At 72.6% G+C, this 57,333-nt stretch carries 52 protein-coding genes and 2 pseudogenes (1 of these 54 only partly in view); 29 read left to right on the forward strand and 25 right to left on the reverse strand.

What is annotated here, in order from left to right; translation table 11 throughout:
• The first annotated feature begins 495 nt into the window (after positions 1-495).
• The 14 genes and pseudogenes from BLU42_RS00005 (at position 496) to lepB (ending at position 11,398) form a co-directional block, all read left to right on the forward strand.
• On the forward strand, positions 496-789 hold the full coding sequence (locus tag BLU42_RS00005) for a helix-turn-helix domain-containing protein (protein ID WP_269458049.1): 294 nt from the start codon (positions 496-498) through the stop codon (positions 787-789).
• Positions 726-869: a hypothetical protein gene (locus tag BLU42_RS21560; RefSeq protein WP_269458005.1), complete on the forward strand. Its 144-nt coding sequence runs from the start codon at positions 726-728 to the stop codon at positions 867-869. Before BLU42_RS00005 ends, BLU42_RS21560 begins: the two co-directional genes overlap by 64 nt.
• Before the next feature lie 978 nt (positions 870-1,847).
• Positions 1,848-1,964 (forward strand): annotated as a pseudogene (locus BLU42_RS21220) (LacI family DNA-binding transcriptional regulator); the annotation flags it as partial.
• A gap of 1,287 nt (positions 1,965-3,251) precedes the next feature.
• Positions 3,252-4,400: an ABC transporter substrate-binding protein gene (locus BLU42_RS00020; protein ID WP_157719692.1), complete on the forward strand. Its 1,149-nt coding sequence runs from the start codon at positions 3,252-3,254 to the stop codon at positions 4,398-4,400.
• Positions 4,397-4,540 carry a hypothetical protein gene (locus tag BLU42_RS20400; RefSeq protein ID WP_157719693.1) on the forward strand — a complete coding sequence of 48 codons (144 nt, stop codon included), beginning with the start codon at positions 4,397-4,399 and terminating at the stop codon, positions 4,538-4,540. The genes BLU42_RS00020 and BLU42_RS20400 overlap by 4 nt, the downstream gene beginning before the upstream one ends.
• A gap of 332 nt (positions 4,541-4,872) precedes the next feature.
• Entirely contained in the window at positions 4,873-5,535 is a 663-nt protein-coding gene (locus BLU42_RS00025; protein WP_197680550.1) for a carbohydrate ABC transporter permease, read from the forward strand.
• Between the two features lie 43 nt (positions 5,536-5,578).
• Positions 5,579-5,962 (forward strand): ABC transporter permease family protein, encoded by a 384-nt coding sequence (locus BLU42_RS20950; protein ID WP_197680551.1) that lies wholly within the window; start codon positions 5,579-5,581, stop codon positions 5,960-5,962.
• Positions 5,953-6,378: a carbohydrate ABC transporter permease gene (locus tag BLU42_RS20955; protein ID WP_197680552.1), complete on the forward strand. Its 426-nt coding sequence runs from the start codon at positions 5,953-5,955 to the stop codon at positions 6,376-6,378. The genes BLU42_RS20950 and BLU42_RS20955 overlap by 10 nt, the downstream gene beginning before the upstream one ends.
• A gap of 12 nt (positions 6,379-6,390) precedes the next feature.
• Positions 6,391-6,747 carry a tautomerase family protein gene (locus BLU42_RS00035; protein WP_091071947.1) on the forward strand — a complete coding sequence of 119 codons (357 nt, stop codon included), beginning with the start codon at positions 6,391-6,393 and terminating at the stop codon, positions 6,745-6,747.
• A gap of 67 nt (positions 6,748-6,814) precedes the next feature.
• The gene (locus BLU42_RS00040) at positions 6,815-7,876 is read left to right on the forward strand and encodes an NAD-dependent epimerase/dehydratase family protein (protein WP_091071953.1); all 1,062 of its coding nucleotides are present in this window, start codon (positions 6,815-6,817) and stop codon (positions 7,874-7,876) included.
• Positions 7,873-8,841, forward strand: a complete 969-nt coding sequence (locus BLU42_RS00045; RefSeq protein WP_197680547.1) for an aldo/keto reductase — start codon at positions 7,873-7,875, stop codon at positions 8,839-8,841. Before BLU42_RS00040 ends, BLU42_RS00045 begins: the two co-directional genes overlap by 4 nt.
• Positions 8,838-9,650, forward strand: coding sequence for an SDR family NAD(P)-dependent oxidoreductase (locus tag BLU42_RS00050; protein WP_197680548.1), 813 nt, complete (start codon positions 8,838-8,840; stop codon positions 9,648-9,650). The genes BLU42_RS00045 and BLU42_RS00050 overlap by 4 nt, the downstream gene beginning before the upstream one ends.
• Entirely contained in the window at positions 9,647-10,516 is an 870-nt protein-coding gene (locus BLU42_RS00055; RefSeq protein ID WP_172825719.1) for an SMP-30/gluconolactonase/LRE family protein, read from the forward strand. The genes BLU42_RS00050 and BLU42_RS00055 overlap by 4 nt, the downstream gene beginning before the upstream one ends.
• 108 nt (positions 10,517-10,624) lie before the next feature.
• A pseudogene (gene lepB / locus BLU42_RS00060) lies at positions 10,625-11,398 on the forward strand (signal peptidase I).
• An 81-nt stretch (positions 11,399-11,479) separates the two neighbouring features.
• Here lepB and BLU42_RS00065 read toward each other — a convergent pair.
• Entirely contained in the window at positions 11,480-11,911 is a 432-nt protein-coding gene (locus tag BLU42_RS00065; protein WP_091071955.1) for a hypothetical protein, read from the reverse strand.
• Between the two features lie 208 nt (positions 11,912-12,119).
• On the opposite strand from BLU42_RS00065, the gene BLU42_RS00070 reads away from it, so the two are divergent.
• Positions 12,120-13,190, forward strand: coding sequence for a DUF4037 domain-containing protein (locus tag BLU42_RS00070; RefSeq protein ID WP_091071958.1), 1,071 nt, complete (start codon positions 12,120-12,122; stop codon positions 13,188-13,190).
• Positions 13,191-13,284: 94 nt separating this feature from the next.
• On the opposite strand, the gene BLU42_RS00075 is transcribed toward BLU42_RS00070, so the two are convergent.
• The 6 genes from BLU42_RS00075 to BLU42_RS00100 form a co-directional block, all read right to left on the reverse strand.
• Positions 13,285-15,057, reverse strand: coding sequence for a dihydroxy-acid dehydratase (locus BLU42_RS00075; RefSeq protein WP_091071961.1), 1,773 nt, complete (start codon positions 15,055-15,057; stop codon positions 13,285-13,287).
• A complete protein-coding gene (locus BLU42_RS00080; protein WP_091071964.1) occupies positions 15,054-16,154 on the reverse strand; it encodes a zinc-binding dehydrogenase in 1,101 nt (366 codons plus the stop codon). Before BLU42_RS00080 ends, BLU42_RS00075 begins: the two co-directional genes overlap by 4 nt.
• Before the next feature lie 2 nt (positions 16,155-16,156).
• Positions 16,157-17,554 (reverse strand): glycoside hydrolase family 5 protein, encoded by a 1,398-nt coding sequence (locus tag BLU42_RS00085; protein ID WP_091071966.1) that lies wholly within the window; start codon positions 17,552-17,554, stop codon positions 16,157-16,159.
• 132 nt (positions 17,555-17,686) lie between these two features.
• Positions 17,687-19,549: a translational GTPase TypA gene (gene typA, locus BLU42_RS00090; protein ID WP_091071969.1), complete on the reverse strand. Its 1,863-nt coding sequence runs from the start codon at positions 19,547-19,549 to the stop codon at positions 17,687-17,689.
• Between the two features lie 176 nt (positions 19,550-19,725).
• A complete protein-coding gene (locus tag BLU42_RS00095) occupies positions 19,726-20,172 on the reverse strand; it encodes a RidA family protein (protein ID WP_091071972.1) in 447 nt (148 codons plus the stop codon).
• Between the two features lie 32 nt (positions 20,173-20,204).
• On the reverse strand, positions 20,205-21,656 hold the full coding sequence (locus BLU42_RS00100; protein WP_091071975.1) for an FAD-binding oxidoreductase: 1,452 nt from the start codon (positions 21,654-21,656) through the stop codon (positions 20,205-20,207).
• A gap of 172 nt (positions 21,657-21,828) precedes the next feature.
• Between BLU42_RS00100 and BLU42_RS00105 the strand changes: the two genes are divergently transcribed.
• Both BLU42_RS00105 and BLU42_RS00110 read left to right on the forward strand, forming a co-directional pair.
• On the forward strand, positions 21,829-25,308 hold the full coding sequence (locus BLU42_RS00105; protein WP_172825720.1) for a BTAD domain-containing putative transcriptional regulator: 3,480 nt from the start codon (positions 21,829-21,831) through the stop codon (positions 25,306-25,308).
• Positions 25,309-25,358: 50 nt separating this feature from the next.
• The gene (locus BLU42_RS00110) at positions 25,359-26,486 is read left to right on the forward strand and encodes a GTPase family protein (protein ID WP_091071982.1); all 1,128 of its coding nucleotides are present in this window, start codon (positions 25,359-25,361) and stop codon (positions 26,484-26,486) included.
• Between the two features lie 22 nt (positions 26,487-26,508).
• Here the strand turns inward: BLU42_RS00110 and BLU42_RS00115 are convergent, their stop codons facing one another.
• Positions 26,509-26,997, reverse strand: coding sequence for a hypothetical protein (locus BLU42_RS00115; RefSeq protein ID WP_091071987.1), 489 nt, complete (start codon positions 26,995-26,997; stop codon positions 26,509-26,511).
• An 85-nt stretch (positions 26,998-27,082) separates the two neighbouring features.
• Between BLU42_RS00115 and BLU42_RS00120 the strand changes: the two genes are divergently transcribed.
• Together BLU42_RS00120 and BLU42_RS00125 are read left to right on the forward strand one after the other, a co-directional pair.
• A complete protein-coding gene (locus BLU42_RS00120; protein WP_197680554.1) occupies positions 27,083-28,984 on the forward strand; it encodes an amylosucrase in 1,902 nt (633 codons plus the stop codon).
• Between the two features lie 234 nt (positions 28,985-29,218).
• Positions 29,219-29,704, forward strand: a complete 486-nt coding sequence (locus tag BLU42_RS00125) for a type III secretion system chaperone family protein (protein ID WP_091071990.1) — start codon at positions 29,219-29,221, stop codon at positions 29,702-29,704.
• A 14-nt stretch (positions 29,705-29,718) separates the two neighbouring features.
• Here the strand turns inward: BLU42_RS00125 and BLU42_RS00130 are convergent, their stop codons facing one another.
• Entirely contained in the window at positions 29,719-30,195 is a 477-nt protein-coding gene (locus tag BLU42_RS00130) for a PPOX class F420-dependent oxidoreductase (protein WP_091071994.1), read from the reverse strand.
• A gap of 81 nt (positions 30,196-30,276) precedes the next feature.
• Between BLU42_RS00130 and BLU42_RS00135 the strand changes: the two genes are divergently transcribed.
• Positions 30,277-31,023, forward strand: coding sequence for a phosphoglyceromutase (locus tag BLU42_RS00135; RefSeq protein WP_091071997.1), 747 nt, complete (start codon positions 30,277-30,279; stop codon positions 31,021-31,023).
• A 70-nt stretch (positions 31,024-31,093) separates the two neighbouring features.
• Here the strand turns inward: BLU42_RS00135 and phoU are convergent, their stop codons facing one another.
• Positions 31,094-31,759, reverse strand: a complete 666-nt coding sequence (gene phoU / locus BLU42_RS00140; protein WP_091072001.1) for a phosphate signaling complex protein PhoU — start codon at positions 31,757-31,759, stop codon at positions 31,094-31,096.
• A gap of 178 nt (positions 31,760-31,937) precedes the next feature.
• Here phoU and BLU42_RS00145 point away from each other — a divergent pair, with 178 nt between their 5' ends.
• Positions 31,938-33,215, forward strand: a complete 1,278-nt coding sequence (locus BLU42_RS00145; RefSeq protein WP_231918362.1) for a sensor histidine kinase — start codon at positions 31,938-31,940, stop codon at positions 33,213-33,215.
• A complete protein-coding gene (locus BLU42_RS00150) occupies positions 33,212-33,889 on the forward strand; it encodes a response regulator transcription factor (RefSeq protein ID WP_091072004.1) in 678 nt (225 codons plus the stop codon). Before BLU42_RS00145 ends, BLU42_RS00150 begins: the two co-directional genes overlap by 4 nt.
• Positions 33,890-34,157: 268 nt before the next feature.
• Here the strand turns inward: BLU42_RS00150 and BLU42_RS00155 are convergent, their stop codons facing one another.
• Complete coding sequence (locus BLU42_RS00155; RefSeq protein ID WP_091072007.1) at positions 34,158-34,739, reverse strand: hypothetical protein; 582 nt, start codon at positions 34,737-34,739, stop codon at positions 34,158-34,160.
• 307 nt (positions 34,740-35,046) lie between these two features.
• Between BLU42_RS00155 and BLU42_RS00160 the strand changes: the two genes are divergently transcribed.
• Complete coding sequence (locus tag BLU42_RS00160; RefSeq protein ID WP_091072012.1) at positions 35,047-35,532, forward strand: CarD family transcriptional regulator; 486 nt, start codon at positions 35,047-35,049, stop codon at positions 35,530-35,532.
• A gap of 44 nt (positions 35,533-35,576) precedes the next feature.
• A complete protein-coding gene (ispF, locus tag BLU42_RS00165; RefSeq protein WP_091072014.1) occupies positions 35,577-36,053 on the forward strand; it encodes a 2-C-methyl-D-erythritol 2,4-cyclodiphosphate synthase in 477 nt (158 codons plus the stop codon).
• A gap of 150 nt (positions 36,054-36,203) precedes the next feature.
• On the opposite strand, the gene BLU42_RS00170 is transcribed toward ispF, so the two are convergent.
• Positions 36,204-37,304, reverse strand: coding sequence for a neutral zinc metallopeptidase (locus BLU42_RS00170; protein WP_091072018.1), 1,101 nt, complete (start codon positions 37,302-37,304; stop codon positions 36,204-36,206).
• A 53-nt stretch (positions 37,305-37,357) separates the two neighbouring features.
• On the opposite strand from BLU42_RS00170, the gene BLU42_RS00175 reads away from it, so the two are divergent.
• Both BLU42_RS00175 and BLU42_RS00180 read left to right on the forward strand, forming a co-directional pair.
• Positions 37,358-39,073 carry a DUF2207 family protein gene (locus BLU42_RS00175; protein WP_157719695.1) on the forward strand — a complete coding sequence of 572 codons (1,716 nt, stop codon included), beginning with the start codon at positions 37,358-37,360 and terminating at the stop codon, positions 39,071-39,073.
• 61 nt (positions 39,074-39,134) lie between these two features.
• Positions 39,135-40,616 (forward strand): cryptochrome/photolyase family protein, encoded by a 1,482-nt coding sequence (locus BLU42_RS00180; RefSeq protein WP_091072024.1) that lies wholly within the window; start codon positions 39,135-39,137, stop codon positions 40,614-40,616.
• A gap of 136 nt (positions 40,617-40,752) precedes the next feature.
• Here BLU42_RS00180 and BLU42_RS00185 read toward each other — a convergent pair whose 3' ends face one another.
• Positions 40,753-41,769, reverse strand: a complete 1,017-nt coding sequence (locus BLU42_RS00185) for an aldo/keto reductase (protein WP_091072028.1) — start codon at positions 41,767-41,769, stop codon at positions 40,753-40,755.
• Between the two features lie 201 nt (positions 41,770-41,970).
• Between BLU42_RS00185 and BLU42_RS00190 the strand changes: the two genes are divergently transcribed.
• The gene (locus BLU42_RS00190) at positions 41,971-43,008 is read left to right on the forward strand and encodes a zinc metalloprotease (RefSeq protein ID WP_091072031.1); all 1,038 of its coding nucleotides are present in this window, start codon (positions 41,971-41,973) and stop codon (positions 43,006-43,008) included.
• Here BLU42_RS00190 and BLU42_RS00195 read toward each other — a convergent pair.
• The 10 genes from BLU42_RS00195 to BLU42_RS00240 all read right to left on the reverse strand — a co-directional run bounded on the left by BLU42_RS00195 (position 43,001) and on the right by BLU42_RS00240 (position 53,813).
• Positions 43,001-43,180, reverse strand: a complete 180-nt coding sequence (locus BLU42_RS00195; protein ID WP_091072034.1) for a hypothetical protein — start codon at positions 43,178-43,180, stop codon at positions 43,001-43,003. The two genes, BLU42_RS00190 and BLU42_RS00195, sit on opposite strands and share 8 nt — an antisense overlap.
• 39 nt (positions 43,181-43,219) lie before the next feature.
• Positions 43,220-44,650 carry a glycine hydroxymethyltransferase gene (locus tag BLU42_RS00200; RefSeq protein WP_407940276.1) on the reverse strand — a complete coding sequence of 477 codons (1,431 nt, stop codon included), beginning with the start codon at positions 44,648-44,650 and terminating at the stop codon, positions 43,220-43,222.
• Positions 44,651-44,898: 248 nt separating this feature from the next.
• Positions 44,899-45,879 carry a 23S rRNA (guanosine(2251)-2'-O)-methyltransferase RlmB gene (gene rlmB, locus BLU42_RS00205; RefSeq protein WP_091072041.1) on the reverse strand — a complete coding sequence of 327 codons (981 nt, stop codon included), beginning with the start codon at positions 45,877-45,879 and terminating at the stop codon, positions 44,899-44,901.
• Positions 45,879-47,333 (reverse strand): cysteine--tRNA ligase, encoded by a 1,455-nt coding sequence (gene cysS, locus BLU42_RS00210; RefSeq protein ID WP_091072045.1) that lies wholly within the window; start codon positions 47,331-47,333, stop codon positions 45,879-45,881. The genes rlmB and cysS overlap by 1 nt, the downstream gene beginning before the upstream one ends.
• A 102-nt stretch (positions 47,334-47,435) precedes the next feature.
• Entirely contained in the window at positions 47,436-47,873 is a 438-nt protein-coding gene (locus BLU42_RS00215; protein ID WP_157719696.1) for a MarR family winged helix-turn-helix transcriptional regulator, read from the reverse strand.
• Positions 47,874-47,961: 88 nt separating this feature from the next.
• Positions 47,962-49,347 carry a DUF4032 domain-containing protein gene (locus BLU42_RS00220; protein ID WP_091072052.1) on the reverse strand — a complete coding sequence of 462 codons (1,386 nt, stop codon included), beginning with the start codon at positions 49,345-49,347 and terminating at the stop codon, positions 47,962-47,964.
• A 154-nt stretch (positions 49,348-49,501) separates the two neighbouring features.
• Positions 49,502-50,602 (reverse strand): ABC transporter ATP-binding protein, encoded by a 1,101-nt coding sequence (locus BLU42_RS00225; RefSeq protein WP_091072054.1) that lies wholly within the window; start codon positions 50,600-50,602, stop codon positions 49,502-49,504.
• A gap of 176 nt (positions 50,603-50,778) precedes the next feature.
• The gene (locus tag BLU42_RS00230) at positions 50,779-51,591 is read right to left on the reverse strand and encodes a transglutaminase-like domain-containing protein (RefSeq protein WP_091072057.1); all 813 of its coding nucleotides are present in this window, start codon (positions 51,589-51,591) and stop codon (positions 50,779-50,781) included.
• 154 nt (positions 51,592-51,745) lie between these two features.
• The gene (locus BLU42_RS00235; RefSeq protein WP_091072061.1) at positions 51,746-53,137 is read right to left on the reverse strand and encodes an L-serine ammonia-lyase; all 1,392 of its coding nucleotides are present in this window, start codon (positions 53,135-53,137) and stop codon (positions 51,746-51,748) included.
• Between the two features lie 154 nt (positions 53,138-53,291).
• Positions 53,292-53,813, reverse strand: coding sequence for an O-acetyl-ADP-ribose deacetylase (locus BLU42_RS00240; RefSeq protein ID WP_091072064.1), 522 nt, complete (start codon positions 53,811-53,813; stop codon positions 53,292-53,294).
• Between the two features lie 151 nt (positions 53,814-53,964).
• Between BLU42_RS00240 and ctaD the strand changes: the two genes are divergently transcribed.
• Positions 53,965-55,785 carry an aa3-type cytochrome oxidase subunit I gene (gene ctaD, locus BLU42_RS00245; RefSeq protein WP_456238004.1) on the forward strand — a complete coding sequence of 607 codons (1,821 nt, stop codon included), beginning with the start codon at positions 53,965-53,967 and terminating at the stop codon, positions 55,783-55,785.
• A gap of 39 nt (positions 55,786-55,824) precedes the next feature.
• On the opposite strand, the gene BLU42_RS00250 is transcribed toward ctaD, so the two are convergent.
• On the reverse strand, positions 55,825-56,112 hold the full coding sequence (locus BLU42_RS00250; protein WP_091072067.1) for an excalibur calcium-binding domain-containing protein: 288 nt from the start codon (positions 56,110-56,112) through the stop codon (positions 55,825-55,827).
• A 170-nt stretch (positions 56,113-56,282) separates the two neighbouring features.
• Between BLU42_RS00250 and BLU42_RS00255 the strand changes: the two genes are divergently transcribed.
• The gene (locus tag BLU42_RS00255; protein ID WP_091072070.1) at positions 56,283-56,990 is read left to right on the forward strand and encodes a ZIP family metal transporter; all 708 of its coding nucleotides are present in this window, start codon (positions 56,283-56,285) and stop codon (positions 56,988-56,990) included.
• A 55-nt stretch (positions 56,991-57,045) separates the two neighbouring features.
• On the opposite strand, the gene BLU42_RS00260 is transcribed toward BLU42_RS00255, so the two are convergent.
• Positions 57,046-57,333: the final stretch of a solute symporter family protein gene (locus tag BLU42_RS00260; protein WP_091072072.1), read on the reverse strand. The gene runs 1,347 nt beyond the window's last position; the window shows 288 of its 1,635 coding nt (coding positions 1,348-1,635); its start codon lies off the right edge, out of view; it ends in the stop codon at positions 57,046-57,048.

Raw genomic sequence — 57,333 nt, forward strand, 5'->3', positions numbered from 1 at the left:
CCGGTGACGGCGTAGATCCCGTCCGAGGATGTCGCCGACGATGAAGAGCAGCAGCAGCCTGGGTCCCATCACCCGCTTGAGCTCGGGCTGCTCCGACGTCGACCCGGGCCGGTCGGCGGTGCTCGTCTGGCTCACGGGCTGCTCCTTCGGTGCGGCTGCGGAGCGACCAGTGTGTCGGCTGGTCTGGTCGTAGTCGAGCCCCACTCGATGGCCTCCGCTCCGCTCCGGCGCGCCGGACGCTCAACCCTCCGCCTTCCTCCCTCCCGAGCAGGACGAAAAGCGTGTCCTGCTCGTCCGGTCGTCCAGGCGGAGGCGCGTCCGACGGCGCTGGTCGAGCAGGACGTGGTTCGGCCCGCACACCGCTCGCTGCTTGCGTGTGCTTGCGTGTGCTTGCTGCTGCAAGCACACTGGAAGCGTGGCACGGAGGACGGTCGGTGAGCAGCTGGGTCCGTCGGCGAGCTGATCGCCGACCGGCGCCGCGCGGCCGAGCTCACGCTGCGCCAGCTCGCCGATCTCACCGGGATCTCCAACCCGTACCTCAGCCAGATCGAGCGCGGCCTGCGTCGTCCGTCGGCGGAGGTGCTGCAGCAGCTGTCCAAGGCGCTGCGGGTGTCGGCCGAGTCGCTCTACGTCCGCGCCGGGATCCTCGACCCGAGGACCACCCCTCCGGCGACGTCGAGACGGCGCTGCTGGCCGACGCGTCGATCACCGAGCGGCACAAGCAGGTGCTGCTCGACGTCTACCGCAGCTTCGTGGCCGAGGACGCGCCGACCCTCGCCGGCGGGCTGACCGAGGACCCGACCGAGGCCGACGGGCCGGACCCGTCGGCGAACCCACCCGAAGAGCACCGCCATGACACCCACCCGTGACGACAAGGCCGAGCGCGCCGCCCGTCCGCCGAGTCCGACCTCGCCCCTTCTACGTGGCCGCCGGGCTCGCCGACGTGATCGCGGAGACCCTGCGCGAGACGCTCGCCGAGCGTCAGCGGCGCGCCGAGGAGCGCATCGCCGAGATCCGCGACAGCGCCTCGAGCGCGCCGAGCAGGCGCGGGTCAACGCCGACGAGCTGCGGGAGTTCCTCTCCACGCTGCCCGAGCAGTTCCGTGCCCTGCCCGAGACGACGCGGGCCCGGCTGAACGACCTGCAGCGCCAGGCCGAGGAGCTCCTCGAGCAGTCGCGCTCGACCTACACCTCGCTCGCCGACCGCGGCAAGCGCGTCGTCGACGACCGCGTGGGCGACGTGCGGGCCACGGCTCGCAAGGCGGCCGCCGGCCGAGGAGGCCGCCGACGACCTGGCCGACGCGGCGGCGGAGACCGTCGGGCCGGTCGTCGACTCGCCTCGGACCGCCGTGACCGAACGTGCGTCGCAACGTCACCGGCCGGGCCCGCGCGGGCCGCAGGACGCCCACCGCGGACGCCGACGTGACCCCGGAGTCCGCGACCCGCGCCGCCCGTGAGGCTGCAGCCGCGGCGACCGGGCAGGCGACCACCTCCGGCGACGGCCGGCCGGGTGCGGCCCAGCGCTGGCGCAGGAGCAGGCGGCGAAGAAGACCGCGAAGAAGGCTCGGCCAAGAAGGCTCCGGCCAAGAAGACCGCGGCCACGACGACGCCCGCGCCGACGGCGGGGACGACGGCCAAGAAGCCCCGGCGAAGAAAGCGCGGCAAGAAGGCGCCCTCGACGGCTCGCCGGCGGCGGACCTGCGGCCGAGCGGGGAGCAGGCGGCCGAGGGGCCGGGGACCGAGAGCTGAGCCCGGCAGGGGCTCGAGAAGGGCGGCTCGCGGCGGACCCCGCCCGCGCGCCGCCCCTCGTCAGGACGTCCCGGCTGCCGGAGCACTAGGCTGGCCGGTATGCCCGCCGATCCGGCCGCAGGCGTGACGACCGCACGAGCGACGCTCGCCGAGGTCGCGGAGCGCGCCGGCGTCTCCATCTCCACCGTCTCCAAGGTCCTCAACGGCCGCAGCGGTGTGTCGCAGGGCACCAGGACCAAGATCGAGGCGCTGCTCTCCGACCACCGCTACAACCCGCGCAACCCGGCCCCAACCACGCACCGCTCATCGAGGTGCTCTGCTACGAGATCGACAGCTGGTGGTCCAGCGAGGCGCTGGCCTCGATCGAGCGCGTGGCCCGCCGTCGTGGGTCGGGTCGTCGTCTCGGGCACCAGCGACCGCCAGCAGCCCGACGCCGGTGGATCGAGGGCGTCCTCAGCCGGCGTCCGTCGGCGCGGTGCTCGTCTCCTCCAACCTCCAGGCGACGCAGCTGCAGCAGCTCCGCTCGCGCAACATCCCCTTCGTGATGCTCGGCCCACCGGGGACGTCCCGCCGAGGTGCCGACGATCGGCTCGGCGGACTGGAGCGGGGCGTACGCCGCCGCGCGCCACCTCATCGAGCTCGGCCACCGCGAGATCGCCATCGTCACCGGCCCCGGGACATGATGGCCGCCACGCCGGCTCTCGGCTTCCGGCGGCGCTCGACGCCGCCGGGCTCGAGCTGCGCAAGGAGCACCTGCGCCGGCGGAGTTCCACCACGTCGACGGCATCGAGCAGGGGCGCCGGCTGCTGACGCTCGAGCACCGCCCGACCGCCGTCTTCGCCGCGTCCGACGTCCTGGCGCTCGGGTCTACGAGGCGGCGCGGGCGATGGGGGTCGCCATCCCGAGCCAGCTGTCCGTCGTCGGCTTCGACGACGTCAGGGTCGCCCAGTGGCGGGCCCCGCGCTGACCACGGTGCGCGTCCCGATCGCGGAGATGGCCGCCCAGGCGGTCGAGCTCGTGCTCGGGTGCGCGGCGGCGGTCTGGACACGACGCGGATCGACATGGCGACGACGCTCGTCCTCCGGGAGAGCACGGCCCGCCCGGCACGTGAGAGAAACTTTCTAAAATTCGGCCGGAAACTTGACGCCCCAAAGGGGCGCAAGTAGCGTCGTGCCATCGCGGCGGGCTGCGGTGGTCGCAGCCCAGCGGAGGACGACGGCGTCGACGGGACCTGCCAGCAGGAGCCCCGTACGGCCCGGACGACACGGTGCTGCTCGCTCGGCGCGGTGGAGGCCCGCCACCTCCGGCTCCCCGGGTCCTACGCCCGGGAGCGGTCCTCGATGCAGCCCGGCTCCGGTCGATCGAAGGGGATCACCGTCATGCAGCTCTCGCTCCACCGCTCCTCCCGTCCCTCCTCCGCCGGCGTCGCGGACCCCGCGCGCGCTGCGTGCCCTCGCCGTCGCTGCGGCGGCGGCCCTGCTCCCGCTCACCGCGTGCTCGCCCGTGGGCGGCGGCGGGGCCGGGGGCTCGTCCTCGCAGGACGCCGGGTCGCCCACCGCCGGCACCGTCAACTGGTGGGGCTGGACGCCCACCGACGTCGACACCGCCCAGGGCTACATCGCGGCGTTCAACCAGGAGTTCCCCGACATCAAGGTGAACTTCAAGCTGGTCTCGATCGCCGACTGGCAAGCGGCCCTGCCGCCCGCCCTGCGCTCCGACGCCGGCCCGGACGTCTTCGACATGCAGCCGGGCGCGTACGTCAACAACTACGGGTCCTTCGCCGAGGACCTGACGCCGGTGATGCAGAAGGCGCTCGGCGACGACTGGCAGTCCAAGGTCGCCCCCGGGCGTCAGCGGGCTGACCAAGGACGGCAAGCTCGTGGCCGCCTCCGTGGGCGCGGTCTACTCCGGCACGCTCTGGTACAACCCGGCGCTGTTCGACAAGTACGGGCTGAAGCGCCGACGACGCTCGACGAGTGGGACAAGGTCTGCCAGGAGTTCCGCTCCCACGACCAGGGCTGCTTCGTGCAGGGCGCCGCGGGCCAGGGCTTCGACCAGGACACGCTGCAGGCCATCGCCAACTCGGTGGAGCCCGGGCTGTGGACCAAGGCCTCCAGCGGCGAGGTGCCCTGGAACTCGCCGGGCATCGTCAAGACGCTCGACATCTGGCAGCAGCTCTTCACGCGCAAGATCATGCAGCCCGGTGCGGTGGGCTACCAGCAGTACCCGGACGCCAACAACGACTTCCTGACCGGCAAGTACGCCATGGTCATGATGGGCACCTGGTACACGCAGTACTCCACGGAGAAGGCGATGACCGCCGCGCTCAAGGCCGCGGGCGTCTCGGGGCCAAGCCCTTCCCGATCCTGCCGCTGCAGTTCCCCGACGTCGCCCAGGCGGGCAACGTCAGCGAGATGTTCGGTGACGCGACTACGGCCTCTCGGTCTCGACCAAGGCCAAGGACAAGGCGGCCGCGGAGACCTTCGTGACCTGGCTGTCGACGTCCAAGGCGGGTCAGCAGGCCGTCGCGGACCAGCTGAACGACGTGCCGGCGCTCAAGGCGTCGAGCCGGACTTCGAGCAGATCAAGTTCGTCGACCCGGCGACGCAGTCCGCGCCGGTCAAGGACCTGCTCAGCAAGGTCGCCCGGTGACGCAGCCCCGCTTCGCCCTGCTCACCACCGACGTGCAGGACGCCATGCTCGCGGCGGCGACCTCCACCGCGACCGGCAGCGCGACCCCGCAGGAGGCCGCCGACACCCTCCAGAAGGCGGCCGAGGCCGCGGCTCGCTGAGCCGGCGCCGCCGCACCCTCACGCTCGTCCAGCACCGATCCCGACAGGGAGTCCCTCGTGCAGGAACGACGATCGCGTCGGCCGGCCGACCGCCCGGGAGGCCGGGGCCGACAGCGGCCCCGGCACCCGGCGGCGGCTGCGGCCGGCCGGCTACTCTGGATCCTCCCGGCCCTGGTGCTGTGCGTGGGTCTCATCTACTACTGCATCGCCTACACGGCGGTGATCTCCACCTGGGACTGGGACGGCATCGACCCCTTCCGGAGAAGGTCGGCGCGGAGAACTACGTCCGCATCGCGCAGGACCCGATCTTCTGGCGGACCATCCGCCACACGGTGGTCTTCTTCGTGGTCACCTTCGTGGCCCAGACCGCGCTGGGCGTCGTCTTCGCGGTCCTGCTGCACTCCCGTGTGTGGCTGGGCGTGGTCTACAAGGTGATCATCTTCATCCCGGTGGTGCTCGCCCGGCGATCACCGCCCGGTGTTCCGCCGCTGTACGCGCCGGACGGCCAGTTCAACTGGGTGCTCGAGCACGTCGGGCTGGGCGGGCTGGCCCAGCCCTGGCTCGGGCAGGAGAGCACCGCCCTGCCGGTGATCATGGCGATCACCGTCTGGCAGTGGACCGGGCTCACCTTCGTCCTCTACTTCGCGGCGATGAGCCAGATCGACCCGTCGGTGCTCGAGGCGGCGCGCATCGACGGTGCGGGCAACCTCCGGATCCTGGCGAGCATCATCTGGCCCGGGGTGCGCGGCACGACCGTGGCGCTGGGCATCCTCAGCGCCATCGGGGCCCTCAAGACGTTCGACGTGCCCTACCTCGTGGCGGTCGGGGGACCGAACTACGCCACCGAGTTCCTCGGCACGTACATCTACCGCAAGACCATCGCGCAGTCGCACGTCGGCTACGGCGCCGCGCTGTCGGTGATCCTGCTCGTGCTCGCCCTCACCTTCGCGATCATCATGCAGGTCCGCGGGCGCGAGAAGGACGGGGTGAGCTGATGTTCGAGGTCCGGAGCCGCGGGGCCGGCTGCTGCTGCAGCTGGTGGTCACCCTGCTCGTCCTGCCCTTCCTCTTCCCGCTGGTCGCGATGGTGCAGGGCTCCCTGGCCGGCGACGGCTGGGGCAACTACGCCGCGGTGCTCGCCGTGCCCGGCCTGTGGCGCTTCTTCGTCAACACCGTCGTGATCGCGGCCAGCGTGATCGTCATCGTCTACGCGGTGACGATGCTCGCCGCGTACGGCTTCTCCAAGCTGCACATCCGCGGTCGGGAGATCTACTTCTGGCTGCTGCTGGCCTGCCTGACGCTGCCCGAGGTCGTGCTGCTCGCGCCGCTGTTCACCACGGCGCAGGCCTTCGGCTTCTTCGACACCTACTGGGCGGTGATCCTGCCGCTGGCCGCGCTGCAGGTGCCTTCGCGGTGCTGCTGACCCGCAACTTCGTCAACGGCATCCCGGACGAGCTGTTCGAGGCGGCCCGGGTCGACGGCGCCAGCGCCGTCCGCGGCTTCATCCACCTGATCGTGCCGCTGACCCGGCCGATCGCCGCGGCGATCCTGATCTTCACCCTGATCGGGGCGTGGAACAACTACCTGATGCCGCTGGTCTTCCTCCAGTCGCCGGAGATGCAGACCATCACCCTGGTCCCGCAGTTCTTCGTCGGGCAGTTCAGCAACGACCAGACCAAGATCCTCGCCTCGGCGGTGCTCACCGCGATCCCGAGGTCGTCGCCTACCTGTGCCTGCAGCGCCTCTTCGAGCGCGGGCTGGCCGCCGGCGCCCTCAAGTAGCCGCCACCCCACCTCGACGCCGCGGGACCCGCGGCGCCACCGCACGAACCCACCCTGAGCAGGAGCCACCGTGCCGCTGATCCAGATCGACCTCGACCGCGAGCTCTACGAGCGTGCCGGCGACCAGCTCGGGAAGGGCGTGCACCAGGCCCAGCTCGACACCCTCGACATCCCCGGCGATGACCTCTTCCAGGTCTTCACCCCGCGCCCGGAGGGCGAGCTGCGCTTCGACCGCACCTTCGGCGGCGTCGACCGCCAGCAGCTCGTCCTGCTGCGCGTGACGATGGTCCACATGTACTCGGTCGCGACCAAGCGGCGCTTCTTCGAGGCCGTGGCCGACCGCTTCGCCGAGGCGGGCGTCCGCCGCGAGGACATCCTGATCGCCGTCACCGAGAACGGCTTCGAGGACTGGTACGCGGGCTCCTGACCCCGCCCGTCCAGCCCTTCGTCCGCGCCGCCCGGCGCGACCGCTCCGACCTCCCAAGGACCCACCCATGATGCGACACGACAGCGCGGCGCTCCGCGTGCTCTACCTCGGCGGCACCGGCACCATCAGCACCTCCTGCGTACGCCTGTCGGTGGAGGCCGGGCTGGACGTCCACGTCCTGAACCGCGGCAACAACAGCGCCGGGCGCGACCTGCCGGAGGGCGTCACCTGGCTCGTCGGCGACGCGAGCGACGACGACTCGCTGCTTGCCGCGCTGGGTGACCGCACCTTCGACGCGGTGATCAACTTCGTGTCGTTCGACGCGGCCGACGTCGCGCGCATGGTGCGGATCTTCGGCGGCGGACGGACTCGCCAGTACGTCCACATCAGCTCGGGCTCGGTCTACTCCAAGCCCGTGTGGACGACGCCGATCACCGAGTCGACGCCCGCCGGGCCCAACCCGGTGCTGCCGTACGCGACCGCGAAGTGGGGCGCCGAGGTCGCGCTCCAGCAGGCCCGCGCGGAGCAGGGCTTCCCCGTCACGATCGTGCGCCCCTCGCACACCTACGACGACGCGAACCCGCCGCTGGCCGGCGGCTGGACCGTCGTCGACCGGATCGCCCGCGGCGTCGAGGTGCCCGTGCACGGCGACGGCACCTCGCTGTGGACCCTCACCCACGCCGAGGACTTCGCCCAGGGCCTGGTCGGCCTCATCGGCCCGCACGCGGTCGGGGAGGTCGTGCACATCACGAGCGACGACGTCCTGACCTGGGACCTGATCCACACCCTGGTCGGCGAGGCGCTCGGGGTGGCGCCCAAGCTGGTCCACGTCCCCTCCGAGCTCTACCCGGTCGTCGCGCCGGACTGGTTCTGGTCCGGCGAGGTGCTCGGCGACATCGGCCACAGCGCCGTCTTCGACAACAGCAAGGTCCGCCGGCTGGTGCCCTCGTACGCGCCGCGGCTCACCTTCGCCCGCGCGGTGCACCGGATGGCGCGCTGGCGCGCGGACCACCCGGAGACCACCGGGTCGGACGCCGCGACCGAGGAGGTGCTCGACCGCGTCGTCGGCGCCTACCACGCGGGCCGTGCGGCCTTCGCCGAGCGTGCGCCGCAGGGGGACGCGGAGTGAGCCCGGCCGGCACGCCGTCCAGCACCGTGGCGCGCGCGCTCGGGTCGACCGGTCTGGCGGTGACGCCGGTCGCCTTCGGCACCAGCCCGCTGGCGAGCATGAGCAACCTCTACGGCTACGCGGTCGACGAGGAGCGGGCGGTCGCGACCGTGCGCGCGATCTTCGACGGGCCGGTGACCCTGCTCGACACCTCGAACGGCTACGGCGAGGACGGCACCGCGGAGCGGCGCATCGGGATCGCCGTGCGCGAGGCCGGCGGTCTGCCGCCGGGTCTCGTCCTCAGCACCAAGGTCGACCCCGACAAGCGCACCGGCGACTTCTCCGGGGAGCGCGTGCGCCGCTCGCTCGAGGAGTCGCTCGAGCGCCTGGGCGTCGACCGCGTGCCGCTGCTGCACCTGCACGACCCCGAGCGGATGGAGTTCGCCGACGCGATCAAGCCCGACGGCGCCGTCCGCGCGCTGGTCGATCTGCGCGAGCGCGGCCTGGTCGACCACCTGGGCGTCGCCGGCGGGCCGGTCGGCGTGCTGCGCGACTACCTCGGCACCGGCGAGTTCGAGGTCGTGCTGAGCCACAACCGCGCGACGCTGCTCGACCGCTCCGTGCTACCGCTCTTCGAGGAGGCCGCCGGGCGTGGCATCGGTGTGCTGAACGCCGCGCCGTACGGTGGCGGCATGCTCTCCAAGGGGCCGGACGTCCAGCCCAAGTACGGCTACGGCGTCCGGGGGGACGAGGTCGCGGACGCGGCGGTGCGGATGCAGGAGGTCTGCGCGCGGGCGGGGGTGCCGCTCGCGGCGGCGGCCCTGCAGTTCTCGATGCGGCTGCCGAGCGTCCACTCGACCGTGGTCGGGGTCAGCTCGCCCGAGCGCGTCGCGCAGACCCTCGAGCTGGCGGCCGTCGAGGTCCCCGACGACGTCTGGGACGAGCTCGAGCGGCTGGTGCCCGACCCCGCCGGGTGGCTGGGGTGAGCGCCGTCGAGGTGACGGCGAGCGACGCCGTCGTGCCCGAGCCCACGCCGGTCTACGCCTCCTACCCGAGCCTGTCCGGGCGCACCGCCTTCGTCACGGGCGGGGCGTCGGGGCTGGGCGCGGAGTTCGTCGTCGAGCTGGCGGCCCAGGGCGCACCCGTCTTCTTCGTCGACGTCGACGAGGTGCGCGGCCGGGCCCTGGAGCAGCGGCTCCGGGGCGAGGGTGCCGAGGTGCGGTTCGCCGTCTGCGACGTGCGGGACATCCCGGCGCTGCAGGCCGCGATCGCGACCGCGGCGGACGAGCTCGGCCCGGTCCGGGTCCTGGTCAACAACGCGGCGAACGACCACCGAGACCGGGTGGCCGACATGGACGTCGAGCTCTGGGACGAGCGCATCGCGGTCAACGTGCGCCACCAGTTCTTCGCCGCTCAGGCCGTGGCGCCGATGATGCGGGACGCCGGCGGCGGGTCGATCATCAACCTCGGCTCGATCAGCGTGCACATCGACCTGATGGACCTGCCCGGCTACATCACGGCCAAGGCCGGGGTGGAGGGCCTGACCCGCACGCTCGCGCGGGAGTACGGCCCGTGGCACGTCCGCGTGAACTGCATCATCCCGGGCTGGATCATGACCGAGAAGCAGCTCGCCGAGCGCGTGACGCCGGAGGCGGCCGAGTCCATTGCCCGCAACCAGTGCCTGCCCGACAAGCTCTACCCCGACGACGTCGCGCGGATGGTGCTCTGGCTCGCCGCGGACGACTCGCGCCGCTGCACGGCGCAGAAGTGGGTCGTCGACGGGGGCTGGATGTGAGCCCCGCCGTCGTGCGGGCCGAGCGGTTCACCGAACCGTGCGCGGGCCACGGCGAGGGTCCCTTCTGGGACGCCCTGCGCGAGCGGCTGCTGCTCGTCGACATGCTCGCAGGGGACGTGCTGGCCGTGAGCGGTGAGGGTTCGGTCGAGCGGCACCACGTCGCGCCGGTCGCCGCCGCGCTGCGGGCCCGCCGCACCGGCGGCTTCGTGCTCGCGACCGAGGACCGCTTCGTGCTCCTCGACGACGACCTCGGCCTGGTCGAGGAGCTGCCGGCCGTGTTCGAGGACGCCTCGCTGCGCTTCAACGACGGCGGCGCCGACCCGACCGGCGCCTTCCTCGTCGGGACGATGGCCTACGACGAGTCGCCCGGGCGCGGGACGCTCTACCGCCTCGGTGCCGACCGCGGGGTCTCCGTCGTGCTCGAGGGCGTGACCATCTCCAACGGCGTCCAGTGGACCCGCGACGGGCGCAGCGCGCTCTACGTCGACACCCCGACGGCCCGGGTCGACCGGTTCGACGTCGACCCGGCCTCGGGCGCCTGGTCCGACCGGCGGACGTTCGCCGAGGTCGCGGGGCCGGGCCTGCCCGACGGCCTGGCGCTCGACGAGGACGGCGGCGCCTGGGTGGCGCTCTGGGGCGGGGGAGCGGTGCACCGCTACGACCCGTCCGGCAAGCTCGACCGCGTCGTCGAGCTGCCCTGCACCCAGGTCACGGCGTGCACGTTCGGCGGGCCCGACCGGCGGACCCTGTTCGTCACCACGTCGCAGCAGGGCGGTATCGACCCCGACGAGCAGCCCGAGGCCGGCGCGGTCTTCGCGTACGACGCCGGGGTCGCCGGAGCGCCGCTGCACGCGTACGCCGGCTGAGCGGCCCGAGCTTGCCCGTGCAGGGTGAGGGCTCGCGCGGGACGCGGCCTCGTGGGCCGACGCACGCGCACCGCCTGCGGCGCGGACCCGCGGTGGGCGGCTGCTCGCATGGCGGGTGCAGACCGGGTCGTCGACAAGCCCGCTCGATCGAAGCAGCGGACCGTCACGGCGCTGCTCAAGGAGGTCGCCTTCGTCGTCATCGGCGCGCTCGTGGTGAGCTCGCTGCTCCGCGCGCTCGTCGGGCAGATGTTCGTCATCCCGTCCGGGTCGATGCAGAACACCCTGCTGGTCGACGACCGCTTGGTGGTGCGGAAGGTCTCCGGCTTCCTCCGCGGTGACGTCGTCGTGTTCACCGGTCCCGCGAACCGGCTGCCCGACGAGCCCGACCACGTCGGCCCGCTCGACCGGGTGCTCGAGTTCGTCGGGGTGCCGTTCGTGGGGACCGGGGACCTCGTCAAGCGGGTCATCGGCATGCCCGGCGACACGGTCGTGTGCTGAGATGACTCGGGTCGGATCACCGTGAACGGAAGTGCGCTGAACGAGCGGTCGTACCTCTCCACCAGCCCGACCGGGGAGCAAGCAGCTCCCTCGGGCGTGAGATTCCGCGTCGTCGTGCCCCGGGACCGCCTGTTCCTCAAGGGCGACCACCGGCAGGACAGCCTGGACTCGCGCTGCCACCTCTCCGACGAGTCCGACGAGGGTCGCGGGCAGACGGCGTTCGTGCCGGTCTCGGACGTGGTCGGGCCGGCGTTCGCCGTCGTGTCGCCCTTCGACCGGGCGCGGAGGCTGCGGGTGCCGGAGACCTTCGCCGGTGTTCCCGAACCGCAGGAGCCGGCGCCGGCGAAGGGTGAGATCGAGCCCGCCGGCGTCAGCTGCTCCTGACGACGACGGTGGCCCGGACATCGGGCTGCCGACCTCCGAGGCCGCACCTCGGGGCTCGAGCGCGCGCCTCGGCCCGGACTCCTAGCGTGCCCCGCCGGGTCGATGAGCCGCGGACGCTCTCGAAGCGCGTCGCTGGGCCGCCAGCGCCCGAGCAAGTGGGACGACCTGTCCACCGAGCGCGACCCCCACGGCGGCCCAGAGGAAACCACCACCGAGCAGCCTCCCGAGGACCAGCGCGGCGACGAGGGCCACGCCCAGACTGATGGCCGTCATCGCGAGGCGGGTGCGCAAGGGCACCGGCGGTTGGGGGACGAACACCCGACCGACGACGAAGTCGCCCTCGTCGAGGATCTCCACCACGCCGCCGGACGGCAGCAGGGCGACGGCCAGGTCCTGCGCCGACGCTGCCGTCTCGCCCCGGGCCAGCACCTCCCGGGTCTTCGGCGTCCTCACGACCCACGGCCCGGCGGGACCCTGGGGCACCACGCGCAGCAGGAAGGGTGTGGCCGCCACCCGCTCAGGCTAGGGCGGGACCGGCCGACCGTGGGTGGTGTCGCTGGAGACGTCTGCTGGTCGAGCGCGCGGATGTCCCGCTCGCGGTCCCCGCGCGCTGTCAGTCCCCGAGCCCGCGCGTCGACGAGGGTCGGCAATGGTGCGGCGCGCACGGACGAGCGGACCAGGTACGTCCGCCGAAGCTCGTCCCGGGACAGACTGAGCGGTCATGGGAGCTGGGAAGGCGTTGGCGGCCGGGTTCTACCGCGACGTCGTCGCCAGACTGGTCGGTGTCCCCCACGCCGCTGCACTGGTCGGGGAGGGTTCGGAGGTCCTCGGCTTCGACGACTCCAGGTCCACCGACCATGCGTGGGGTCCGCGGCTGCACGTCTTCGTCGCGCCGGGAGACGTGGGCGAGACGCAGCGGCGGGTGACGCAGGGCCTGCCCGAGACCTACCGCTCGTACCCGGTGGAGTTCTTCGCCTGGCAGGACCAGCGGGTGCGCCATCACGTCACGGTGACCACGGTCGAGGAGTGGGTCAGGGCCGAGCTCGGGCAACCGGTGCCGAGCACGCTCGCCGACTGGCTCGGTCTGCCGCAGCAACGCCTCCTCCAGGTCACCGCGGGCGAGGTGTTCCACGACGACCGGGGCGACCTCGGCCGGGTCCGCGGGCAGCTCGGCTACTTCCCGGACGACGTGTGGTGGTGGATCCAGGCGAGCCAGTGGCAGCTGGTCGCCCGGGCCGAAGCCCTGCCCGGGCGTCTGGCCGAGGTCCACGACGTCCTCGGCGTGCGCGTGCGCGAGGCCGACCTCGCGCGGCTGCTGATGGAGCTCGCCCTCGTCCAGCGGCGCAGGTACGTGCCGTACCCGAAGTGGCTCGGTGCTGCGTTCGGTCAGCTGGACACGGCTCGAGAGCTGGACGGCCCGCTCGGCCGACTCCTGTCGTCCGAGGCCCGAGAGACCCGGGAAGCCGCGGCGGCTGCCGCGCTCGAGGCGGCGGCCCGCCAGCACAACCGGCTGGTTCCGGAGCATCCCCTCGACCCGGGCTGCGCACCGTTCGAGGTCGGCATCAACGGTGCGCGACGACCGTACCGGGTCCTCAACGCAGGGCGCTTCGTCGAGGCCTGCCTGGCACGGGTCACCGACCCTGGGCTGGCTCGGCTGCTACCGGTCGGGGCGATCGATCAGCTGACCCACGGCAGCGACGCGATGGTCAACGTCAGCACGTGGCCGAGCCGGCTCACCGCGACCTACGCCGCGATGCTCGAGTCCGGCCGGAACCGCCGGGCAGAGCCGTGACGCGTACCCGGGCCTCGTGGGGGGTCGAGGACATCTCGTGGTGGTCGGGGCTCCCGTCAGCCGTCGAGCTCCTCGACCCGCCCGGACGGGCTGCTCAGTGCGACTCCCGCGCGACGGCCGGTCCGGTGCTGCCGACCAGGAAGTCGAGGTCGGCCCCGGTGTCGGCGCCCTGGACGTGCTCGACGTAGAGGCGCTCCCAGCCGCGGGTCGGCGCGGCGAAGTGCTCGACCAGGGACGCCGGCGGCGTACGGCTCGACAGCTCCTCGTCGTCCACGTCGAGCTGGAGGATCCGGTTCGGCACGTCGAGGACGATCGTGTCGCCGTCGCGCACGAGGGCCAGGGTCCCGCCGGCGGCGGCCTCGGGGGAGACGTGCAGGACGACGGTCCCGCACGCGGTCCCGCTCATCCGGCCGTCGCAGATCCGCACCATGTCGCGGACCCCGAGGTCGAGGATCTTCTTCGGCAGGGGCAGGTTCGCGACCTCGGGCATGCCCGGGTAGCCGCGGGGACCGCAGCCGCGCAGGACCAGGACCGAGTCGGGCGTGACCGGCAGGTCGGGGTCGTCGATGCGGGCCTTGAGGTCCTCGACGGAGTCGAAGACGAGCGCCGGGCCGCGGTGGGTGAGCAGGTGCTGGCTCGCGGCGGCGGGCTTGACGATCGCCCCGGCGGGCGCCAGGTTGCCCCGCAGGACGGCGATGCCGGCGTCGGCCTGCAGCGGCTCCGAGCGCGGGGTGATCACCGAGGTGTCCCACACCGGGTTGTCGTCGGTGACGGCCTCGACCAGGGTCCGGCCGGTGACCGTGATGGCTGCCGGGTCGAGCAGGTCGGCGACCTGGGAGAGCGCGGCGAGCACGCCGCCCGCTCGGTGCAGGTCCTCCATGAGGAACTCCCCGGCCGGCTGAAGGTTCACGAGCAGGGGGACGCCCGCCCCGATCCGGTCGACGTCGTCGAGGTCGAGGTCGATGCCCAGCCGGCCGGCGATGGCGAGCATGTGGACGATCGCGTTGGTCGAGCCGCCGACCGCGGCCAGCGCCACGATCGCGTTGTGGAACGACTCCTTGGTGACGACCTGGGAGATCGAGCGGCCCTCGCGCACGAGGTCGACGGCCAGGCGGCCGGTCATGTGCGCGTTCTCGAGGAGCCGGCTGTCGGGCGCGGGGACGCCGGCGGTGCCGGGGATCGTCATGCCGAGCGCCTCGGCGACGACGCTCATCGACGACGCGGTGCCCATGGTGTTGCAGTGCCCGCGGCTGCGGATCATCGACGACTCGGAGCGGACGAAGCGCTCGGCGGTCAGGGTGCCGGCGCGGACCTCCTCGCCGAGGCGCCACACGTCGGTGCCGCAGCCGAGCGTCTGGCCGCGGAACGTCCCGTTGAGCATCGGCCCGCCGGAGAGGACGACCGCGGGGAGGTCGACGCTCGCCGCGGCCATGAGCAGCGCGGGAATGGTCTTGTCGCAGCCGCCGAGCAGCACCAGTCCGTCGACCGGGTTGGCCCGGAACATCTCCTCCATGGCCATCGCGGCCATGTTGCGCCACAGCATCGCGGTGGGCCGGACGAGCGTCTCCCCGAGGGACACGACGGGCAGGTCGAGCGGGATGCCGCCCGCCTCGTAGACGCCCTGCTGGACCGAGCGCGACACCTCGTTGAGGTGCGCGTTGCACGGCGTGAAGTCGGAGGCGGTGTTGGCGATCGCGATCTGCGGACGACCCTCGAAGGCGTCGGAGGGCACGCCGCGGCGCATCCACGCCCGGTGCAGGTAGGCGTTGCGGTCGTCGCCCGCGTACCAGGCGTCGCTGCGCAGCGGCGGGCGTCCCGGTCGCACCTCGGGGGGCGTCGGGACGGGGTTCTCGGCGGGGATGCTCATGGCACGAGCACCGTACGACCGGCGGCCCCGCCGCGCAGCGACGCCAGGGCCGCGTCGGCCTCGGCGAGCGGGCGCCGGTCGCCGAGCAGGCGGTCGAGCGGCAGGCGGCCGGCGGCGTACAGGGAGAACAGCCGCGGCAGGTCCATCCGCGGGTTGCTCGCGCCGTAGAGCGCGCCGACGACGCGCTTCTGGCGCTGGACCAGGTCGTTGATCGGCAGGGCCATGGTGGCGTCGGGACGGTTCAGGCCCACGGCGACGAGCGTGCCGCCGGGGGAGAGCGCGTCGACGCACTGGCGCATGGTGGCCGGTGCCCCGACGGCGTCGACCGCCCAGGGGACGCCTGCACCGCCGGTCAGCGCCAGCACGCGCTCGACGACGTCGCCCTCGCGGGCGTCGACGACGTGCGTCGCGCCGACGGCGCTCGCCAGCTCGAGGTGCCCGGGGTCGACGTCGACGGCGATGACGGGTCCGGCACCGACGAGGGCGGCACCCATCACCGCGGCCAGGCCGACCCCGCCCGCGCCGAGCACGAGCAGCGGCCGGCCGGCGGCGTCCTCGACGGCGTTCAGGACCGCACCCACGCCGGTGATGACGGCGCAGGCCGAGATCGCGGCGACCTCGGTCGGCACCTCGTCGGGGATCGCCAGGACGCTCGTCTCGGACACGACGGCCTGCTCGGCGAAGCAGGAGACGCCCATCAGGTGGTGCAGCGTCTCGCCGCCCGCGTGCAGGCGGCTGGTGCCGTCCATGAGGCCGTTGGTGGTGGCGAGCACCCGGCCGTAGCGGCACAGCACGGGGTTGCCGGCGACGCAGGCGTCGCACTCGCCGCAGCGCGGGCGCCACTGGAGCGCGACGCGGTCGCCGACGGAGATCCGGCCCGTGGTGCGCGGGCCCAGGGCCTCGACGACCCCGGCGCCCTCGTGGCCGACCACCAGGGGCAGGCGGGCCGGCAGGTCGCCGAGGACGTAGTGCAGGTCGCTGTGGCAGACGCCCGCGGCCTCGATGCGGACGCGCACCTCTCCAGGGCCGGGCTCGTCGAGCTCGACCTGCTCCATCGACAGGGGTGCGCCGGTCTCGCGCAGGACGGCGGCGAGCATCCTCACACCGCCGCTCTGGCCGGGGCCGGCTGGCCCGCAGCCTCCTGCGCCCGCTGGAGCTCGGCGAGCAGCGGCTCGCGGACCTCGCAGGAGGAGAAGGCGAAGGAGTCGGCCAGGGCGTCCAGCTCGGTGTCGTCGAGGCCGCGGAACAGCTCGGCGTACTCCTGCGCGAGGGGCTGGGCGAAGGTGATGTTGAGCAGCAGCGTCCGCACCCAGTCGAAGCGGCCCCACGGGTACGGGTCGAAGTCCGGGAACTCGGTCGCGACGAGGTCCTGCACGGGCTGGGTCACCTCGGCGACGCCGATGCCGTCGCTGCCCCACTGGTCGACGCCGAGGCGCTCCTTCTTGGCGACGAAGGCGTCGAACCGCTGCCGGTACGGCGTGTCGGGGCGGACCGAGACCAGGCCCTGGCGCCCGATGTCCTTGTACATCCACAGCGTCCAGCTGGCCTTGTGCCGGTTGTAGAGGTCGAGCTGGTCGCGCAGGATCTCGCGCAGCCAGGCGTCGTGCTCCTCGTCGCCGCCGTAGATGGGCCCGAACTCGCCCACCAGGATCGGCGAGGTCAGCGAGCGCGCGTGCTCGGAGCGCTCGAGGAACTTCGCCTCCGCCTCCTCGGTGCTGTAGTGCGGGCTGCGTCCGAGACCGGCCGGGACGTAGTCGTGCAGGGTCCACACGGCGTTGTCGTAGGGCTCGGTGAACATGCTGAAGTCGGTCGCGTACGTGTTGCCGTCGAGGAAGAGCACGTGGTCGGGGTCGACCGCGCGGATCGCCGAGACCAGCCGCGAGCAGAAGGGGCCGACGACCTGGCCGGACTCGTCGGAGGGCTCGTTGAGCAGGTTGTAGCCGAGGACCCAGCCGTTGCCGCGGTAGTGCTCGGCGATGGCCTCCCAGATGTTGACCACGCGGTCCTGGAAGTGCCGGTGCTGCCAGAAAGCGGCGACGTGCGTCGGGTTGTCGGAGTGCCAGTGCTGGTTCTGCGAGCCGGGGAGCGCGTGCAGGTCGACGATCGAGTAGATGCCGTGGTCGGCGAGCAGCTCGATCACCCGGTCGAGGTGACGGAAGCCGTCGGCCTTGATCTCGAACGGTCGCGCGTCGTCCTCGAGGTGCTTGTAGCCGACGGCGATGCGCACCAGGTTGAGCCCGGCCTCGGCGAGGAAGGCCGCGTCCTCCTCGGCGAAGAACTGCGTCAGCAGCCGCTCGAAGAAGCGCTCGGACCGCTCCGGACCGAGGACCTTGACGACCTCGGCGCGCATCAGCGACTCGTTGGCCGAGTAGCCGGTGATGAAGTTCTCCATGTTGAGCCAGCCGCCCAGGCACACCCCCCGGAGCAGCAGCGGCTGCCCGTCGGGCCCGATGAAGTCGGCGCCGGAGGTGCGGATCAGGGGCGTGGCAGCAGCCATGGGTGACGTCCTCGTCAACAGGTTTCGCGGTCAGGAGAGAAAGTTTCTCTTCCGCGAACCTACGGAAACGCCCCCGAGGTCGTCAACCCCGGGGGCGTCCGTACGAGACCCTGCCGCCTTGCCGTCCCCGGGTCAGGCGTTCTTGGCGCGCGACCGCGTGCGCGACCGCTCGCCGGCGTTCAGCACGACCTTGCGGATGCGCACCGCGGCCGGGGTGACCTCGATGCACTCGTCACCGCGGCAGAACTCCAGCGCCTGCTCCATGGCCATGTTCTTCGGCGGGATCAGCCGCTCCAGCTCGTCGCCGGTGGAGGAGCGCACGTTGGTGAGCTTCTTCTCGCGGGTGATGTTGACGTCCATGTCGTCGGCGCGGGCGTTCTCGCCGACGATCATGCCCTCGTAGACCTCGGTCGTCGGACCGACGAAGAGCGTCCCGCGCTCCTGCAGGCTGAAGGACGCGTACGCGGTCACGACGCCGCTGCGGTCGGCCACGAGCGAGCCGTTCGGGCGGGTGCGGAGCTCTCCGTGCCAGGGCTCGTACGTCTCGAAGACGTGGTGCATCATCCCGGTGCCGCGGGTCTCGGTGAGGAACTCGGTCCGGAAGCCGATCAGGCCGCGGGCGGGCACGAGGTACTCCATGCGGACCCAGCCGGTGCCGTGGTTGATCATCTGCTCCAGGCGGCCCTTGCGCAGCCCGAGCAGCTGGGTGACGACCCCGACGAAGTCCTCCGGCGCGTCGATCGTGAGGCGCTCGACCGGCTCGTGCAGCTTGCCGTCGATCTCGCGCGTGACGACCTGCGGCTTGCCGACCGTGAGCTCGAAGCCCTCGCGGCGCATCATCTCGACCAGGATCGCGAGCTGCAGCTCGCCACGGCCCTGCACCTCCCAGGTGTCGGGGCGCTCGGTCGGGTTGACCTTGATCGACACGTTGCCGATCAGCTCGGCGTCGAGGCGGTTCTTGACCAGGCGGGCGGTGAGGTTCTTGCCCGACTTGCCGGCCAGCGGCGAGGTGTTGATGCCGATGGTCATCGAGATCGAGGGCTGGTCGACCGTGATCAGCGGCAGGGGCTTCGGGTTCTCGGGGTCCGACAGCGTCTCGCCGATGGTGATGTCCGGGATGCCCGCGATGGCGATGATGTCGCCGGGGCGGGCGATCTCGGCCGGCACGCGGTCGAGGGCCTCGGTGATCAGCATCTCGGTGAGCTTGATGTTCTGGATGGTGCCGTCCTGCTTGCACCAGGCCACGACCTGCCCGCGCTTCATCTCGCCCGCGAACACCCGGCACAGCGCGAGGCGGCCGAGGTAGGGGGAGGCGTCGAGGTTGGTGACGTGCGCCTGGAGGACCGCACCCTCCTCGTACTGCGGGGCGGGGACGCCGTCCAGGATCGTCGCGAACAGCGGGCCGAGGTTCTCCGAGTCGGGCATCTCGCCGTTCTCGGGGGCGGTCAGCGAGGCGCGGCCGGCCTTGGCCGAGGCGTAGACGACCGGGAAGTCGAGGACGTCGGTGTCGCCGTCCTCGAGCAGGTCGAGGAAGAGCTCGTAGGTCTCCTCGACGACCTCGGCGATGCGCGCGTCGGGGCGGTCGACCTTGTTGACGACCACGATGATCGGCAGGTTCTTGGCCAGGGCCTTGCGCAGCACGAAGCGCGTCTGGGGCAGCGGGCCCTCGGAGGCGTCGACGAGCAGCACGACGCCGTCGACCATCTCGAGGCCGCGCTCGACCTCACCGCCGAAGTCGGCGTGGCCGGGGGTGTCGATGATGTTGATGATCACGTCGGAACCGTCCGGCGCGTGGTGCAGCACCGCCGTGTTCTTCGCGAGGATGGTGATGCCCTTCTCGCGCTCGAGGTCCATCGAGTCCATCACGCGGTTGTTGATGTCCTGGTTGGCGCGGAAGGCGCCGGACTGCCAGAGCATGGCGTCGACGAGCGTGGTCTTGCCGTGGTCGACGTGGGCCACGATGGCTACGTTGCGCAGGTCGCTGCGTACGGGCATGGAGCGGTGTTCCTTCTCGTCCGGGGTGGCGGACCAACCCAAGCCGGTCCCGCGGGCCCGCGACGGCGTCGTTCGGGCAACCAGATGAGTCTACCCGGCGTCAGAGGGTGGGCGCCCCGCTCGCGCGGGGCGCCCGTCTCAGACCTCTGTCCTCCGGCTCTCCGGTCGCCGCCCGGTCATCGCGCCGCGGTGCGGACCACCTCGACCATCAGCCCGGGCATCGCGAGCGCGCCGACCTGCGCGGCGATCCCGCCGCACGGGACGACCCCCGCGGCAGCGAACCGCCCGACCAGCTCGCCGGCCGCGGAGAAGTAGGTCGCCATGTCGGTCGTGTAGACGTCGTAGCGGACCACGTCGGAGAGCGTCATGCCGGCCACGAGCAGGACGGTTTCGACGTTGTCCATGGTCCGGGCCAGCTGACCCGCCATGTCGCCGGGGGCGACGACCACGCCCGCGTCGTCGAGCGCCGCCTGCCCGGCGAGGTAGAGCGTGCGGGCCGGGGTCGGGACGAGCGTCCCGCTGGCGAAGCCGAGGGCCGCGGTCCACGGCCAGGGGTCGACGCACTGGTTCCGGGTGCGGTGCTCGTGCGTGGTGCCGGGGCTTCCGGACGCGGTCGTGGTCATGGGCGTGGTCCCTTCGTCGTGGTCGCGTGGGTTCAGCGGGTGGTCGGGCGGGGGTCGGTGGCCGCGAGCAGCGCGCGGCTGCCGGCGAGCACGCGTCGCGGGTCGTGCGCCTGCACGACCTCACGCAGCCGGGCGACGCCCTGCTCGCCGTACGCGGCGGTCCACCAGGCGGCGTCGGTGCCGGTGGCGAAGTTCGGCAGCAGGCCGTACGTGCTGCACGGCTCCAGGGCGTCGACGAGCGCGCGCCCGTGAGCGGTCACCGCCTCGCGCAGCGGCGGGACGGCGAGGCCGACCGCGAAGACGCTGTAGGCGGCGTCGCGCTGGGCGAAGGCCGCCTCGGCCCCGTCGCTCATGGCGCCGCCGAGCTGGCGGACCTCGACGACGACCTGCGGGCACTCGGCCGCCGGGCCGGCGAGGTCGACGAGCGCGCCCAGCGCCTCGTCGGTGAGCTCGGCGAGGAGGGTGTGGGCCTCCAGGCTCGGCATCGGGTCGACCGGGTCCATGTGGATCGCCCCGAGGGCGGCGAAGGGCAGCGGCCCGACCCCGTCGAGGACCGGCGTGGCGCAGGCGCGCATCGGCGCCAGCACCTCGGGCCCCTGCTCGAGCGACCCGGTCCAGGCGAAGCGCACGCTCATCGTGAACCTCCCGGCCAGCGGCGGCGGCAGCTGCGGGAGCGGCGGGAGCCGGACGAAGGCGATCGACGTCGTCGCCTCGGCGGGCAGCGTGGCCGACCAGGACGCCCAGGTCCGCAGGACGGTGTCGGCGTCGGCGCCGTCGAAGAACAGGGCCCCGGCGTAGAGCTCGGCGACCGGCACCAGGTCGATCTCGACCGCGGTCACGACGCCCGCGGTGCCCCGGCCGCCCTTGAGCGCCCAGAAGAGGTCCGGGTTCTCGGCGGCGCTCGCGGTGCGCAGCTCTCCGTCCCCGGTGACGACGTCGAAGGAGCGCACGTGGTCGATGCCCAGGCCGAAGGTGCGTCCGACCGGGCTGATGCCGCCGCCGGTGAGGTAGCCGACCACGCCGACCGCGGGGGCCGACCCGGCGACGGCGCCGAGCCCGTGCGGTGCAGCGACGTCGAGCACCTGCTGCCAGAGCACCCCGGCGCCGACCCGGGCCCAGCGGCCCTCGGCGTCGACGTGGAGCTCGGACAGGCCGCGCGTGTGGACCATGACCTGGTCGTCCAGGTCGGGGCTGAGGCCGTGGCCGGTGAGGCGGACGCCGACGCCGAAGCCCTGCTCGCCGGCGAGCCGGACGAGGGCGACGACGTCGGCCGCGTCGGCCGCCTCGACCACGGCGACCGGGCTGACGGACAGGTCGAGGTTGAAGCCCGAGACGAGGGCGTCGTACTCCGCGCTGCCGCGGCCGTGCGCGACGAGCCCAGCCTCCTGCAGCGCGGCGAGCCTCGCCTCGGCGGTAGGGGTGCCCGCCGTCCTGCCGGCGGAGGTTCCGGTGGGGGTGCCGGCGGTCGTGGTGGTGGTGGTCATGGCGGCTCCTGGAGTGCGTGCCCTTGCCGGGCGGTGTCGTGGTCGTGGTCGACCGTGCGCAGATACAGTCGTGCCGCGGGTTTGGCGGAACCTTGGGGTCGGCACCACGCGTCGCCAGGTTCCAGGAGGGGCGCCCGCCAAGGATTCGCCAAGGTCTCGCCGAGGACGGTGGATGGCTCTCGCGTACGGGCTGCTCGGCCCGCTGACCGTCAGCCGGGACGGTCGCCCGCTCGACCTCGGCGCGCCCAAGCAGCGCCTCGTGCTCGCCCTGCTGCTCCTCGAGCGCGGCCGGGTCGTCTCGACCGACCGCCTCGTCGCCGGCGCCTGGCCGCGGGACGCCCCGCCCAGCGCGGTACCGAGCCTGCAGGCGTACCTGTCGAACCTGCGCCGCCTGCTCCGGGAGCCCGACGTCGACGGTTCGGGCCGCGCGACGCCCCTGGTCCGGCAGGCGCCGGGCTACCGCCTCGACGTCGGCCTCGCGTCGTTCGACCTCGAGGACTACCTCGCCGCGGTCCGCACGCAGGCCGAGGCCGTGCAGCGTCAGGACTGGACGGCCGCGCTGGCGGCGGGGGAGGTCGCGCGGGGGCTCTGGCGCGGTCCGCTGCTCGCCGACCTGGCCGACGAGGACTGGGTGCAGGCCGCGTCGGCCGCGCTCGAGGAGCGTCGTACGCGGTCCCGCACGGACGCCGTGCTGGCGCACGCGGCGACGGGTGACCTAGGCGCCGCCCTCGACGTCGCCCGCACGCTCGTCGACGAGCACCCCTGGCGTGACGACGTCGCGGCCCTGCTCGTGCGCGTGCTCGCACGGTCCGGCCGCACCACCGAGGCGCTCGACGCCTACCGCGCGTACGCCGACGGTCTCGCTGACGAGCTCGGCCTGGACCCGGGGCAGGAGCTCCGCGCGCTGCAGCAGTCCGTGCTGCGGGGCGACGCGTCCCTGGGCGCCTGGCCCGAGGGCTCGTCGGGCCCGCGGTCGTCGCCGACGCCCCCGGCCGCGGCGACGGTTCCGCTGGCGCACGCGACCCGGTCCGCGCCGACGACCGACGATTTCGTGGGCCGCGCGGGGCCGCTCGCCGCGTTGGCGGACGTGCTGGGCCGCGGCCGCTCGGGCCGCACGGCCTGGGCGGTGCTGAGCGGCCCGCCCGGGATCGGCAAGACCCGGCTCGCGCAGGAGGCCGTGTCCCGCGCCGTGCGCCCGGGCGCGACGGTCGTCTGGGGGCGCTGCCTCGAGGAGGAGGGCGCGCCGGCGTGGTGGCCGTGGCGGGCCGTGGTGCGTGCGCTCGGGGCCGACCCGGGCGTGCTGCTCGCGCCGCCGGCCGGCGCGGACGCCGACGCCGGACGGTTCCTGGTCTACGAGCGGCTCGAGGAGCTGCTGCGGGGGGCGGCGGCGCGGAGCCCGCTCGTGGTCGTGCTGGACGACCTGCAGTGGGCTGACGCGACGTCCCTGGCGGCCGTCGCGTCGCTGGCGGCAACGTTGCGCGACGCCGACGTCACCGTGCTCGTGACCCTGCGCGACGGGGAACGGCGGCCGGCGACGGAGGACGCGCTGCGCCGGGCGCTGAGCGCGGTCGGGCGGACGGCCGACGCGCGCGAGCTCGCCGTCGGACCCCTGGACGCGGGTGACGTGGCCGCCGTGGTCGGGACGGTGAGCGGGGAGGTGCTGTCCGGGCCCGACGCCGCGGCGCTGACCGAGCGGACCGGTGGCAACCCGCTCTTCGTGCGCGAGTACGCCCGCCTGCCTCCGCAGGAGCGGCTCGGCGCCGCGCTCCCCGGCGCCGTGCGGGCCGTGCTGGGGCGCCGCCTGCAGGTGCTGGAGCCGGCCGTCCTGGACGTCGTCAGGTCCGCTGCCGTCATCGGCGAGCGCGTCGACCTGCCGCTGCTGGCCCTGGTCGCCCGCCTCGATGCCGAGCGGGCCGCGGACCTGCTCGACGGCGCCGCCGACGAGGGGATCATCGGTCCGACGCCGGGTGGGACCGGCTACGGCTTCACCCACGCGCTGCTGCGCGACGAGGTGCTGGCCGGGCTGAGCCCGATCCGTCGGCAGCGGGTGCACCTGCGCGTCGCCGAGGTCCTGGCCGACGCACCCTCGAGCAGCACCGAGGAGCCGCTCGCCAGGCGGGCGCACCACCTCGTCGCCGCGCTGCCGCTCGGCGAGGTGACGACGACGGTCGAGGCCTGCCGGGCGGCCGCCCGGCAGGCCGAGGAGCAGTGGAGCTACGAGACCGCCGCCCAGTGGTGGGAGGCGGCGCTGGGCGCCTGGGACTCCGCGCCCCACGCGCACGACGACCCCGACGGCCGTGACGCGCTCCTGGTCGCCCAGGTGCAGGCGCTGGCGCGCTCGGGGCGCGGGCAGACGCTGCTCGACCTCGTCGAGTCGTCGCTGGCCGACGTGCAGGCGACCGGCACCACGACGACCGTCGGTCGGCTGTGCTCGGCCCTGCTGCGCTCGGCGGGAGCGTGGCCGTGGACGAGCGGCGGGGACGACCCGCTGCCGCTGCTCGCACGGCTGTCGTCGCTGCAGCGGTTCGTCGAGCCCGACCCCGTCGCCCGTGCGCGCCTGCTCGCGGCCATGGGCGTCGGGCACGGCTACAACCCGGACCCGCGGGTCGCCGACGGGCTCACCCGCGAGGCCGTCGCGGTGGCCGAGGAGGCCGGCGACGTGGACGCGTTGGCCGACGCCCTGCTCGGCCGGGTCCTGACCTACGTCGGGGTGGCGGCGCACGCCGAGGAGTGCGAGGCGCTGCTGGTCCGGCTCGACGGGCTCGGGCACGCGCAGCGCGACGTCGACGTGGTCCTCCGGCACACGGTCTCGACGATGAGCCGGACCCTCCTCGGCGATGTCGCCGGGGGCGAGCGCCAGCTCGCCCTCGGTGCGGTCGAGGCCGATCGGCTGCGGCTGCGCCTGCTGCGTGCGCAGCTGCGCTGGGCGGAGTTTGGCTTCGCGACCTGGCACGGCGCGGGGGACGCGCAGGAGCTCCTGAACCGGGCGATCGAGGCGCACCGGCGCACCGAGCTCTACGAGCTGGGCATCTTCGAGCTCGCCACCAACCTGCTCGGTCTCGACACCGGCCACGTCGTCGAGTGGCCGCAGGCCTTCCAGGTGCGCGAGGACCTCACGTGGGCGGCCGTGCGGGCCGGCTTCGCCGGCGACCGGGATGCCGCAGACGCCCTCGTCACCGAGCGGCTGGCGGTGGAGGTGCCGACCGTCTGGCTCACCCTCGGGCACCTGACCGTGCTCGCCAACCTCGTCGCCGACCTCGGGCTCACCCACCACGCGGCGACGCTGGTGGAGCAGCTGGTCCCGGACCGCGAGCGCCTGGCCATGGTCGGCCAGGTGGCGTCGTGCGGGCCGGTGGCCCTCCCGCTCGCCCGGCTGCGCACGCTCCTGGGCGACCTCGACGGGGCCCGGGCGGACCTCGCGCTCGCCGTCGACCTGGTCGCGCGCAACGACGGCGGTCCCGCGACGATGCGCTGCGCGCTGGCCCAGGTCGAGCTCGACCTCGCCGCCGGGCGCGAGCCGGACCGGGCGGGGCTCGCCGGGCTCGCCGCCCGCGCGCAGCGCCTCGGGCTGCATCGTGTGGCCCACCGGGCCCGCGAGCTGGTGGCCCGGGCCGGGCAGCCCCCCGCGGCAGGAGCGAGGGTCCGGGGCTGAGGTGGGGCGGGCCCGTACGCTGGGCGGCCCGACCCACCGCAGGAGGCGCGATGGCGAACGACTGGCTCAAGGACTCCTTCCGGAGCGAGTACGAGTCCTCGTCGGAGGCGATCGGACGCTTCAACCTCGCGGTCTTCGGCAAGACCGGCGTGGGCAAGTCGACGCTGGTGAACGCGGTCTTCGGCGAGGAGGTCGCCCGGGTCGGGATCGGCGAGCCGGTGACGCAGGGCAGCCACCTCTACCTCGACAAGGTCGGCAGCCTGGGGATCGTCGACACCCAGGGCTTGGAGATCGGCACCGACGACAAGAAGATCATCGACGAGATGCAGAAGATGATCAACCGCACCCGCAAGCTCCCGCTGAGCGAGCAGGTGCACGTGGCCTGGTACTGCGTGCGTGGGATGGACCGGCGCTTCGAGGACACCGAGGCCGACTTCGTGCGCGCGCTCGACGACCTCGGGCTGCCGGTGATCATCGTGATGACGCAGGTGCCGCGCAACGCCTCGGGCTTCCACCCCGACGCGGTCGCCCTGGCCGAGCTGGTCCGCCAGCGCCACCTGCCGGTGGTGCCCGGCAGCCCGTACTTCACCTACGCCAAGCCCGACGACTTCACCGGCCAGCCCGCGTACGGACTGCGAGAGGTCCTCGATGCCACCTTTCGCGTTGCGCCAGAAGGCGTACACGGAGCCCTGGTCGCAGCGCAGGAGATCGATCATTCCCGGAAGGCGTCCGAGGCCCAGAAGGTGATCGCGGCCGCGGCGTCCAGCGCCGCGGCGAGCGCGGCCGTGCCGGTGCCCTTCTCCGACGCGGTGATGCTCGTGCCGATCCAGCTCGGGATGATGGCCAAGATCGCGCAGCTCTACAAGATCAAGTTCGACCGGGCGGCGCTCATGGCGATCGCGTCGACGACCGCCGCGACGCAGGCCGGGCGGGCGACGTTCACCGGGCTGCTGAAGCTCGTGCCGGGGGCGGGCACCGTGGCCGGGGGCCTGATCGGCGCGGGTGTCGCCTCGTCGTACACGTACGCCATGGGCCAGGCCTGGCTGGTCGTCTGCCAGCGCGCGGCGACGGGTTCGTTCGGCCGGGTCGGCGGGATGCTGGACACCGACGCCGTGCGCGAAGCCTTCACCGAGGAGTTCAAGAAGCGGCTCAAGATCAGGTCGAAGACCTCGGCCTGAGGGCGTCGCCCGGGGACGTGCGTCAGAACCAGTCGAAGAAGCGCGTCCACCAGGTCCCGCCGTGGCCGCCGCCGACGACGAGCTCGCTCGGGCCGTCGTACTCGCGCCACAGCTCCGGCTCCGGCACGATCACGTAGCCCAGGTCGTCGAGGACCCCTTCGAGCCGTGCGTCGTCCTCCGGGTCCAGCAGCAGCGCCGTCTCCTCGGCTTCGTAGGCGCCGGGGTTCTCGACCGACACGGTCACCAGCGACCCGAAGCTGCTGACGCAGACCACCAGCTGCGCGCCGGTCCGCGTCGCCTCCGCCGGCACGCGGAGCGTGCCCCAGAAGCTCGCGTCCTGCTCGTCGGGGTCGGCGGTGCAGCGGCAGCGGAAGGCGGCCTCCACCCGCTCGACGAGCGTGCGGAACCGTTCGGCGGTGGCCGCCCGGTCGAAGTCGGCGGGTCGCTCGAGGTGGTCGGGGTCGTCGAGCTCGCGGAGCCGTCGCCACAGCGCCTCCCCGGTGAGCCTCATGCCGACATCGTGACCGACGAGAGCCTGATTCGTTCAAGATCAACCGCGCTCCGGGCTGCCCGGTCCTGCTGAGTAGGCTTCTCAGGTGACCACTCCGGACGTCCGGGGGCTGCTCGACGGCGAGCCGCGCCATGACCAGGCCGTGTTCGAGACCCGGCTGCGGCGTTACTGGCCCGACCTGCTGACCGGCCTCGGCGGGGCCTACCCCGCCCACGCCGTGGAGATGGCCGAGCGGCTCGTCGAGATCGCCGCGGACGGGTTCCGTCGGCGGCCGGCCGACCTCCGGGTGCTCGACCTGCAGCGCCACGCCGACCCGCAGTGGTTCGGCCACCAGTCGATGCTCGGCTACGCGACGTACACCGACCTGTTCGGCGGGACGCTGAAGGGCGTGGGGGAGAAGGTGGACTACCTCTCCGAGCTCGGCGTGACCTACCTGCACCTGATGCCCCTGCTCCGCCCGCGACCCGGGCAGAGCGACGGCGGCTACGCGGTCATGGACTACCGCGCCGTGCGCGAGGATCTCGGCACGGTCGAGGACCTCCGCGACCTCGCCACCACGCTCCGCTCGCGCGGCATCTCGCTCACGCTCGACCTGGTGCTCAACCATGTCGCGCGCGAGCACCCCTGGGCCGCCGCGGCCCGCGCCGGCGACGCGTACCACCGCCGCTTCTTCCACCTGTACGCCGACCGCGAGCTGCCGGACGCCTACGAGCGGACGCTGCCCGAGGTCTTCCCGGACACCGCGCCGGGCAGCTTCACCTTCGACGAGGAGTCGAGCTCGTGGGTGTGGACCACGTTCAACTCCTGGCAGTGGGACCTGAACTGGCACAACCCGGACGTCTTCTACGAGTTCGCCGACCTGGTCCTGTGGCTGGCCAACCTCGGCGTCGAGTGCCTCCGCCTCGACGCGATCGCCTTCATCTTCAAGCGGATGGGCACCTCCTGCCAGAACCAGCCCGAGGTCCACGCGATCACGCAGGCCCTGCGCGCCGTCGCACGCATCGCGGCGCCGGCGCTCATCTTCAAGGCCGAGGCGATCGTCGGCCCCGCGGACCTCGCGCCCTACCTCGGCGTCGGCAAGCACGCCGGCCGGGTGAGCGACATGGCCTACCAGAACTCGCTCATGGTGCAGATCTGGTCGTCCCTCGCCGCCAAGGACACCCGGCTCTTCTGCGCGGCCATGAACCGCTTCCCGGCCAAGCCGCCGACGACGGTCTGGGCCACCTACCTTCGTTGCCACGACGACATCGGCTGGGCCATCGACGACGCCGACGCCGCCTCGGTCGGGCTCAACGGCCACGAGCACCGCCGCTTCCTCGCCGACTTCTACGCTGGCACCTACCCGATGAGCGACGCCCGCGGGCTGGTCTTCCAGGAGAACCTCGAGACCGGCGACCGGCGCATCAGCGGCACCGCGGCGTCGCTGGCCGGGGTGGAGGCGGCGCTCGCCGGCGGCGACGAGGAGCACCTCGAGCTCGCCGTGCGCAAGCTGCTGCTCGCCCACGCGATGTTCCTCGGCTTCGGCGGGCTGCCGCTGCTCTTCATGGGCGACGAGCTCGGCCTGCGCAACGACCACTCCTACGCCGAGGACCCCGACCACGTCGACGACAACCGCTGGGTCCACCGGCCCCGGATGCCCTGGGACGTCGCCGAGCGGCGTCACGAGCCGGGGACGCTCGAGCACCGCGTGTTCAGCGGGCTGCGGCACCTGGTCGCGGTGCGCTCGTCGCTGCCCGCGCTGGAGGCCTCCGTCGAGACCGAGGTCCAGGACCCCGTCAACCCCGGCGTCCTCGTCTACCTGCGCCACGCGCCGATGCAGACGATGGTCGCGGTGCACAACGTGACGCCCGAGCCGCAGAGCCTGCCGCGCTGGGTCGTGCCCGTGGGCAGCTGGGCCTGGGACGCGCTCACCGAGGAGACGCCCCTCGACGACGGACCCCTGCGCCTGGAGCCGTACGAGGTGCGCTGGTTCGTCCAGGCGACGTAGATCCCGACGGGCACCACCGCTCCGGGCTCTCACGACGCCGACTTCCCCGTTCGCCTCGACGCCGCGTCGTTCCTCGCTGGTCGGGGCGGGCGTGCGGCGTCGGGGCGAACGGGGAAGACGGCGCCGAGCCCCTCGCTCCTGGCACCCGTCGGGAGGTCGGCCCGCGCTGAGGTGCTGGCGGTGCCCCGGAGGTCGGCCACGCGCTGCGGTCGGTCTTCTTCGTACGCTTCGTCGATGGGTGCTGCGGCGGTCGTGCAGGAGGCGCTCGAGGGGCTCGGGCTGAAGTGGGGCCGGCGCGGGGACACGTTCACGGTGTCCCTGCCGGGGGAGCACAAGCTCGCGACGGAGTGCGCGCTCGAGGTGGGCGCGCACAGCGTGCAGCTGCGGGCGTTCGTGGCGCGGGCGCCGGAGCAGGACGCGGACCGGGTGCACCGCTGGCTGCTCGAGCGCAACCTGCGCCTCGGTGGCGTGGCCTTCTGCGTCGACCACCTCGGCGACGTCTACCTCGTCGGCCGGCTGCCGGTCGGCGGGCTCGTCGCGGACAGCGTCGACCAGCTGCTCGGCGCGCTCGCGGAGACCGCGGACTCCAGCTTCGACACGATCGTCGGGCTGGGGTTCGCGGACAGCATCCGGCGCGAGTGGGCCTGGCGCCGGGCCCGCGGCGAGTCGACGCGCAACCTCGAGGCGTTCAGCCGGCTCGACCCGGGCGACGCTCCCTGAGCCTGTCGACAGGCTCAGCCGTCCAGGCGGGCGGCGACCTCGGCGGGGAAGCCGCCGGTGGCGATCGGGCCCCAGCGCGTCGGCGTGATGCGCAGGAGCGACTTGTCCTGGAGCCGCATCGCCGCGCGGTACTCGTCCCAGTCGGGGTGCTCGCCGGCGATGGAGCGGAAGTAGTCGACGAGCCCGTCCTCGGCCTCGGGCATGTGCAGCACCTCGGCGTCGCCGTCGACCTGCACCCACGGGCCGTCCCACTCGTCGCTGATCACGCAGACCGACACCGGCGGGCGCTGCTCGGCGTTCGTCACCTTGGCCCGCGCCGGGTAGGACGAGATCACGAGGCGGCCCTGGGCGTCGACCCCGCCGGACACGGGGGACAGCTGCGGACGGCCGTCGCGCCGCGTCGTGGCCAGCAGGAAACGGTGCCGCGGGCGGACGAAGTCGAGGAGCTCGTCGAGCGTCGCGGAGGTGTTGGTGGCGATAGAGCGGGGCACGCCGCGACCTTAGGGCCCAGGCCTCCCGGACGAGGAGCGGGCAGGCCCTTGTGCGGACGACCCGCTCGATAGGCTCGCGTCATGACCTCGACCCTGATCCTCCTCCGGCACGGCGAGAGCGAGTGGAACGCCAAGAACCTCTTCACCGGCTGGGTGGACGTCGACCTCAACGAGAAGGGCGCGGCCGAGGCCAAGCGCGGCGGCGAGCTGCTCGTCGAGGCCGGTCTGCTCCCCGACGTGGTCCACACCTCGCTGCTCAAGCGGGCGATCCGCACGGCGCAGATCGCGCTCATGGAGGCCGAGCGCCACTGGGTCCCGACCCGGCGCTCGTGGCGGCTCAACGAGCGTCACTACGGCGCGCTGCAGGGCAAGGACAAGAAGGCGACGCTCGCGGAGTTCGGCGAGGAGCAGTTCATGACCTGGCGCCGCTCGTACGACGTGCCCCCGCCCCCGATCGACCGCGACGACGAGTTCGCGAACTTCCACGACCCGCGCTACGCGAGCCTGCCGCCGGACGCCCGTCCCGCGACGGAGTGCCTCAAGGACGTGCTGCTGCGCGCGCTGCCGTACTGGTACGACGCGATCGCTCCCGACCTGCAGGCCGGCAAGGTCACCCTCGTCGCCGCGCACGGCAACTCGCTGCGCGCGATCGTCAAGCACCTCGACCAGATCGGCGACGCCGAGGTCGTGAGCCTGAACATCCCGACCGGCATCCCGCTGGTCTACGAGCTCGACGACGACCTGCGCCCGACCGGCCCCGGCCGCTACCTCGACCCCGAGGCCGCGGCGGCCTCCATCGAGGCGGTCAAGAACCAGGGCAAGAAGTAGGCGCGAGCCGGAGGACGAGCAGACGACGAAGGGGCGGGGCCGACGGCCCCGCCCCTTCGTCGTCCCCGGCTCAGGGCTGGGGCCAGAAGTCCTCGTCCGGGAACTGCCCGGTGACGACGTAGATCACGCGGCGGCCCATCGAGGCCGCGTGGTCGGCGATGCGCTCGTAGTAGCGCCCGAGCAGGGCGACGTCGACGGCGGCCTCGACGCCGTCGTCCCAGTCCTCGCTGAGCAGCACGCGGAACTGCGTGCGGCGCAGCTCGTCCATCTCCTCGTCGCGGGTGCGCAGCTCCTGCGCGACCTGGATGTTGCGGTCGTTGAGGGTCTGGCCGGCGGTGACGACCATCTTCTCCGCGACGTCGCCCATCCGGACGAAGTTGGAGCGCAGCGTGGCGGGCACGGCGACCTCCGGGTAGCGCAGGCGGGCGATCTTCGCGACGTGCGCGGCGAGGTCACCCATCCGCTCGAGCTCGGTGACCATGCGCAGCGTCGTGACGACGGTGCGGAGCTCGCCGGCGACCGGCGCCTGGCGGGCGAGCAGGGAGAAGGCCCGGCCCTCGACCTCGCGCTGCTTGGCGTCGAGCGCCTCGTCCTCGCTGATCACGACCTCGGCCAGCTGCAGGTCGGCCTCGAGGAGGGCGGTGGTCGCGGAGCGGACGGCGCTCGACACCGTCTGGCTCATCTGCACCAGGTCGGCGAGGATGTCGTCGAGCTGCTCGCGGTAGTTCTCGCGCATGAACGAATCTTGTCCCATCTCAGAAGTGATCTGCGGCACCACAGTAGGAGTGCCCCCGACCTCCGACCCGACACCGGCGTGAACGCCAGGTGAACGGGCCCCGAACGGCTGTCGACGCGTGCGCCTGAGGGCGCTCCGGAGGTGAAACGGAGGTGAACGGCGCCCCTAGGATCGCACCGTGAACCCACTCGGGGCCGCCGTCGTGCTGGTCGCGGGCATCCTCCTCGGCGCGTTCGTCACGTGGCTGCTGATGCGCCGCCCGTCCGCCGACGAGCCCATCACCTTCCTCGACGACGAGCCCGCGGTCGTCCCGGAGGGCGTCTCCGGCGTCCTCGCCGTGCTGAGCGCCTCCGCGGTCGTCGTGGGCCCGCACGACGAGGTCCTCGAGGCGACCCGCGCCGCGCGCTCGCTGGGCCTGGCCCGCGGCTCCCGCGTCGGCGTCGCCCAGGTCCTCGACCTCGTCCGCATGGTGCGGGCCGACGGCCAGACCCGGGTGCAGGACCTCGAGCTCCTGCGCGGCCCCGGCGAGGCCACGCTCTACCTCAGCGCCCGCGTCGCGGCGCTCGCCGACGGGCTCGTCGTCGTGCTCGCCGACGACCTCACCGCCTCGCACCGCATCGAGGCCACGCGGCGCGACTTCGTCGCCAACGTCAGCCACGAGCTCAAGACGCCCATCGGGGCCATCTCTCTGCTGGCCGAGGCGGTCGAGGACGCCGCCGACGACCCCGACGCCGTACGCCGCTTCGCCGGCCGGATGGGCATCGAGTCGGCCCGCCTCGCCGACCTGGTCGGCCAGATCATCGACCTCTCGCGGCTGCAGGCCGACGACCCGCTCGCCGAGCCCCAGGTCGTCGAGATCGACGAGGTCCTGCACGACGCCGTCGACCGCTGCCGCGTGGACGCCGAGAAGCGGGGCGTCACGCTGACCCTCGCCGGCGCCCACGGCGCCAAGGTGCTGGGCAACCTCCGCCAGCTCGGCACCGCCGTCGGCAACCTCGTCGAGAACGCCGTCGTCTACTCCGACCCCGGCGCCCGCGTCGTCGTCGCCGCGCACACACGGGCGCACGCCGAGGACGACGACGTCGAGATCACCGTCTCCGACACGGGCATCGGCATCTCACCGGCCGACGCGGAGCGCATCTTCGAGCGCTTCTACCGGGTCGACTACGGCCGCAGCCGTGCCAACGGGGGCACGGGGCTCGGCCTCTCCATCGTCAAGCACATCGCCGCCAGCCACGGCGGCAGGGTCGCCGTCTGGAGCCAGCCCGGCCGAGGCTCGACCTTCACGATCACCGTCCCCGCCCATCTCGCCCAGGTGCGCAGCACCGAGCGGGTCGGCAGTGACGAGACGCGCCCCGAGGAGGACGCAGTGCCGCAGGACCACGCAGTGCCGCAGGAACAGAGGAACAGCACCCACGACCGTGGGCAGGACCAGCCGCAGGAGGTGCGCTCGTGACCCGGGTGCTGGTCGTCGAGGACGAGCCGTCCTACCGCGAGACGCTCGCGTACATGCTCGGCCGGGAGGGCTTCGAGGTGGTCGAGGCCGCCGACGGGGCCGAGGGCCTCGCCGCGTACGACCGCTCGGGCGCCGACATCGTGCTGCTCGACCTGATGATGCCGGGGATCCCCGGCACCGAGGTGTGCCGCCAGCTGCGCCAGCGCGGCCCCGTGCCGGTGATCATGCTGACCGCCCGCGACTCCGAGATCGACAAGGTCGTCGGGCTCGAGCTGGGCGCCGACGACTACGTCACCAAGCCCTTCAGCCACCGCGAGCTCGTCGCGCGGATCCGCGCCGTGCTGCGGCGCGGGCAGGACGTCGAGCTGGTGCCCGACGTGGTCGAGGCCGGCGGCGTGCGCATGGACGTCGAGCGCCACGAGGTCGCCGTCGAGGGCAAGCCGGTCAAGCTCGCGCTCAAGGAGTTCGAGCTGCTGGAGATGCTGCTGCGCAACGCCGGGCGCGTGATGACCCGCGGGCAGCTCATCGACCGGATCTGGGGCGCCGACTACGTGGGGGACACGAAGACCCTCGACGTCCACGTGAAGCGCCTGCGCGCCAAGCTCGAGACCGACCCGGGCAACCCGGAGCACCTGCTCACCGTGCGGGGGCTGGGGTACAAGTTCGAGGCTTAGTTCTCTGTCCTCGCTCCGCTCGGACGCGGACCGGGCTCTGGTCCGGCGCCTTCCTCCCTGCCGGGCAGGACGAAGAGCGTGTCCTGCCCGTCCGGTCGTCCAGGCGCCGGCGCCCGGTCCGGCGTCGGCACGGGCGTGACCTGCCGGAACTGGGTGCGCACGGGATCGCCGGAACTACCGCTGAGGCTTGAGCCTTACAACGGCAGGGTCCTGCAGAGCGCTGACGCGCCTTTGGCCTACGGCGTGGCGCTGGGGCTCGGGGCCGCGGTCACGCTCGGGAGGCCGAGGGGCTCGCGGACGGCGTGACCTCGGTGTAGGGCGGGAGGTTGCCGTCGACGACCGTCGTGCGGGTGGTGTAGCTGCCCGCCTTGGCGAAGGTGAGGGTGACGTCGGCGTCCAGGCCGGCCTGGAGGCCGGAGGCGCCACTGATGGTCAGGAACGGCTGCTCGTCGGTCAGGACGACCTGCGCGTTGTTCGTCAGCAGGACCGGGCCGGACTGCTGCGCGGTGAAGGCGGAGCCCTTGCTGCCGTCGGCCCTGTAGGGCGTGCCGGTGACCGAGGTGAGGGTGTCGCGGCCGGAGGTCACCATCGTCGCGGAGACGATGCCCTCGCCCGGGCTGCGGCTGATGATCAGCAGGTTGCGCACGTGCACGACGCTGTCGGGGACCGACTGGTCGCCGACGTCGAAGTTGACGCCCTCGGCGGGCGTGTACGGGCGCAGGGTCTGCGCTCCCATCCCGCAGGCGGCGGTCGGCAGCACCACCGCGAGGGCGGCGCCCACGAGGACGGCCCTGGTCCGTGCCGTACGCGCGGGCCGAGGACGGCTGGCGCGGTGCGCGGTGACGGTCACGCTGACCCCTGTCTCGTTCTGGTCGTTGCGGGCGCCGGGAGGACACTGGTGCCAGGCGGTGCCTGGGCGTGCCTTGCGGTGCTCGTGGGACTGCTGGTCGATCGGGAGCAGCCTAGCGACACCGGAGACCCGGGTGCAGGTACGACCCGGCGCCGCGGACCGTGCCGGGACCCGCACGCATAGGAAGCACAGGTTTGTCAACCCCCGAGCCGTCCGCAAAGGGCCTCTGACCAGGAGTAACGCCCCTTGGGCGACCCTGTGAGCGTGCTAAACTCGGGTGTCGGGAAATCGGGGCACTTGGAGGAACATGTCTTTCACAGTCGGCGAAACGGTTGTCTACCCGAATCACGGCGCTGCCGTGATCGAGGACATCGAGACTCGGCAGATCAAGGGCGAGGACCGGCTGTACCTGGTGCTGCGCATCGTGGGCCAGACCGACCTCGTGGTCCGCGTGCCGGCCATGAACCTCGACCTCGTCGGTGTTCGTGACGTCGTCGACGCCGACGGCCTGGAGCGCGTCTTCAGCGTGCTGCGGGCGCCGCACACGGAGGAGCCGACCAACTGGTCGCGCCGCTACAAGGCCAACCTGGAGAAGCTGCACTCGGGCAACGTGCTCAAGGTCGCCGAGGTCGTCCGCGACCTGTGGCGTCGTGAGCGCGAGCGGGGCCTGTCGGCCGGCGAGAAGCGCATGCTTGCCAAGGCGCGTCAGATCCTCGTCTCCGAGCTCGCGCTCGCCGAGCGGGTCGAGGAGACCCGCGCGGAGGTCCTGCTCGACGAGGTCCTGGCCTCCTGAGCCTGTCCCCCGGGGCAGCAGCAGACGACAGCGCAGCACGACTCATGGACGTCCGTACCGGTATCGGTACGGACGTCCATCGTCTTGTGGAGGGTCGTCCGATGACCGTTGCCGGGCTGCGGTTCGACGACGCGTACGGGCCCGAGGGCCACTCCGACGGCGACGTGGTGGCGCACGCGGCCTGCGACGCCCTGCTCGGCGCTGCCGGGCTGGGGGACCTCGGGTCCAACTACGGGACGAGCGAGCCCGAGTGGAGCGGCGCCTCGGGCGTCGCGTTCCTGGTCGAGACCAGCCGCCGCCTGCGGGCCGCCGGCTGGGAGCCGGTGAACGTCGCGGTGCAGCTCGTCGGCAACCGGCCCAAGCTGGGCCCGCGCAGGGCCGAGGCGCAGGCCGTGATGAGCGAGGCCGTGGGTGCGCCGGTCACCCTCTCGGCGACCACGACCGACGGGCTCGGCCTCACCGGCCGCGGCGAGGGCATCGCCGCACTGGCCACGGCGCTGGTGCGCCGGACCGGCGCCTGAGCCTGGAACGCCCCCTGAGCCTGTCGAAGGGCCTCGTCAGAGGTCGGCGTCCCCGACCGGCGCAGTAGGAGGACACCAACCCGTCCCTGCTGCCCTTCGACGGGCTCAGGGGGCGTTCCTGCTGCCCTCCGACAGGCTCAGAGGGAGCCCTCAGCGAACCTGGCTCTTCGGCGCGGTGAAGGTGTTGCAGGTGCTGATCGTGGCGTTGCCGAGGCCCTGGTCGCCCCAGTAGACGCGGGAGCGGGCGAGCCCGTGGTTGCCGACCATGTTCGGGTCGCCGGTCACCTCGTCGTCGCCGACCGCCTTGTAGGTGTCCTCGATGCCCTGCAGGTCGGACTGCTGGATGCCCAGCGAGGTCGCTACCGCGCGGATGTACATGCCCGACAGGCAGTCGGCCTGCACCTCGAGGCGGCGGCTGTAGAGGAGGTCGGTCTGCTCGTCGCCGGACTGCTGGCCCAGCGCCTTGGCCGAGATGAGGATGCCGGTGCGCGCCTGCAGCGCGTGACCGAACTCGTGGGCGATGACGACGTCGGCGGCCCACTTGTCCTCGGCGACGATGGGCACCGCCCTCGCCAGCTGGTTGGAGTAGTAGACCTGCTGGTCGGCGGCGCAGTAGAAGGCGTTGACGCCGCTGGTGCCGCACCTGGTGGTCATCTTGGCGCCGTAGATCGTGACGCTCGGTCGCACGATGACGAGCCCGGCCTCGGTGACCGGCGGTTCCCACACCCGGACCAGGCACTCCATCTGACCGTTGAAGTGGTCGGCCAGCTGGGAGTCGGAGGCGGTGCCGACATTGATCGGCTTCGCGTCGCAGCGCACGGGGGCCGGGACCGACTGGCCGTAGAACGGGCTGTCCGTGATGACCTGCTCGGCCTCCTCGTACGTCTCCGGCACCGGCAGCGGCGGCGGGGACGTGTCGGGCGGCGGGACCCGGTAGTCGTCGTTCTGGTAGGCGACGTCGCTGTTGTCGCTGCCGCCGCTGCCCAGGCCGGTCGCGACGAACCCGATCAGCGCGATGCCGGCGAGGAGCACCAGCCCGATGAGCAGCAACGTGCCGGCGCCGCCGCGGCGCTGGGGCCGCTGCGGGCCGCCGCCGAAGGACGGCCCGCCGCGCGGCGCGTAGCCCGGGACGGGGCGCCCGTACGCCGGCTGGCCGTAGCCCTGGCCGAACCCGCCGGAGGGGTAGCCCTGCTGCTGCCAGGAGCCGCCCGGCCGCCCGTACGGCTGCCCGCCCCACTGCTGGTTGCTCACGGGAGGGAGCGTAGTGCTCCACAGGGCCCCCTGAAGATGGAATGATCCGGCCCGTGCACACACGATCCAGCGCCCCGGCGGTCGTCCTCGGCCGGCCCCGCCGCGTCGTCGCCCTGCTGGCCCTCCTGCTGCTGGCCGTCGGTCTGCTCGCCGGTCCCACGGCCCGCGACGCGCACGCGGAGGGCACGGCCTCGCGCGTGGTCGCGGTCGGCAACCTGGCCAAGGACGGGACGCTGAAGGTGACGGAGACGATCACCTTCGACGGCTCGGCGCCTGGTGAGGTGACGCAGAAGTTCGAGACCCTGCAGAACCTCGTCGGTGACCGTCAGTACAGGACGACGGTCCGCGACGTCGGCGCGACCGCCGGCGGCGCACCCGTGACGCCGCAGGTGAGCACCGAGGGCCGCTACACGACGGTCACCGTGGCGACGAACGGCGCCTCCGAGATCGTGATCAGCTACACCGTCGACGGCGCGGTGGTCACCGTCCCCGACGGCACCGCGCTGCAGTGGCGGATGCTGCAGGGCCTCGACCTCACCGTGACCTCGTTCCAGGCGCGCGTGCTCATCCCGGGCACCTTCACCTACGTCCGCTGCACCGCGGGCGCCCCGAACTCCTCGACGCCCTGCCTCTCCGCCGCCGCCGGCACCGAGGACGCCACCACCCCGACCTTCACCGACGGCCCGCGCGGCGAGGGCGAGGTCGTCGGCGTCGACATCGGCTTCCCGGCCGGCGAGGTCGCGGCGAACGAGAAGATCGAGTACCGCTGGACGGTCGGGCGCGCGTTCTCGCCCGACCCGCTGCCGCTGGGCATCGCGGTCGGCCTGCTCGTGCTCGGCGGGCTGGCGCTGCTCCTGGCCCACCGGCGCCGCGGCGCCGACGCCGCCTTCAAGGGCGAGGCCGCGCCGGTCGGCCAGTTCGTGCCCGTCGGGCCGGGCCAGTCGGAGTTCCGCGTGGTCGGCGACGTCCGCCCGGGCCACGTCGGCACGGTCGCCGACGAGCGCGTCGACCCGATCGACGTGACCGCGACGCTGGTCGACCTGGCTGTGCGCGGCCACCTGCTGATCACCGAGCTGCCGCGCCCGAGCGCGTACGGGCGGGCCGACTGGACGCTCACCCGCACCGGTGACGGCGAGGGGCTGCGGCCCTTCGAGCAGCGGCTCCTCGAGGGCATCGCCCCGGACGGCAGCCCGGTGAAGGTCTCCGAGATCGGCGCCCGCGTGCACGGGGCCATCGGTGGCGTGCAGGACGCGCTCTACGACGAGGTCGTGGCCAACGGCTGGTACGCCCGCCGTCCCGACGTCGTCCGCAGCCGGGGCATGCAGCTCGCCTTCGGCGTGCTCATGGGCGCCGTGGTCGTCACCGCGCTGCTCGCGGCGTTCACCACCTTCGGCCTGGTCGGGCTCGCGCTCGTCATCCTCGGCCTCGGGCTGATCCTCGTCGCGCAGGAGGCGCCGGCGCGCACCAGCAAGGGTGTCGCCCTGCTGCAGGGCCTGGGCGCGCTGCGCTCGGACCTGATGACGCAACCGACCGACCAGATGCCGCCCGGCCGTGCGGTCGACGAGCTCTCCGAGGTGCTGCCGTACGCGATCGTGCTCGGCGGCAGCGACCGCTGGCTCGACGCCCTCGCGGCCACCGACACCGACGCCGCCCCGGACCCCGAGGACCTCGACTGGTACCACGGTCCCGACGACTGGCACCTGCGCGACCTCCCGGAGTCGCTGCGCAACTTCACGACCACCGTCTCCGGAACCCTGTTCACCCGGTAGCCGCACGGCTCCTGGGCAGACGCTGACGGGGCCGCGGGTCCTCGGACCGGAAGGCCACCTGATGACCGAGAGCTCCACCCGCTGGTTGTTCGGCGACCAGCTCGGTGACTACTTCCTCGACGACGACGACCAGCAGGTCGTCCTCGTGGAGTCGCGGCGGGTGTTCCGGCGGCGGCGCTTCCACCGCCAGAAGGCCCACCTGGTCCTCTCCGCGATGCGCCACCGCGCGGCCGAGCTGGGGGAGCGCTGCACCTACCTGGTGACCGAGACCTACCGCGAGGCGCTGGAGCAGGTCGAGGGCCCGCTCAGCGTCGTCCAGCCCACGACCTGGGCCGCGCTGCACCTCGTCGACACCCTCGTCGGCGAGCGCGAGATCGAGCGGCTGCCCGCCCGCGGCTACGTGACCGGACGCGGTGAGTTCGGTCGGTGGGCCGACGGCCGGGGCCGGCGCCGGCTGCTGATGGAGAACTTCTACCGCGACGCCCGCACGCGCAACGACGTGCTGATGAAGGGCGCCGAGCCCGTCGAGGGCCGCTGGAACTTCGACGCCGACAACCGCGAACCTCCGCCGAGGTCGGGGCGCCTGGACATCCCCGAGCCGTGGTGGCCCGAGGAGGACGAGATCGACGCGGCCGTCCGGGCCGACCTCGACGCGATGGAGGCCGACGGCATCGAGTTCGTGGGCGAGGACGGGCCGCGGCGGTTCGCGGCGTCGAGCGCGGAGGCGCAGGCCGCGCTCGACCACTTCGTCGAGCACCGGCTGCCGACCTTCGGCCGCTACGAGGACGCGATGCTCACCGGCGACCGCTGGATGGCCCACTCGCTGATCTCAGCCCCGCTGAACCTCGGCCTGCTCGACCCGCTGGCGGTCGTGCGGACGGCGGAGGAGGCGTACGTCGCAGGCGAGGCCCCGATCTCCGCGGTGGAGGGCTTCGTGCGCCAGGTCATGGGCTGGCGCGACTACATCTGGAACCTCTACTGGTACCTCGGCGAGGACTACCGCAACGAGAACGCGCTCAAGGCGACGACGCCGCTGCCGGAGTGGTTCACCCGGCTCGACCCGACGGGCACCGACGCCCGCTGCCTGTCCTGGTCGCTGTCGTCGGTCCGCGAGGTCGGCTGGGCCCACCACATCCCGCGGCTGATGGTCATCGGCAACTACGCGCAGCAGCGCGGCTGGGACCCCCAGGAGCTGACCGACTGGTTCCACCGCAGCTTCGTCGACGGCTACGGCTGGGTGATGGTCCCCAACGTCGTGGGCATGAGCCAGTACGCCGACGACGGCGTGCTCGGCACCAAGCCGTACGTCGGCGGCGGGGCGTACATCAACCGGATGAGCGACTTCTGCGGCGACTGCGTCTACGACCCCAAGAAGCGCACCGGGGAGGACGCCTGCCCCTTCACGGTCGGCTACTGGGGCTTCCTGCACCGCAACCGCGAGCACCTGAGCGGCAACTTCCGGATGGGGCAGGTGCTGCGCAACCTCGACCGGCTGAAGGACCTCGACCAGCTCCTGGAGGAGAACCCCGAGTTCTGTGCCTGATGGTCCTCGCTCCGCTCGGACGCGGCCCGCGCTCTGACCCGCTGCCTTCCTCCCTCCCGACCAGGACGAGAAGCGTGTCCTGCTCGTCCGGTCGTCCAGGCAGCGGCGCGCGGGCCGGCGCCGGGTGGGTCGACGGTCACCGATCTATGGAGCTCATGTCCGGGTAGCGCTCGCCCACGGGCGCGGGGACGGCCGCGTCGAGGCGGGCGAGGTCGTCGGCCGTGAGCCGGACGTCCGTGGCGGCGACGTTCTCCTCGAGGTAGCGGACGCGCTTCGTGCCGGGGATGGGCACGACGTCGTCGCCCTGGGCGAGGACCCACGCGAGGGCGACCTGCCCCGGGGTCGCGCCCAGGCCGTCGGCGACGGAGCGGACGGCGTCGACGATGGCGAGGTTGGCCTGGAGGGCGTCGCCGGCGAAGCGCGGGTTGTGCCGGCGGAAGTCGTCGGCCTCGAGGTCGTCGGTGCTGGTGATCGTGCCGGTCAGGAAGCCCCGGCCGAGAGGGGAGTAGGGCACCAGCCCGATTCCCAGCTCGCGCAGCAGCGGCAGGATCTCGTCCTCGAGGTCGCGGGTCCACAGCGAGTACTCGGTCTGCAGCGCGGTGATCGGGTGGGTGGAGTGCGCGCGGCGGATGGTGTCCGGGGAGGCCTCGCTCAGCCCGAGGTGCGAGACCTTGCCGGCGGCGACCAGCTCGGCCATCGCCCCCACGGTCTCCTCGATCGGCACGGTCTTGTCGACGCGGTGCTGGTAGTAGAGGTCGATGTGGTCGACGCCGAGCCGCTGGAGGCTCGCGTCGCAGGCCGAGCGGACGTACTCCGGGCTGCCGTCGATGCGCCGGTTGCGGGGGTCGTCGGGGTCGCGCACGTTGCCGAACTTGGTGGCGAGGACGACCTCGTCGCGACGACCGGCGATCGCCCGCCCGACCAGCCGCTCGTTGGTGAAGGGGCCGTACATGTCCGCGGTGTCGAGGAAGGAGACGCCGAGGTCGAGGGCGCGGTGGATCGTGGCCGTCGCCTCGGACTCGTCGGCCGTGCCGTAGAACTCGCTCATCCCCATGCAGCCGAGGCCGAGGGTGGAGACGGTGAGGCCGCCGCGGTCGGAGCCGTTCGAGGCGCCGAGGACGCGGGTGCCGAGGCCGGAGGTGGAGGTGCTCATGGGTCCAGCCTGCTCCTCGGCGCCGGCCCGCCGCGCGGCGGGACCGAGGACCTGTTTCTGACGGCACGCGACCGAACGTCGGTCCCAGGTCCTAGGGTGCTCGTACCTGCTGCTCGGGGGAGCCGGCCCGGGTGCCGACCGTCCACGGTCGGTGCCGGTGCCGGTGACGTCGAGAGCCCGCCGACGACCCTCGAGGACACCATGACCGCCGCCCACAGTCGCGCCCTACGCGCCGCCGCCGGCCTCGCCGCCCTGTCGGTCGTCGCGCTCACCTCGGCCGGCGCGGGGCTCCCGCCCACGGGGACGACCGCCGCACCGGTGGCGACGGCGGCGACCACCTCGACGACGGCGGCCGTCGGGCCCTGCCTCTCCGCCGCGGACGGCCACCGCGTGCGCGCCGGCAGCGGGCTCGACGGGGTCGACCCGAACAGCCTCGGCGCCGCCGGGACCGAGCACGCCCAGCAGGCCGAGGACCGCGCGTCCGCCCGTGCCCAGCAGCGTCGCACCAGCAGCGCCCGGCTCGGCAAGACCACCATCGACGTCTACGTCCACGTGATCACCAGCAGCAAAGGGCAGGGCGACGTCAGCGACAAGCGCGTCAAGAAGCAGATCGACGTGCTCAACCGGGCGTACGCCGGCAAGACGTCGAAGTACTCGACGGCGTCGCCGTTCAGCTTCCGGCTCCGCGGGATCGACCGGACCCGCAGCTCGGCCTGGTACCGCTGGGACGCGCCGACCGAGCTCCAGGACGGTGACGACGTCGCCCCCAAGGTGGCGCTGCACCGTGGCGGCCCCGACGACCTGAACCTCTACACCGCGGCCCTCACCGACGGGCTGCTCGGCTACGCCACGTTCCCGTGGGAGACCAGGGACGGGCTCGACCCGCGCCGCGACGGCGTCGTCGTGCTCGGGACGAGCCTGCCGGACGGTTCCGCGAGGGGCTACGACCGGGGCGACTCGGCGACCCACGAGGTGGGCCACTGGCTGGGGCTGCTGCACACCTTCGAGAACGGCTGCCGCACCCCGGGCGACCTGGTCGACGACACCCCGGCGCAGGCCGACGGCGACAACGTCTTCTCCTGCAGCAAGCTCGACACCTGCAAGGCCAAGGGCCGCGACCCCGTGCACAACTTCATGAGCTACGGCGACGACGCCTGCCTGACGCGCTTCAGCAAGGGCCAGGTCGCGCGGATGTCCGAGCAGTGGCAGCTCTTCCGGAGCCCGGCCGCCCTCAGCTGAGGTCGCCCTCCGAGGCGCGGCGCAGCGCCTCCGCCTCGACCTCGGGGGACGGGGGCACCGGGGCCCGCCGCGGCTGGGGCTCCCAGTCGCCGAACCACGCGTACGAGGCGATGGTCAGGACGACGACGGCGAAGGCGACCAGCACGATGCTGGTGAAGGTGGTCGGGGCCATCCGCGCCTCCTCGTCGTCTCGTCCGGGGCCGGCCGGCGCCTAGAGCTCCAGGCTTGGGTAGAGCGGGTGGCTGCCGAGCATCTCCGCCGAGGCGGCCTTGGTGCGCTCGGCGACCCCGTCGGCCAGGGCGTACTTGGCCTTGCCCGGCTTCCCGGCCGCGGTCGTGGCCGGCGTGGTGCTCTCCAGCACGTCGACGATCAGCTCGGCCACCCGGTCGAACTCCGCGGCGCCGAAGCCCCGCGTGGTCAGCGCCGGGGTGCCGATGCGGACGCCCGAGGTGTACCAGGCGCCGTTCGGGTCGGCGGGCACCGCGTTGCGGTTGGTGACGATGCCGGCGTCGAGCAGGGCCGACTCCGCCTGCCGGCCGGTCAGGCCGAAGGAGCTCACGTCGATGAGCACGAGGTGGTTGTCCGTGCCGCCGGTCACGAGCCTCGCGCCGCGCGAGAGCAGGCCGTCGGCCAGCGTCTGCGCGTTGTCGGCGACCGCCTGGGCGTAGGTGCGGAACTCGGGGCGCCGGGCCTCGGCGAAGGCGACCGCCTTGGCGGCCATGATGTTGCCGATCGGGCCGCCGAGGACCATCGGGCAGCCGCGGTCGACGCTCGGCGCGTACTCCTCGGTGGCCAGCACCATGCCGCCGCGCGGGCCGCGGAGCGACTTGTGCGTCGTGGTGGTGACGAGGTGCGCGTGCGGCACCGGGTCCTCGTCGCCGGTGAAGACCTTGCCGGCCACCAGCCCCGCGAAGTGGGCCATGTCGACCATGAAGGTCGCGCCGACCTCGTCGGCGATCTCGCGCATCTTGGCGAAGTTCACCCGGCGCGGGTAGGCCGAGTAGCCCGCGATGAGGACGAGCGGCTTGAACTCCCGGGCCGCGGCACGCACGGCGTCGTAGTCGATCCGCTGCGTCTCGGGGTCGGTGCCGTAGGAGCGCTGGGCGAACATCTTGCCGGAGATGTTCGGGCGGAAGCCGTGGGTGAGGTGGCCGCCGGCGTCGAGCGACATGCCGAGCGCGCGCTGGTTGCCGAGCTTGTGGCGCAGGGTCTCCCACTGCGCCTCGCTCATCTCGTTGATGTTCTTCAGGCCCAGCTCGGCGAGCTCGGGCAGCTCGACGCGGTGCGCCAGGATCGACCAGAAGGCGACGAGGTTGGCGTCGATGCCGGAGTGCGGCTGGACGTAGGCGTACTCGGCGCCGAAGAGCTCGCGCGCGTGCTCGGCGGCGACGGACTCGACGGTGTCGATGTTCTGGCAGCCGGCGTAGAAGCGGTGCCCGACGGTGCCCTCGGCGTACTTGTCCGACAGCCACGTGCCCATGGTCAGCAGCACGGCCGGGGAGGCGTAGTTCTCCGAGGCGATGAGCTTGAGCGAGGCGCGCTGGTCGGCCAGCTCGGCGCGGGTGGCGTCGGCGATGCGCGGCTCGACGGAGGCGATCACCTCGAGCGCAGAGCGGTACGCCTGGCTCGCGGCCCCGCTCAGATCGGTGCCGGCGGTCGCCGGGGCGGTCGTGGCGGGGACGAGGGTGTCGGTCACGTGTGCTCCAGGCGATGGGCGGGTACGGCGGGTGCAGAGCCAATCTAACGCGGCGGGCGACGGACGCCGTCGTCGTTCCCGACCGTGGGAGAGCCGTCCGCTCGTTCGCCGACCCGAGACCCGGCGCACAGGGTGCTCCTGCGCTCAGCTCGCGGGGCGTTGAGGGATCTCGGGTCGAGAAGTGAGCAGAACCCTCAGGGGACGCGGCGCTGGCGCGAGATCTCGTAGAGGGCGATGCCCGTCGCCACGCCGGCGTTCAGCGACTCCACGCTCGCCGAGATCGGGATCGCGGCGATGGTGCTGCACGCCTCGCGGACCAGGCGCGACAGGCCCGATCCCTCGCTCCCGACCACCAGGACCAGCGGACCGGTGATGCCCTCGGCCGCGGCCAGGTCGGTGTCGGCCTCGCCGTCGAGCCCGACGAGGGTGAAGCCGGCGTCGGCGTACGCCCGGAGCGCGCGGTTGAGGTTCACGGCGCGGGCCACCGGGATCCGGGCCGCGGCGCCGGCCGAGGTCTTCCACGCCGCGGCGGTCATGCCGGCCGCGCGGCGCTCGGGGATGAGCACGCCGCTCGCGCCGAAGGCGGCCGCGGAGCGGATGACCGCGCCGAGGTTGCGCGGGTCGGTGATCGAGTCGAGCGCGACGACCAGGGGTGCTCGGCCCGTCTCGCTCTCCGCGTCGAGGGCGGCGGCCAGCAGGTCGTCCGGGTGCGTGTAGGTGTACTCGGGCAGCTGCAGGGCGAGGCCCTGGTGGATCGCGCCGTCGGTCATACGGTCGAGCTCGGCGCGGGTGACCTGAAGCATCGGCGTGCTCCGTTCGGCCGCGAGCCGGAACACCTCGCGCAGCCGGTCGTCGCGCTCGGCGCCCTCGGCGACGTACGCGGCCTTGACCGGGATCTCGGCCTCCATGGCCTCGAGCACGGCGTTGCGGCCGATGACCCACTCGGGACCGGAACCGGGACGCCCCGTCCGCTTGGTGGTCGGCGTGGTCTGGCGGCCGGACGCGGACCGCTCGGCGCGGGCCTTCGCCTTGTGGGCGGCGTGGTAGGGACGGTCCTCGGCCTTGGGCGTCGGGCCCCGGCCCTCGAGGCCGCGACGGACGCGGCCCCCGGAACCGGCGGTGTTCCCCTTGCCCTTGCGCGCGACCGCGCCCTTGCGCTGGCTGTTTCCGGGCATCAGGCCCCGTCCTTCTTGCTGCTGGTGGTGGGCGTGCTCGGTGGCTTGAGCGACCACTCGGCGCCCTGCGGTGTGTCGGCGACCTCGATACCGAGGCCGGCCAGCAGGTCACGCAGGCGGTCGGCGGCGGCGAAGTCGCGGTTGGAGCGGGCCTCGGCCCGCTGGTCGAGGACGGCCCGGACCAGGCCGTCGACCACGCCCTCGAGCCGGTCATCCTGCGCGGAGCCCGCCCAGGTCGGGTCGGCGGGGTCGAGCCCCAGCACGCCGAGCATCCCGCGTACCTCGCCGAGGGCCGTCGCGACGGCGCCCCGGTCCTCGGCGGCGAGCGCGCTGTTGCCCTGCCGAACGGCGGTGTAGAGGACGGCGACGGCGCCGGGCGTGCCCAGGTCGTCGTTCATGGCGTCGGCGAAGGCGTCGGGCACGCTCGGGGCGACCTCGCCGCCGTCACCGAGCAGCACCGTCGCGCGCTGCACGAAGGTGTCGATCCGCTCGAGCGCCGCCGTGGCCTCGGCCAGCGAGGTGTCGCTGAACTCGATCGCCGAGCGGTAGTGGGGAGCGGCGAGGTAGAAGCGGACCGCGCGGGGCGGGTAGGCGCGCACGACCTCGCTGACCAGGGCGCCGTTGCCGAGCGACTTGCTCATCTTCTCGCCCGCGGCGGTCACCCAGCCGTTGTGCATCCAGTAGCGCGCGAACCGCTGGCCCGCCGCGGTCGACTGGGCCAGCTCGTTCTCGTGGTGCGGGAAGCGCAGGTCGAGCCCGCCCCCGTGGATGTCGAACTCGGTCCCGAGGTACTTGCCGGCCATCGCCGAGCACTCGAGGTGCCAGCCTGGACGGCCGCGGCCCCAGGGCGTCCACCACGACGCGGTCTCGGGGTCTCCGTCCTTGTGGCCCTTCCACAGCGCGAAGTCGCGGGGGTCGCGCTTGCCGCGCGGGTCGGCGTCGGGCGCCGGCTCCATGTCGCCCACGGCCTGGTGGGACAGCTCGCCGTACGCGGGCCACGACAGCACGTCGAAGTAGACGTCGCCCGAGCCGTCGGTCGCCGCGTACGCGTGCCCCCGCTCGATGAGGACCTTGATCAGCTCGATCATCTCGGGGACGTGCCCCGTCGCGCGCGGCTCGTAGGTCGGCGGCAGGCAGCCGAGCGCGTCGTACGCGTGGTGCAGCTCGCGCTCGAAGTGGTAGGCCAGGGCGTACCAGGGGATGCCGGCCGCCTCGGCCTTGGCGAGGATCTTGTCGTCGATGTCGGTCACGTTCGCGACGACGGTCACCTCGTTCCCGAGGTGGGTCAGCCAGCGGCGCAGGACGTCGAAGACGACCTCCTTGCGGATGTGCCCGACGTGCGGCGCGGACTGCACCGTGAGCCCGCAGTGGTAGATCGACACCTGGCCCGGCACCACGGTCTCGAGGTCGCGGACCGTGCTCGTGCGGGTGTCGTAGACGCGGAAACCGCTCATGGGCGGGCCTCCGCCCGCTCGTCCTCGCCCGTCAGCACCGCGGAAGTCTAGCGGGGCCGGGCGTCAGGACCCTCGCCCCGCCGTGGGGACGCTCCCGTGGGGTCAGCTGCTCGCGGCCTGCGCGGTCATCAGCCGGCGCATCGCCTCGACCCCCTCGCGCAGCGCCTTCTGGTCCTTGCGCGAGAGCGAGGAGAGGTTGGGCAGCACGCTGGTGCCGAGCGAGTGACGCATCTCCGAGAGCCGTGTCCGACCGAGGTCGGTGAGGTCGATCATCCAGACGCGCGCGTCCTTGGGGTCCGCGGTGCGGTCCACCAGGTGCTCGGACTCGAGCTTCTTGATGTGGTTGGTGATCGTCGGCTGCGAGCAGTTCTCCGCGACGGCGAGGTCGCTGATGCGCGTCGGCCCGTGGTCGGAGATGCGGGCGAGCAGGCGCACCGCGGCGATGCTGAGCCCGAAATCGGCCCGTCGGGGCACCCAGCGCACCACCCGCGCGGCGGTGGTGACGAGGTCCTCCCCGAGAGCGAGCAGGTCGTCGTCCATCACCCAAGGGTAGTGGGCGCGCGGGCAGGGCCGGGCCACGGCGTGCCCGGGCGGGCGCGCTCGTCCCGACGGCGGGGTCAGGAGCCGCTTACCCCTTGCCCGCCCTCGCACGCAGGGCCGCGATGTCCAGGAAACCCGACGGCGCCGCCGGGTCGTCGTCGTCCGCCGCCGCCTCGTCGTCCTCCCACGGGTCGTAGGGCGCGGCCTCGTCGTCGTCGTCGTAGCCCTGCGAGGGGTCGTACGGGTTGGCGAGCGGACCCAGCGCCGTCATCGCGGAGAGCGCGATCTGCTCGTCGGGGAGGCTGCCGAGCACGTCCTGCATGTAGCGGTGCGCGGCCTCGAGGAGCGGCAGGGCACGACCGGCCTGCTCGCTGAGGAACCAGCGGTGCTCGAGCACCTCGTGGTAGACCTCGGCGGGCTCGCGCTTGCCGCGCAGCTCCGGCGGCACCGAGCCGACGACCGGCTCGAAGCGCTCGGTGAGCCACTGGTGGGCCACGATCGACTCGTCGGCTCCCTGTTGGTCGGTCATCGCCCGGAAGTAGTCGAGGTCGTTGAGCAGGCGGCGCGCCTGGTTCTCCTCGGTGTCCAGGCCGGTGAGGCGCAGCAGCCGGCGCTGGTGGTGGCCGGGATCGACGACCTTGGGCTGGATGCGGATGGTCGAGCCGGCGAAGTCGGTGGTGATGTCGAGCTCGGCGACGTCGAAGCCGAGCGCGTTCAGCCGGCGCACGCGGCTGTCGATGCGGTGCATCTCGCTGTCGGAGAACTCCTCGACCTCGGTCAGCTCGCCCCACAGCTCGCGGTAGCGGCTCTCGATCGTCTCGACCAGCACCTGCGGGTCGAGGGCCTCGTCGAGCAGGCCGCCGGCCTCGAGGTCGCAGAACTCGCCGAAGAGGTTCGTCCGGGCGATCTGCAGGTCGTGCTCGCGCTGGCCGTCGGTCAGCCGCTCGTGCAGCTCGCCGGTCTCGGCGTCGACGAGGTAGGCGGCGAAGGAGCCGGCGTCACGGCGGAACAGCGTGTTGGACAGCGACACGTCGCCCCACAGGAAGCCGATCAGGTGCAGCCGCGCGAGGAGGACGACCATCGCGTCGACGAGCCGGTTCACGGTGTCCTGCCGGACGCCGCGGGTGAAGAGGGAGCGGTAGGGCAGCGAGAACTGCAGGTGCCGGGTCACCAGGACCGGGTCGAGCGCCTCGCCGTCGGTGCCGACCCGGCCGACGACGACGCCGACGCCCTCGACCGAGGGGGTGTCGAGGCGCTGCAGGTCACGCAGCAGCGAGAACTCGTGGCGGGCCAGGTGCTCGATGACCTCCTTGACCGCGTACACCTCGCGCCCGACCTTGACGAAGCGCACCACGTGGCGGGAGATGCCGCGGGGGAGCGCGACGAGGATGTCCGTCGGCCACTCCGCCAGCGGCGTGCTCCAGGGCAGCGTGATCAGCCTGGTGTCGGGCTTGACCGAGAGGAAGCGGGGCACCTCGTCATCCTCCCACCGGGCGCCGCCGGGCGCACCGCTCCTATCTCCGGTCCGGGCGCTCCAAGCGCAGCGGAGCCGGGGACGACGAAGCCCCCCGCACCGGCTGGTGCGAGGGGCCCCGTGCTCAGACCGGGTCGTGCCCGGCGCGCTCCGACTAGGCGGAGATGCGCTCCTCGGTCTGCTTGCTGAACACGTGCACCTTCGACGGGTCCGTGGTCAGGCGGACCGACGCACCGCGCTGCGGGGCGCTGCGGCCGGAGATGCGGCCGACGACCTGCTGGGCCGTCAGCTTCTCGTCGTCCGCGACACCGGCGAGGGTGCCGTAGATGAACGAGTCGGCGCCGAGCTCCTCGACGACGGCCACGTCCACACCGATGCCCTCGCCCGTCTCCGAGAGGTCGAACGCCTCGGGACGGATGCCGACGACCAGGGTCTTCTCGCCCGAGGCCTTGGCCAGCGTCTCGCGCGGGACCGGCACGACGTAGTCGCCGATCTTGACGCCGCCCTCGGTGACGGTGCCCTCCATCAGGTTCATGGCCGGCGAGCCGATGAAGCCGGCGACGAACAGGTTGTTCGGGCGGTCGTACAGCGTCAGCGGGCTGTCGCACTGCTGGAGGATGCCGAGCTTCATGACCGCGACGCGGTCACCCATCGTCATGGCCTCGACCTGGTCGTGCGTCACGTAGACGGTCGTGACGCCGAGACGGGTCTGCAGCGCCGCGATCTGCGTACGCGTGGACACGCGCAGCTTGGCGTCGAGGTTCGACAGCGGCTCGTCCATGAGGAAGACCTGGGGCGAGCGGACGATCGCGCGACCCATGGCGACGCGCTGGCGCTGACCACCGGAGAGGGCCTTGGGCTTGCGGTTCAGGAAGTCCTCGAGGCCGAGCAGGTGCGCGGCCTCCTGGACGCGCTGCTGGCGCTCCGTCTTGGGGACGCCGGCCATCTTGAGCGCGAAGCCCATGTTGTCGCCGACGGTCATGTGCGGGTAGAGCGCGTAGTTCTGGAACACCATGGCGATGTCCCGGTCCTTCGGCGGCAGGTCGGTGACGTCGCGGTCGCCGATGTAGATCGAGCCGGCGTTGATCTCCTCGAGGCCCGCGAGCATGCGCAGCGAGGTCGACTTGCCGCAGCCCGAGGGGCCGACGAGGACCATGAACTCGCCGTCGCCGATCTCGAGGTTCAGCTTGTCGACGCTGGGGTGGTCGGCCCCGGGGTAGACGCGGGTCGCGTCCCTGAAGTTGACTGTGGCCACGCCACACTTCCTTTCCACGGGCAGGTACGTGCCCGACGATCCGTAGTGGAAATAACGCGTAGCGCCACACGCAGCGCTGCGCGAGGTGAACTGTAGCCGAGCAACCCTCAGGTGCACAGGCCGCCGGTCCTGTGACTGCTGTGACGCGTGTTGTCCGCCCTCAAGCGAGATGAGGGCTATCGCAGCTGAAGGAGCTGGCTTCCGTCGTCGGTGGCGAAGTCGTCGACGACGGCGGTGACCTCGAGGCCGTCGAGGCTGACGTTGCCGCCGTAGTTGGTGAGGAAGGCGGTGTCGGCGGCGTCGCGGCCGGTCGCCACGCGGAGCAGGCTCTGGCGCGGGGCCAGACGGGTGGCGTCGACCACGTACCAGCCGGCGGCGCGGTCGCCGTCGGCCGGCAGGTACGCCTCGCAGACCGCGTGGTACTCCATCGGGCTCAGCCCTGGGGCGAAGACGGCGGCGAGCCGGGCGGGGACGTTCATGGCGCGGAGCAGGGCGATGCAGAGGTGCGCGTAGTCGCGGCAGACGCCCTGGCGGCCGAGGAAGGTCCGTACGGCGCCGTCGGTCGGGAGGCTCGACCCGGGGACGTACGTCAGCATGTTCGACACCCACTGCGTCACGGCGGCGAGCAGGTCAGCGCCCTGCAGCCCGCCGAACTCCGCCCCCGCGGTCGGGGCGAGGGTGTCGGACTCGCAGTAGCGGCTCGGGCGCAGGTAGGTGATCAGGTCGAAGTCGTCGACCGGCGGCGCCGCGGCCGTGCCGGCGACCGTGGCGAAGTAGTCCATGACGACCCGTCCGCCCTGCGCGTCGAGGACGTGCATGCGGTTGCCGGTGATGTCGACCAGCTCGCGCGGCGTCACCGGTGAGCCGTCGACGCTGATCGTCATCGACTGGCTCTCGAACATTGATCCCTGCGCTGCCGCGACGGCGAAGACGAGCTTCGCGGGGGCCGAGAGGCCGAGGTCGAGGTGGCTGGTGACGGTCCGCTTCACAGAGCGAACTTTTTCACGCACTTCCACCACGCCGGATCGGGCGCCGGTGTCTGGACGACCGGAGGAGCAGGACACGCTCTTCGTCCTGCGACGGAGGGAGGAAGACAGCGGGTGCGAGCCCGATCCGCGTCCGAGCGGAGCGAGGACAGAAGGTTCAGCACTCCACGATGTTGACAGCGAGGCCGCCGCGGGAGGTCTCCTTGTACTTGATCTTCATGTCCGCCCCGGTCTCCATCATGGTCTTGATGACCTTGTCGAGGCTGACCGTGTGGCGCCCGTCGCCGTGCAGGGCGAGGCGGGCAGCGGTGAGGGCCTTGACCGCGCCGACGGCGTTGCGCTCGATGCAGGGGATCTGGACGAGCCCGCCGACCGGGTCGCAGGTGAGGCCGAGGTGGTGCTCCATGCCGATCTCGGCGGCGTTCTCGACCTGGGCGGGCGTGCCCCCGAGCACGGCGGCCAGCGCGCCCGCGGCCATGGAGCAGGCCGTGCCGACCTCGCCCTGGCACCCCACCTCGGCGCCCGAGATCGACGCCGTCTGCTGGTAGATCGCCGCGATCGCGCCGGCGGTCAGCAGGAACCGCACGACGGTCTCCTCGGCCGGCCCGGGCAGGAAGTGCACCGCGTAGTGCAGCACCGCCGGGATCACGCCGGCCGCGCCGTTCGTCGGGGCGGTGACGATGCGCCCTCCCGAGGCGTTCTCCTCGTTGACCGCGAGCGCCCAGACGGTCAGCCAGTCGAGCGCGCCGAGCGGGTCGACGGCGCGCGGCTGCTCCGGGTGCCCGGCGTCCCCGCCGTCGAGCGTGGCACGGAGATCGGCCGCGCGCCGGCGGACCTTGAGCCCGCCGGGCAGCACGCCAGGCGTGGTCGTGCCGTGCTCGACGCAGGCGACCATCACCTCCCACAGGTGCAGCAGCCCGGCGCGCACCTGCTCCTCGCTCGACCGGGCCGCCTCGTTGGCCAGCATCACGTCGGCGATCGCCAGGCCCTCGCGCTCGCAGGTCGCGAGCAGCTCGGTCGCGGTGCGGAAGGGGTAGGGGACCGGCGTCGCGTCCGCCCGCAGCGTGGGCTGCCCCGAACCGTCGTCGTCGAGCACGAAGCCGCCGCCGATGGAGTAGTAGGTGCGGCTGTCGACCTGGACGCCGTCGGCGTCCCAAGCGGTGCACGTCATGCCGTTGGGGTGGAACGGCAGCGAACGTCGCCGGTGCAGCACGAGGTCCTCGTCGGCGTCGAAGGCGACCTCGTGCCCGCCCTGGAGGACGAGCCGCCCGCTCTCCTTGACCTCGCGCACCAGCACCGGCCCGGCGTCGGTGTCGATCGTCTCGGGATCGAGCCCCATCAGCCCCCACATGACCGCGCGGTCGCTGCCGTGCCCGTGGCCGGTCGCGCCGAGCGAGCCGAACAGCTCGACGCGCACGCGCCGCGTACGCCTCAGCGAACCTGCACCCGCCAGCGCGTCGACGAACCGCTTGGCCGCCCGCATCGGGCCCACCGTGTGCGAGCTCGAGGGGCCGATGCCGACGGTGAAGAGCTCGAAGACACTGACCACGGGACCAGTGTGCCCGCTGGTACGCCCGGGGCGTCCCACCCGGCGTGGCGGGTGGAGGAGCGGGCCCCGCCGCTGCACCCAGACGGGGCCGCGCTCAGGAGCAGTCTCACGACGCCGCCAGCTGGGGCGACGGAGGCACGCCGAGAGGTCGGCCTCAGCCCTGCTGGCGCTCCAGCTCGACGGCGAACACGTCGTACGCGGCCTGCCCGCGCAGCACGAACCGCACCTCCTCCACCCCGGTCATCGCCCCGTGCACCGTGGCGATCGCGATGCGGGCGGCGTCGTCCATCGGCCAGTGGTACGCGCCGGTGGAGATCGCGGGGAAGGCGACGCTGCGGGCCCCGACCTCGTCGGCCACCGCGAGGGAGCGAGTGTGGCAGGACACGAGCAGGTCGGACTTGTCGATCGTCTTGGCCCAGGTCGGGCCCACGGTGTGGATCACCCAGCGCGCCGGGAGGTCGAAGCCTTCCGTCGCGACGGCCTCACCCGTCGGCAGCCCGTCGCGGAACGTCGTCTTCCGCACGCGCCGGCACGCCTCCAGCAGCTTGGGCCCGGCGGCGCGGTGGATCGCGCCGTCCACGCCACCGCCGCCGAGCATCGTGTGGTTGGCGGCGTTGACGATCGCGTCGACGTCTTGCGTGGTCAGGTCGCCGAGCACCAGCCGGATCGAGGTCACGGCTCCACGCTAGGACCCGGTTCGTCCGCCAGCGGAGCGATTTGACGCGGCGGTGCGACCGGGCGGGCCCGGGGCGGGTCGCCGCACTCCGCCCACAGCGCTGGACTCGGTAGGCTCACAGCGAACGTCTGGGCCAGTCGAAGGAGTTCCGGTGGCGACCACCCTGCAGCGCACCGCGACCGAGGTCGCGCTGCCGAAGCGGCAGCTGGGGACGATTTCGTGGAAGTGGATGGTGACGACCGATCACAAGGTGATCGGGAATCTCTATTTCGTGACGACGATGTTGTTCTTCTTCTTCGGCGGCATCTTGGCGTTGGGGATCCGGGCTGAGCTGGCGTTCCCGGGTTTGCAGTACATGAGCTACGAGACGTACAACCAGTTCTTCACGATGCACGGCACGATCATGTTGCTGCTGTTCGCGACGCCGTTGTTCGCGGGTTTCGCGAACGCGATCATGCCGTTGCAGATCGGGTCGCCGGATGTGGCGTTCCCGCGGTTGAACATGTTGAGCTACTGGCTGTTTTTGTTCGGTGGTCTGGTGACGGTGTCGGGGTTCTTGTCCCCGTCGGGTCCGGCGAGCTTCGGCTGGTTCGCGTATGCGCCTCTGAGTGATGCGGTGAACTCGCCGGGTGTGGGTGGGGACCTGTGGATCATGGGTCTCTACATGGCCGGTTTGGGCACGATCTTGGGTGCGGTGAACTTCATCACCACGATCCTGACGATGCGGGCGCCGGGGATGACGATGTTCCGGATGCCGATCTTCACCTGGAACATCTTGGTCACGAGCATCTTGGTGCTAATCGCGTTCCCGATCTTGGCGGCGGCGTTGCTGACGTTGGAGGCGGACCGGAAGCTGGGTGCGCACGTGTTCGACGCCGGCAACGGCGGTCCGATCTTGTGGCAGCACCTGTTCTGGTTCTTCGGTCACCCTGAGGTGTACATCATCGCGTTGCCGTTCTTCGGCATCATCACCGAGATCTTGCCGGTGTTCAGCAGGAAGCCGATCTTCGGCTACGTGGGCCTGGTCGGCGCGACGTTGAGCATCGCGGCGTTGAGCGTGGCGGTGTGGGCGCACCACATGTACGTGACGGGTGCGGTGAACCTGCCGTTCTTCAGCTTCATGACGTTTCTGATTGCGGTGCCGACGGGGGTGAAGTTCTTCAACTGGATCGGCACGATGTGGGGCGGGAACATCGCGATGCGCACGCCGATGTTGTGGGCGGTGGGCTTTTTGGTGACGTTCCTGTTCGGCGGGTTGACCGGTGTGGTGCTGGCGTCTCCGCCGTTGGACTTCGCCTTGTCTGATTCGTACTTCGTGGTGGCGCACTTCCACTACGTGGTGTTCGGCACGGTGGTGTTCGCGATGTTCGCGGGGTTCTACTTCTGGTGGCCGAAGTTCACCGGTTACATGTTGGATGAGCGGTTGGGCAAGGTGCACTTCTGGTTGTTGTTCATCGGGTTCCAGGCGACGTTCTTGGTGCAGCACTGGTTGGGTGTGGAGGGCATGCCGCGTCGGTATGCGGATTATCTGCCGAACGAGGGGTTCACGGTGTTGAACCAGATCTCCTCGGCGGGGGCGTTCTTGCTGGGCGCGTCGATGTTGCCGTTCGTGTACAACGTGTGGAAGAGCAGGAACAACCCGCGGGTGGGGGTGGATGACCCGTGGGGTTGGGGTCGCAGCCTGGAGTGGGCGACGTCGTGCCCGCCGCCGCGGCACAACTTCACCTCGATCCCGCGGATCCGTTCCGAGGCGCCGGCGTTCGACCTGCACCACCCCGAGGTCGCCCTCTCGGAGTACGGCGACGAGGAGAGTCTCAAGGACAGCGCCGTGGACGCCGCCGAGGACGACGGCCGTCGCAACCTGCTCGAGGCCCGCGTGGAGGAGCGCTCCGACGACCGGGTCGACGACCAGGAGGACGTGCACCCCAACGTCTCCCCGAAGGCTCCGCCGGGGCAGGACGAGCGCGGCTGAGCCGACGGCCTCGACGGCGCACCGTCGAGCCCGGGCTGCTCACCGCTTCTCGCAGGCGATGCCGTCCTTGTCGCGGTCGAGGCCCTTGTTCTTGCTCATCGCGGTCTTGTAGATCTTGGTGCTCTTCTTGTAGTTCGTGACCGGCTTGGACGAGGTCTTGTCCTTCGCCCCGGACTTGCCGACGCCGTGCGGGTACTTCTTGTTGAGCGCCGTGCAGTTCTTGTAGATGCCGCTGGCGGCCTCGGCCGAGACGGTCGTGGTGGCCAGGGGCAGGGCGAGGACGGCGGCGCTGGCGACGAGTGCAGCTGCGTGCTTGAGCGAGATCATGCGCAGACCGTACGGATCGGTCCCGCCGCGCGTGGCTGATCCGGCAAGGTCCACCCTCAGGGGTGGCACTGGGGCCCGCTGGCTGAGCGCGCAGCCCGACGCCGTGCCGCGCGGGCACGATGGGCTCTCGTGGACCTGCTGACGACGACCTCCGCCCGGGGACACCGACCGTGCTAGACGCTCTCGGCTGGGGCGCCGTGGCGGCGGCGTCGCTGCTCGTCGGCGCCGTGCTGGCTCTGCTGCGGACGTGGCGCGCGGGCCTCATCGGCGGGGTGCTGGCCTTCGGCGCCGGTGCCCTCATCTCGAGCGTCTCGTTCGAGCTCGCGCAGGAGGGGCTGCGCCTCGGGGGCCCGCTGCCGGTCGCCATCGGCATCGCGGTGGGTGCGCTGGCCTTCTTCTTCGCCAACCGGGCCGTCGACCGGATCGGTGGGCGGAAGGGCGGTGGCGCGGGCGGTCTGCCGCTTGCGGTCGGAGCCCTCCTCGACGGGATCCCCGAGCAGGCCGTCCTCGGCATCGGCCTGGCGTCCGGCGAGGGCGTGAGCGTCGCCCTGCTCGTCGCGATCTTCGTGTCCAACCTGCCCGAGTCGATCGGCTCGGCGAGCGACATGCGCGCGAACGGCAAGGGCCGTGGTGTCGTCCTCGGGCTGTGGGCGGCGGTCGCCGTGGTCTGTGCCCTCGCGACCCTGGGGGGCTACGCCCTGGCCTCGGTTGCGGGTGGTCAGGTCCGAGCGGGCATCGACGCCTTCGCCGCGGGTGCGCTGCTCGTCATGCTCATCGACTCGATGGTCCCCGAGGCGCACGACAAGGCGGGCAACCGGGCCGGCCTCGTCACCGTCATCGGCTTCGCCGTCGCGGCCGCCCTGTCGAACCTGACCTGACCTGAACCCGGTCCGCTCGAGCGGGGCGGCCGCCTCGGCGCTCTTCAGTGCGAGCTCAGTGCGAGCTCGCCTTCTCCGCGCCCGCCCCGGTGAGGGAGCGGACCTCGAGCTCGTCGTAGCGCCGCTGGCTCTCGTCGTCCTTGCTGACCAGGGTCCCGATGATCCCGCAGAGGAAGCCGATCGGGATCGACACCAGGCCCGGGTTGCGCAGCGGGAACCACGCGAAGTCCGCGTTCGGGAAGAGCGACGTCTCGGTGCCCGACCCGACGGGGGAGAAGACCACCAGCACGACGGCGGCGATCAGGCCGCCGTAGATGCTCGCGGTCGCCCCGACGGTGTTGAA

The sequence above is a fragment of the Microlunatus sagamiharensis genome, assembly GCF_900105785.1.
Classification (GTDB): Bacteria; Actinomycetota; Actinomycetes; order Propionibacteriales; family Propionibacteriaceae; genus Microlunatus; species Microlunatus sagamiharensis.

Excerpts from the sequence above, each read along its gene's own strand:
- rlmB (WP_091072041.1), bottom strand. The coding sequence starts at position 45,879 with ATGCCCGGAAACAGCCAGCGCAAGGGCGCGGTCGCGCGCAAGGGCAAG.
- BLU42_RS00250 (WP_091072067.1), bottom strand. The coding sequence starts at position 56,112 with ATGATCTCGCTCAAGCACGCAGCTGCACTCGTCGCCAGCGCCGCCGTC.
- BLU42_RS00125 (WP_091071990.1), top strand. The coding sequence starts at position 29,219 with ATGGGTGCTGCGGCGGTCGTGCAGGAGGCGCTCGAGGGGCTCGGGCTG.
- BLU42_RS00075 (WP_091071961.1), bottom strand. The coding sequence starts at position 15,057 with ATGAGCATCCCCGCCGAGAACCCCGTCCCGACGCCCCCCGAGGTGCGA.
- BLU42_RS00190 (WP_091072031.1), top strand. The coding sequence starts at position 41,971 with ATGACCGCCGCCCACAGTCGCGCCCTACGCGCCGCCGCCGGCCTCGCC.
- BLU42_RS00105 (WP_172825720.1), top strand. The coding sequence starts at position 21,829 with ATGGCTCTCGCGTACGGGCTGCTCGGCCCGCTGACCGTCAGCCGGGAC.
- BLU42_RS00080 (WP_091071964.1), bottom strand. The coding sequence starts at position 16,154 with ATGCTCGCCGCCGTCCTGCGCGAGACCGGCGCACCCCTGTCGATGGAG.
- BLU42_RS00135 (WP_091071997.1), top strand. The coding sequence starts at position 30,277 with ATGACCTCGACCCTGATCCTCCTCCGGCACGGCGAGAGCGAGTGGAAC.
- BLU42_RS00085 (WP_091071966.1), bottom strand. The coding sequence starts at position 17,554 with ATGGCTGCTGCCACGCCCCTGATCCGCACCTCCGGCGCCGACTTCATC.
- BLU42_RS00070 (WP_091071958.1), top strand. The coding sequence starts at position 12,120 with ATGGGAGCTGGGAAGGCGTTGGCGGCCGGGTTCTACCGCGACGTCGTC.
- cysS (WP_091072045.1), bottom strand. The coding sequence starts at position 47,333 with ATGAGCGGTTTCCGCGTCTACGACACCCGCACGAGCACGGTCCGCGAC.
- BLU42_RS00110 (WP_091071982.1), top strand. The coding sequence starts at position 25,359 with ATGGCGAACGACTGGCTCAAGGACTCCTTCCGGAGCGAGTACGAGTCC.
- BLU42_RS00180 (WP_091072024.1), top strand. The coding sequence starts at position 39,135 with ATGACCGAGAGCTCCACCCGCTGGTTGTTCGGCGACCAGCTCGGTGAC.
- BLU42_RS00215 (WP_157719696.1), bottom strand. The coding sequence starts at position 47,873 with ATGGACGACGACCTGCTCGCTCTCGGGGAGGACCTCGTCACCACCGCC.
- BLU42_RS00100 (WP_091071975.1), bottom strand. The coding sequence starts at position 21,656 with ATGACCACCACCACCACGACCGCCGGCACCCCCACCGGAACCTCCGCC.
- ispF (WP_091072014.1), top strand. The coding sequence starts at position 35,577 with ATGGACGTCCGTACCGGTATCGGTACGGACGTCCATCGTCTTGTGGAG.
- BLU42_RS00185 (WP_091072028.1), bottom strand. The coding sequence starts at position 41,769 with ATGAGCACCTCCACCTCCGGCCTCGGCACCCGCGTCCTCGGCGCCTCG.
- BLU42_RS00095 (WP_091071972.1), bottom strand. The coding sequence starts at position 20,172 with ATGACCACGACCGCGTCCGGAAGCCCCGGCACCACGCACGAGCACCGC.
- BLU42_RS00195 (WP_091072034.1), bottom strand. The coding sequence starts at position 43,180 with ATGGCCCCGACCACCTTCACCAGCATCGTGCTGGTCGCCTTCGCCGTC.
- phoU (WP_091072001.1), bottom strand. The coding sequence starts at position 31,759 with ATGCGCGAGAACTACCGCGAGCAGCTCGACGACATCCTCGCCGACCTG.
- BLU42_RS00040 (WP_091071953.1), top strand. The coding sequence starts at position 6,815 with ATGATGCGACACGACAGCGCGGCGCTCCGCGTGCTCTACCTCGGCGGC.
- BLU42_RS00160 (WP_091072012.1), top strand. The coding sequence starts at position 35,047 with ATGTCTTTCACAGTCGGCGAAACGGTTGTCTACCCGAATCACGGCGCT.
- typA (WP_091071969.1), bottom strand. The coding sequence starts at position 19,549 with ATGCCCGTACGCAGCGACCTGCGCAACGTAGCCATCGTGGCCCACGTC.
- BLU42_RS00115 (WP_091071987.1), bottom strand. The coding sequence starts at position 26,997 with ATGAGGCTCACCGGGGAGGCGCTGTGGCGACGGCTCCGCGAGCTCGAC.